Here is a 57,215-nt window from a genome sequence, read left to right as displayed (position 1 = left end):
TCGGGAACGATCTCGACGAATGCGCGCAGCAGCCCGTCGAGGTCGATGAGATCGTCGTCCTGTGCCCGCTGCCCCGCGCGTTCGTGCATGCCCATATTCTGCCACGCGAGGACGGGATGCGCACGGAGGGGATACGCTTGAGCCATGAGCGAAGTCCCCGCGCAGGAGGCGGCGGCCCACCCGCGCCGCGACGACGTCGAGTGCTGGCTCACCGACATGGACGGCGTGCTCGTGCGCGAGAACCGGGCCATTCCCGGGGCGGCCGAGCTGATCCGCCACTGGCGCGAGACGGATCGCCCGTTCCTCGTGCTGACGAACAACTCCATCTTCACCGCGCGCGATCTCAGCGCCCGGCTCGCGGCGAGCGGCATCGAGGTGCCGGAGGATCGGATCTGGACGAGCGCGCTCGCCACGGCGGCGTTCCTGAAGCAGCAGAAGCCCGGCGGATCGGCCTTCGTGCTCGGAGAGGCCGGGATCCTCACCGCCCTGCACGACGCGGGCTTCGTGATGACCGAGAGCGACCCCGACTTCGTGGTGGTCGGCGAGACGCGCAACTACTCCTTCGAGGCGATCACGAAGGCGATCCGGCACATCGCCGCCGGATCGCGCTTCATCTCGACCAATCCCGACGCCACCGGTCCGAGCCCGGAGGGGCCGCTGCCCGCCACCGGCGCCATCAACGCGCTGATCACGAAGGCGACGGGCAAGGACCCCTACATCGTGGGGAAGCCGAATCCGATGATGTTCCGCTCGGCGCTCAACCGCATCGGCGCCCACTCGCACAACACGGCGATGATCGGCGATCGCATGGACACGGACGTCGTGGCGGGGATGGAAGCCGGCCTGCACACGATCCTGGTGCTGACCGGCATCTCCGACCCGGCCGAGATCGAGCGCTTCCCGTTCCGCCCGGACGAGGTGCTGGGCTCGGTCGCCGAACTGCTGCCGTAGGGAATGCTACTGGGGGGCGAGACCGAGATCTGCAAGGCCGATCGCGTACCGGTACTCGTAGCCCGCGGCCTCGATCCGCGCCTTCGCGGGGGCCTGGCGATCCACCACCACGGCGACGCCGGCGACCTCGGCCCCCACCTTCTCGAGCGCCTCGATCGCCTGCAGCGGGGATCCGCCGGTGGTGGAGGTGTCCTCGACCACGACGACGCGCTTGCCCGCGAGATCCGGGCCCTCGACCTGGCGCCCGCGACCGTGGTCCTTCGGCTCCTTGCGCACCACGAAGGCGTCGTACACCCGCCCCTGAGCGACGCCCTGGTGCAGGATCGCGGACGCGATCGGATCGGCGCCCATCGTGAGCCCGCCCACGGCGACGACGCCGTCGATGTCGGCGATCAGGTCGAGCATCACCCGGCCGATCAGCGGCGCGGCGCGATGGTCGAGGCTGAGCTTGCGCAGGTCGATGTAGTAGCTCGCCTTCTTGCCGCTCGTCAGCGTGAAGTCGCCGTGGAACACGGCCTCGTCCCGGATGAGTTCGATGAGCTGTTCGCGCGCGCTGGTCATGCGATCGAGTCTACTTCGCCCGGCGCCCGCGGAGCTGCCGGAGGAGCATCTGGGTCAGGATGAACGCGAGATAGAGCGAGAAGAGGATGTTGCCGATGAACGGGTCGACCGCACCGGCGAGGAGCGAGCCGAGCGGCACCGTCGCACTCGCCGAGACGCCGACGATCAGCGCCGCCCGCAGATCGACGTTGCGGCGCCGGAAGTTGCCGAGGGTGCCGGAGATCGAGCCGGGGATCATCATGACCAGCGAGCTGCCCTTGGCGGCCAGATCGTTCGAGCCGAAGAAGAACATCAGCACCGGCACGACGACGATGCCGCCGCCGACGCCCACGAGTCCCGAGATGATGCCGGTGACGAATCCCGTCAGCACCAGGAGGATCCCGGTGACCCAGGTCACCGCGATCTGATCCTCGCGCTGCGGCACGATGATCCAGAGGCTGACGATGATCGCGGCGAGGAAGATCATGAACGACCACTGGATCGCCCGGATCGGCAGACGGGCGAGCAGATAGGTGCCGAGCTGCGCGCCGCCGACGATGCCGAGGGCGAGGCAGAGGGCGGCGATCCAGTCGACGTTGCCCTGCAGGGCGTAGCTGATCGCGCCGACGACGGCGGTCGGGAGGATCGCCGCCACCGAGGTGCCCGCGGCGAGCTTCTGGTTCATGCCGAGCCACAGCGCGAGCGCCGGCACGATGATGGTGCCGCCACCGATGCCGAACATGCCCGAGAGGGCGCCGGCCGCGATCCCGATCGCGACGAGGGGGATGACGCCGGGGCGTTGGGGCTGGTTCATGCGTGGGTCTCTGCCTCTGTCTGTGTGGTCTTGCGCCGGGACGGTCCGCCCGGACCTCGGGTCAGCGCGCACCGGTCACGACCATAGCCGATCCGTCGGAGCGCGGATCGCTCGCCGCGGAGTAGCCACGGGGATCCACGCGGATGAGGTTGGAGTGGCCGAGATCCTCCGTGCGGGGCGGCACGGTGTCGACGGGGAACCCCGCGGCCTCGATCGCCGCGCGCACGCCGCGGGGCACGTCCGCTTCGAGGGTCACCCGCGCGATCCCGTCCTCGGGCTCCCGCACCATCCAGCGCGGGGCGTGTGTCGCCTCCTCCGGTGCGGCTCCCTCGAGGGAGCGCAGCAGGAGCTGGGCGTGGATCTGCGGCTGCGCGGAGCCGCCCATCGTCGCCGGCACCCAGGCGATCTCGTCGCCGCGCAGCACCAGCACCGGCATCAGCGTGTGCCTGGGCCGCTTGCGGGGCGCGAAGACGTTGGGCGACGCGGGGTCGAGGGAGAAGGAGGTGCCCCGGTTCTGGAAGAGGATCCCCGTCCGGGGGTCGAGGACGGCCGCCCCGAAGCCGTAGTAGACGGAGTTGACGAGCGAGACCGCCCAGCCGTCCGCGCTGACGGCGCTGAGCCCGACGGTGTCTCCGCTCGGCTTCGAGGGGCGCGACGCCGTCTCCTCCGGTTCGGGCATGGCGATCAGGGCCGCGCCGTCCGCGCCGCCGAAGCGCGGATCGGCGAGCGCCGCAGCCCGCACCGCGTTGCCCGCGCGCAGCGCCTCGGCCAGCGCTCCGGCGCCGTCGCCGAGCGGGTCCGCGATGCCGGCCTCGATCGCGGCCAGCGCGCGCAGCAGAATGAAACCGGAGGTGTTCGGCGGACCGGTGAGCACGCGCAGGCCGCGGAAGGCCCCCTCCAGCGGCTCCTCCCACGTGGCCCGGTAGGCGCGGGCGTCGTCCTCGGCGATCCTCGATCCGAGGCGCTGCAGGCCGTCCACCCACCGCCGGGCGAGCTCGCCCTCGTAGAACTCGGCCGCGCCGCCTGCGGCGAGTCGCTCCAGCGACTCCGCGAGCGCGGCCTGCACGAGCGGCTCGCCCCGCCGCAGCGGCTCGCCCCCGGGGAAGAACACCTCCGCGCAGCCGGGATCGCGCTGCAGCGTCTCGGCCTCGTCGATCAGGGCCGCGGCGACGGAGCGCGCGGTCGGGTGCCCGCCCGAGGCGTGGCGGATCGCCGCCTCGAAGTGCTCGGCCCACGACCGGGTCGCACCGTACTCGTGCAGGGCGCTCCAGCCGCGGACGCCGCCCGGCACCGTGACCGTGTCGATCCCCCGGAGCGGGAGCCGGTCGCCGTACCGGCTCCGCAGCGTCTCCAGGCTCTGCCCGGACGGGGCCTCGCCGGTCGCGTTGAGGAACCGGACCTCCCCGGACGGGCTGCGCACCAGGGCGACGAGATCTCCGCCGAGCGCGACGTTGTTGGGATAGACCACGCACAGCGTCGCGGCGGCGGCGAGCGCGGCGTCGATCGCGTTTCCCCCGGCCGCGAGCGCGGCGGCCCCGGCCTCGGTGGCGAGATGATGCGAGGTGGAGACGGCGCCGCGCGGGCGCGTGCTCGGCGTCATCGACCGGCCTCCGCCCCGGGACGCGGGGCGGAGCTCGCCGCGCGCGCGATCTCGTGGCTGATGCCGAGCACGTGCTCGCGGGCCTCCTGCTCGGCGAGGGCACCGTCTCCGGCCGCGATCGCCTCGTAGATGCGGCGGTGCGCCGCGCTCGACGCCGCCCGACGCGCCTTGGTCTGATATCGGCTGGCCCGGCTCGGCGCGATCTGCTGGGCGATCTGCTCGTTGATCAGCGTGAGCAGCGGGTTGTGCGTGTACTGGGCGATGGCCTGGTGGAACGCTCGGTCCAGCTCGGCGTAGCGCTCCTTCGAGACGTCGATCTCCATCGCCTCGACCAGTTCGCGGAGCTGCGCGAGGTCCCGGGGCGTGGCCCGGCTCGCGGTGATCCGCGCGATCGGCGGCTCGAGGATGACGCGCAGCTCCATGATGTCGTGCAGCTCCGGCCGCAGCGAGGCGACGATCCCGAGTGCGCCGTCGCCGATCCTGGCGTTCTCGCCCGGCGCCAGCACGATGGTGCCGCGTCCGGGCCGGCGGTCGATGAGCCCGCGGTTCTCCAGCTCGCGCAGCGCCTCGCGGATCGAGACGCGCGAGACCCCCAGGTGCGTCGCCAGTTCGCGCTCGGCGGGCAGCCGCTCGCCCGGGGCCAGCTCGCCCTCGAGGATCAGCCGCTCGAGGTCCACCGAGAGACGGTCGGGCACCGACAGCGTGTCTCCCCTGCTGATCGAACTCCAGTCCATCACTCTGCGCCTCTTCTCGCCGCTCGTATCGTGTGCCCCGCCGGATGCCTCACGTGCCGGCACCGGTCCCGTTCTTGCCGAAGTACGTCTCGTGGAGTCGCTCGTCGGCGAGCATCTCGCCCGCGTCTCCGCCGCCGGAGAGCGCACCGGTCTCCATCAGATAGCCTCGATCCGCGATGGAGAGCGACATGCGCGCGTTCTGCTCGACGAGCAGCACGCTGGTGCCGGACTCGTGGATCTCCCGGATGATCTGGAACATCTGCGCCACGATCTTGGGGGCGAGTCCCATCGAGGGCTCGTCGAGCATGAGCAGCCGGGGGCGGCGGATCAGCGCTCGCGACAGGGCCAGCATCTGCTGCTCGCCGCCCGAGAGGGTCGCCCCGACCTGGTGCTTGCGCTCCTCCAGGCGCGGGAACATCCCGAACACCCGCGCGATCTCGTCGGAGCGCCGGCTCCCCGCACCCCAGCGCGCGACCTGGAGGTTCTCCATGACGGTCATGCGCCCGAAGATATGCCGGCCTTCGGGGACGAGGCAGAGCCCCAGGCGGGTGCGGCGCTCGGCGCGCACCGAGGAGATGTCCCTCTCGCCGAGACGGATGCGTCCACGGTGCCGGTTCAGCCCGGAGACGGCGCGCAGCAGGCTGCTCTTCCCCGCGCCGTTCGCACCCACGACGACCACCAGTTCCCCCTCTTCGACGTGCAGCGAGGCGTCACGCACCGCGCGTACAGCACCATAGCGAACATTCAGTTCATCGACTTCGAGCATCCTCATTCCGCATCACTCCCGAGGTAGGCTTCGAGCACGGCCGGATTCCTGCGGATCTCATCGGGCGGGCCGTCCGCGATGATCACCCCGTGATCGAGCACCACGATGCGGTCGGAAGCCGTCATCAGCAGATCCATGTCGTGCTCGATGAGGATCACGTCGACGCCGGCCGCTCTGATGCTCGCGATGAGCCTGGCGAGATCCCGCGTCTCGCTCTCGTTCAAACCGGCGGCGGGCTCGTCGAGGAGCAGCATGCGCGGCCGCGTCATGAGCGCGCGCGCGATCTCGACGCGGCGCTGCTGGTAGGCGTCGAGCGACGAGGCGCGGCGATCCCGGCAGTCCCACGTGTCCGTGAACGCCAGGACGGCCTCGGCCTCCTCCACCGTGCGGCGCTCCCCGCGGCGGACGAACGGGAACGGCGAGAGGAACTTCGGGACGAAGCCGGCCAGACGCGTGTGTCCGCCGACGAGCAGGTTCTCGAGCACCGTCATGTCCCAGAAGAGCCGCACCGTCTGGAAGGTCCGGGCGACGCCGCGCGTGGCGACGGCGCTCGACTCCAACTGCTCGATCCGCTCGCCGTAGAACTCGATCGAACCGGCGGTCGCCCGGGTCACCCCGGAGACGGCGTTCAACAGGGTCGACTTGCCGGCGCCGTTCGGCCCCATCAGCCCCAGCACCTCTCCCCGCCGCAGTTCGAAGCTCACGGACTCGAGGGCGGTGAGCCCGCCGAAGACCTGCTTCAGCTCGCGGACCGCGAGCACCGGCTCGTCGGTCCGTCGCGGGTCGTCGGACGCGTCGAACGAGTGCAGCGCGGCGGGGGGTGCCGCCCGGCCGCCCCTCGCGCGGGTCAGCTCGAGACGCTTCGAGACGATGCCGCCGGGCCGGAGGATCATGAGCACGATCACGATCAGGGCGAGGATGCCCGTGCGGAACTCGGGATGCTCCTGCACGACGGAGAAGTCGCGCGCGACCGCCTGGAAGAAGATCCACAGCACGGCGCCGAGCACCGGCCCCCAGAGCGTGCCCGCACCGCCGAGGATCACGAGGCTGAGGACGATGAAGTTGTCCTCGAGCGTGAAGCTGTCCGGGTTCACGAACTGATTCATGTGGGCGAAGAAGACGCCGATGACGCCGGCGGTCGACGCCCCCACGACGTAGGCGAGCAGCTTGTAGCGACGCGTGCGGATGCCCATCGAGGCGGCGACGAGCTCGTCCTCGCGGATCGCCACCCAGGCCCGGCCGACCGGCGAGGCGATCAGGGAGGCCAGCAGGAGGAGGAGGATCGCGACGACGACGAAGATCACGTAGTACGTGAGCGCGGGCGGGACCACCCCGGAACCGGTGAGGCCGAGGGGCGGGATGTTGCGGATGCCGACGGCGCCGCCGGTGAACTCGGTCCAGTTGATCGAGACGATGCGCACGATCTCGCCGAAGCCGAGCGTCATGATGGCGAGGTAGTCGCCCCGGGCGCGGAGCGTCGGGTAGCCGATGATCGAGCCGGCGATGCCCGCCAGGACGATCGCCACGAGCACGCTGATCGGGAGGATCCACCACAGCGCGAGCGGGTTGGCCTCCAGCAGGGGGCCGAAGGTGTTGACCGTGAAGATGGCCGTGGTGTAGGCGCCGACGATGAAGAAGGCGATGTATCCGAGGTCGAGGAGCCCGGTGAGGCCGACGAGGATGTTGAGCCCCGAGGCGAGGGCGACGTAGACGAGCGCCAGCGCCGCGACCCGGATCCATTTGTCGCCGGGCAGCGCGAGCGGCGCGATGAGGCCGACGATCAGGAAGAGGCCGGGCCAGATCCAGCGGTGGAGCCCGAGCTCGGGCTTGATCGTGACGATGGGGGTGGTGCGTGTGTTCGACATGATTTCAGACCTTCTGCACCTCTCGGCGGCCGAGAATGCCCTGCGGCCGCAGCCACAGGATGAGCACGAGCACGGCGAACGCGATCACGTCGCGGTAGGCGGAGCCCTGCGGGACGTAGGAGGCGGCCAGCTCCTCGCTGACCCCGAGCACGAGTCCGCCGAGGAAGGCGCCGGGGATGCTGCCGATGCCGCCGAGCACGGCGGCCACGAGCGCTTTCAGCCCGGGCAGGAAGCCCATCGTGGCGGCGGCGAAGCCGTAGCGCTGGGAGTACAGGATGCCCGCGATCGCCGCCATGGCGGAACCGAGCACGAAGGTGGTGGAGATGATGCGGTCCACCCCGATGCCCATCAGCCGGGCGGCGTCCTTGTCCTCCGCCGTCGCGCGAATGGCCCGCCCGATGGGGGTGAAGCGGATCGCCGACCAGAAGGCGGCCGTGACGAGCACGGCGACGCCGAAGACGATGAGGTCCATGCGCTGGACGCGGGCGCCGAGGAACTCGACCGCGTCGCCGAGCTCGGGCCGGGGCACCGGCACCTGGGCCGCTCCGAAGACGAAGACGGCCACCGCCCGCAGCAGCATCGACACGGCGATGGCCGTGATCAGCATCGACAGGATCGGCGCCGAGCGCAGCGGCCGATAGGCGATGCGCTCGATCAGCCAGCCGATCGCGGAGCCCGCGAGCACCCCGATCGTGATCGCGAGCCAGGTCGGCAGGGCCGGTGCGTCGACCGATGCCCCCGCGATCGCGATATTGGTCTGTCCCGCGACGAGGGCGCCGAAGGCCCCGAACATGAAGATCTCGCCGAAGGCGAAGTTGACCATGCCGAGCACCCCGTAGACGATGCTGAAGGCCACCGCGAGGAGGCCGTAGATCCCCCCGACCGCGAGTCCGTTGATGATTTCCTGCATCTGCTGCTTCTCTTCTCCGTACGCTCGATGAGCCTCGGACGGGGCCGGCGGGCGCCGGTTGCCGGGACGCCCGCCGATCCCCGTCTACTCGGTGATGACGACGAACCGACCGTTCTCGACCCGCTGGAAGGTGAGCTCGCCCACGCGGTTGCCGTCCGCGTCGAAGCCGATCGTGCCGGAGGCGCCCGCGAAGTCGGCCGTCTCGCCGATGGCCTGGGCGACCGCTGCGCGGTCCGTGCCGCCGGCCTGATCGATCGCGTCCGCGACGATGTGGGTCGCGTCGTAGGCGAGGGCTGCCCAGGAGGACGGGTCCTTGCCGTACTTCGCGTTGAAGGCCTCGACGAAGGCGGCGGCTTCGGGCCGCGAGTCCGTCGCCGAGAAGGCCGAGTAGACCTCGACGCCCTCCGCATCGTCGCCCGCGAGATCCAGGAACGTCGGGCTCGCCGAGCCGTCGGAGGCGAAGACCGGGAGATCCGAGCCCGAGTCGCGGATCTGCGTGACGATCTTCGCCGCTTCGGTGTAGAAACCGCCGATGAAGACCGCGTCGGGCGCGTCGCCGAGCGCGGTGCCCACCACGCTGCCGAAGTTCACCGTGCCCAGCTGGTAGGCCTGCGAGCTGGTGACCGATCCGCCCGAGGCCTCGAAGGCCTGGGTGAAGGCGTCGGCGACCCCCTTGCCGTAGTCGTCCTGCTGGTAGAGCACCGCGACGCGCTCCACCTCGCGGTGCTCGGCGATGAAGTTCGCCGCCTCCGCGCCCTGATAGGCGTCGGTGAACACCGTGCGGAAGAACACCTCGCTCGCGCCGCTCAGCTCGGGAGAGGTGACCGCCGACGCCACCACGGGCAGACCGCACTGGGTGTAGACCGGCAGTCCCGACAGCGCGACGCTCGAGAAGCTGAAGCCGAGCACCGCGGGGATGGCGTCGTCGTCGCAGAACTGCTGCGCGATCACCGGGCCGTTCGCCGGCTTGCCCTCGTCGTCCACCTCGGTCGTCGTGAGGTCGCGGCCGAGCACGCCGCCGTCGGCATTGATCTCCTCGACGGCGAGGTCGATGCCCTCGCGCATCTCGAGACCGTAGCTCGCGAAGTCTCCCGAGAGCGTGGCGGTGTAGGCGAGCGGGATCGCGTCCTCCGAGGCGCCTCCCGAGCCGTCTCCGCCGCCGTCCGACGCGCAGGACGCGAGGAGCAGCGCCGCGGCGCCGACCGCCGCGATACCCGCGATTCCTTGTTTCTTCATCGGTCTTCTCCGTCCGAGAGCCGGGCTCAATCGACGGTCTCGATCGTCAGCCAGTTCTCGAAGCAGTGGTTCGCCGCCAGGGAGGTGACGCCGATCGTTGCGCGGCCGCCGAGCCCGTTCTCCTCGCCGAAGACGTCGCGGAACAGGTCGGTGGCCCCGCTCGAGACCAGGTTGACATCGACGAAGTCCGGCCCGGCGACCACGAAGTTCAGGGAGTTCACCAGGCACTTGACGCGATCGAGGGATCCGAGCGCCAGGCGGATGGTGCCCAGGCAGTTGAGGGCCGTACGGCGCGCGGCCTCGTACCCCTCTTCGACCGTGACCTCGACGCCGAGGCGCCCGGCGTGAATCGGCTGGCCGTTCTTTCCGAGCGCGTCCTCCACGTGACCCGAGAGGAACAGGAGGTTGCCCGTCCGGTGGAACGCCTTCATCGTGCCGTAGAACGTGCCGTGATAGCCGCCGTCGCTGTAGTCGGGAATTTCGAGACCGAGCTCCGCCGCGCGGGCTTCATGGGAAACAGACACCGTTATCTCCTTCAGGATCAGTAGGGGTTGTGAGCAGTCGGACAGGCGACTCATCGCCCTCATTGGTCAGACCAAATGACCGACTGGCCAACACCGTAGCAAGCGCGGACGCGCAACGGAAGGGGTGGTGGCAATATATTCTCAACGCGGAATGTCGCCGGTGCCATCAATAAATCCCTGCTCAAAACAAAAATCAGACGGGCCGCGAGGGCGCCTCGTCGCCGGTGTGAGGTGCGCAAGATTTTGCCGAGTCGAAACACGGCCGTGACAATCCGGGAGAGAAACCGGGCCGCACGAGCCCCGATCACCCGCTCCGGACGGAGCGATCGGAACGGATCGGGGCTGTTCCGACGCCGTCGCCGTGCATAGGCTTGAGGGGCACGTCATCCAGAGCGAAGAACGAGGAGCCACGATGTCCGAACGATTCAACGAACGCATCGCGATCGTCACCGGAGGCGTCTCCGGCATCGGCGCCGCGATCACCGAACGCCTCCTCCGCGAGGGGGCGAAGGTGGTGGCCGTCGACATCAACGAGACCGCCGTCGCCGGAGTCTCCGACGCCTTCGGCGCGGGTGCCGTCGGCGTCGTCGCGGATGTCACCGACGAGGCGCAGTTCTCGGCGGTGATCGACCGGGCCGTCGACGAGTTCGGCACCCTCGACGCCCTGTTCAACGTCGCCGGCGGCTCGAAGGCCGGATCGCTGCTCGACATCTCCTACGAGGACTGGGACTTCACCGTCAAGCTGAATCTGTACAGCGCGTTCCTCGGCACCCGCCTGGCCGCCCGGCGCTTCATCGCCGAGCAGAAGCCCGGCGCCATCGTCAACGTCGCCTCGCTGAACTCGCTGGTCCCGATGCACTTCGGCGTCGGGTACACCGCCTCGAAGGCCGGAGCGGCCATGCTGGGCCGGCAGGCGGCCCTCGAGCTGACCGAGCACGGCATCCGCGTCAACACGGTCTCACCGGGCCTGGTGGCGACGCCGCTCACCGCCGGACTCCGCGAGATCCCGGGGGTCGACGAGGCCTACCTCGAGCGCATCCCCGCGGGACGCCCCGCGGAGCCGAGCGAGATCGCGGCCGCCGCCCTCTTCCTGGCGAGCGACGACGCCTCCTACATCTCCGGCGACAACCTGGTCGTCGACGGAGCCTGGGCGACCACCGGCTACCCCGACCTGCGCCGGTTCCTGGGCTGAACGGGCGGAGACCGCGGATCCGCCCGGCATAGGCTGGACGGTATGGACTTCGACGATCCGGGCCCGCGCCCGGCAGGGCCCCAGCTCGACGAACTCGCCGACCTCTTCGCCGACGGCCCGGCGGCCCTGCTGACCGGCGCGGGGATCAGCACCGACTCGGGCATCCCCGACTACCGCGGCGCCGGCAGGCCGCCGCGGCGGCCGATGAGCATCGACCAGTTCACGCGCGACGAGCCGTACCGCCGGCGGTTCTGGGCGGGCGCACGGGTGGGCGCCCTGCGCACCGCCGACGTCGAGCCGAACGAGGGGCACCGGGCCGCCGCCGGCCTCGAGGCCGCCGGTCGCCTCACCGGGGTCGTCACCCAGAACGTCGACGGCCTCCACGGCCGGGCGGGATCGATCGAGCTCGCGGAGCTGCACGGCAACGGCTCGGTGATCCGCTGCGTCGAGACCGACCACCGCTTCAGCCGGAGCGAGGTGCTCGACTGGTTCGATGTCGCGAACCCGGGATTCGCCGAGCGCCACGCCGACGCCGAGATCACCCCGGACGGCGATGCGGCGGTCACGGGGACCGAGGGGGTCCGAGTCCCCGTCTGCCCGGCCTGCGGCGGGATGCTGCGCCCCGACGTCGTCTACTTCGGCGAGCACGTGCCGAGCGGCGTGTTCGCGCACGCGGAGCGGATCGTCGGAGCCGCCGCCGCGCTGCTGGTCGCGGGCTCCTCGCTCGCGGTGAACACCGGCATCCGCCTCGTGCACCGCGCCGAGCAGCGCGGGATCCCGATCGCCGTGATCAACCGCGGAGCGACCGCGATCGACGGACGGCCCTCGGTGCGGGTCCGCGTCGAGGGCGGCACCAGCGAGTGGCTGGGCGCACTCGGCGCCCGGCTCGGCGCCTGAGCCGGCGGGCGCCGCGCCGCCCGCTTTCCCGCCCCTACTCGGCCTCGTCCACGGCGAGTTCGGGCGGCTGCCGTCGGAAACCGCGCGTCGTGATCGCGAGCACCAGCAGCCCCAGCAGCAGCCAGACCGAGCCGAGCGTGATCGCGTTCAGATCGAGCTGCACCAGCAGGACCGCGATCACGATCATGCCGATCACCGGGAACACGAGGTAGGGCACGGGGTGCAGCGATTCGCCGCGCCTCCGGGCCTTCGCCCAGTGGACCACGACCGACAGGTTGACCATGATGAAGGCGATGAAGGCGCCGAAGTTGATGAACGAGGTCGAGGTCGCCACGTCCATGAAGGTCGCGATGAGTCCGACGAGGGCGATCGCCAGGATGCTCAGCACCGGGGTGCGGAAGCGGGGGTTCACCGCCCCGAAGAACCGTCGCGGCAGCACCCCGTCGCGCCCCATCGCGTACAGCAGTCGGCTGCCCGCCGCCTGCGCCGCGAGGCCGGAGGTGAACTGCGCGATCACGAGCGCCGCGAGGAACACCGCGCCGAAGAGGTTGCCGCCGATCGCGACCGCGATCTCGAACGCCGCCGCATCGGAGTTCTCGAAGACGCCGCCGGGGTGCACGAGCTGGGTGGCGTAGGAGACCACCACGAAGATGCCGCCGCCGATGAGCGCGACGAGCATGATCGCCTTGGGCACCGTCTTGCGCGGCTCCACGGTCTCCTCCGTGAGCGTCGTGACGGCGTCGAAGCCGAGGAACGAGTAGGCCGCGATCGCGGCGCCGCCGGCGATGCCCGCGAATCCGGCGTCGATGCCGACGAAGGGGGAGGCGCTGATCAGCCCGCCGGCGCCGTCGGCGCGCACGACCTGTGCGATCGAGAGGGCGACGAAGAAGGCGATCACGAGGATCTGGAACGTCATCAGCACCAGGTTCGTGCGGTCCGCCACCTTGATGCCGATGATGTTGAGCGCGCTGGTGATGAGGATGAATCCGAGGATCCAGACGGGCATCGGGATGCCGGGGAACTGAGCCTGGAGATAGGATCCGCCGATCAGCCAGATCACCATGGGTAGGAAGAGGTAGTCGAGCAGGATCGCCCAGCCGACCATGAACCCGACGCGTCCGTCGATCGTGCGGCGCACATAGGTGTAGGCGGATCCGGCGACGGGGTAGGCCCGGGCCATGCGGCCGTAGCTGTTGGCGGTGAACAGCATCGCGATCAGCGCGATGAGGTAGGCGCTGGCGCTGGCGCCGCCGGTCTCCGAGGCGATGACCCCGAAGATGCCGAGCACGATGAGCGGCGTCAGGTAGGCGAGCCCGAAGAGCACCAGCGACGGGAGCCGCAGCGTGCGAACGAGTTGGTTGGCGGATCCGGTGGATGTGGACACAGCTGACTCCTCTGTCTGTGGGCGTGTCGGTCTCTGATGGTCGGACGGGGGTCTGGGCCCGGAGCCGGTGCGGCGGCTCGTCAGGTCGGGCGGTCGCCGGGTCTCCAGGCGTCGGGAGCGATGCGGCCCCCGTAGAGCGGCAGGGGGATCTCTGGGTCTCCGGCGCGGAACTGCTCCCACATGCGATTGCTGCCCATGGTTCCCCGCTCCCGCACCCGCGCGATCGCGGCGGGATCGAAGTCGGCGACCAGGGTCTGCTCCCCGACGCCCGCCTCGCACACCACGAACCCCTCGGCGTCGACGATGATGCTCCGCCCGCGCCCGGACGGGCCGACGCAGTTGACGCTCGCGACCATGCACTGGTTGACGATCGCGTTCGCGCGCGCGAGCACCAGTTCCTGCTCGCGGTCGGGCGTCGTGGTCCGGACGATGTTCAGGATCAGCCCCGCGCCCAGCCACGCGAGCTGCCGCGAGTGCTCGGGGAACCAGGCGTCGTAGCAGATCGAGAGCCCCACGGTCCCCGCGCCGTCGAGCTCGTGCACCGCGAACTCCGTGCCGGGGTCGTGCGGCTCGAACGGCCGCCAGGGGAACATTTTGCGGTAGGACGACCGCAGCCGTCCGGCCGGGTCGAAGAGCAGCTGGGTGTTGTAGAACCCGCCGTCCGGGCCGCGCTCGCCGATGCTGCCGGGGCAGAACCAGACCCCGTTCTCGGCGGCGATACGACCGAGGTCCGAGACCTCGTCGGAGTCGAGCGTCACCGCGGCGTCCTCGAGCGCCGCGTTGCGTTCGGCCTCGGGGAGGTGCTCCGTGTCGCACAGGTGGAGCTCGGGGTAGGCCAGGAGGTCGATGCCCGGGTGCTCGCGGATCGTGCGTCGCACGTCGGCGCGCAGCTCCTCGATCCCCCGACCGAGCGGGAGGGGTGCGCGCTGCGCCAGCCCCACCGTGACCGTGCGCTCCGCCATCGCCGACTCCCTCATCAGTCCCTCAACCTGATCACTTTGATCATGATCATTATGAACACTATAAGGGGTCGAGTCGCTAGACTCAAGCCATGACCGACCGATCCGAGGAAGACGCGCGGATCGAACTGGCCCTGCTCGCCGCTCCGGGCGCTTCGGCGGTGACGCGCCTCTCCGCCGTCGAGACCGTGCGCGCGCGCATCCTCCTCTCCATCGAGCACGGCCTGCTCGGCCCCGGAACCCGCCTGCCCCGGACGGATCTCATCGCCTCGGGACTGGAGGTGAGCGCCATCACCGCGCGCCGCGCGCTCGAGAGCCTCGTCGGCGACGGGGTGCTGATCCGCCGCCCGGGCCGCGGGGGCGGCACCTTCGTGACCGAGTCGCCCCCCGACCTCCAGGACTCGTCGGTGTCGGCCTATCGGGCGGATGAGCAGGCCGTCCGCCGGCTGATCGATCAGCGCAGCCTCACCGAGAGCGCGATCGCCCACCAGGCCGCGCTGAACGCGACCGCGGAGCAGTGCGACGAGCTCGATCGCCTGATCCTCGCATCGCAGCGGGCGGAGAACTGGCTGGAGCACCATGTCCCCGACAGCCGCTTCCACCACCTCTGCGCCGAGATCAGCGGGCTCCCGGAAGTTCCCGTGTACCTCGCGACCTACGAGACGCTCCTGACCTACTTCGTGCCCTATCCCATGGAGCAGCTCGAGGAGGGGCGCGACGAGCACCGCGCGCTCGTCGCCGCCTTCCGCGCGCACGATCCGATCGCGGCCGTCGCGATCACGCGGGCGCATGTCGACGCGCTGCGCCACGAGATGTTCGTGGCGCTGCCCCGCTGAGCCCGCGGGCGCCGCGCCGCGCGCTCCCCATCGGCGAACCTACCCGCACAGTGCACTTTGGGCTGAGATTGCGTTTCAGGCTGAGATATTCGCTCGAAAACCTCCGCCTGAAACGCAATCTCAGTCGGAGCTGCTGAGCACCTCGGAAGGGACGCGCGGGCACTCAGTCGAGCTCGTAGACCCGCCCGTTCGCGATGCCCTCGACGGCGCGCACGAACGCCTGGCCGACCCGCTCGTCCGAGACCGGCTCGAATCCTGGGAACGCGTCGAAGTACGCCGGCGCGGAGGCGAGCACGGTCGGGCTCACCGCGTTCAGGCGGATCCCGCGCGGCAGCTCGCCCGCCGCGGAGCGCACGAAGGCCTCGACCGCGCCGTTCGCCAGCGCGGCGGCCGATCCCGTCGGGACGGGCTCCCGGGCGAGGATCCCGGTCGTGAGCGTGACGGAGCCGCCGTCGCGCACGTGGTCCAGGCCGATTCGCAGCAGGTTCAGCTGGCTCAGCACCTTGCCGCGGAAGGCGGCCTCGAGATCCTCGGCCGAGAGTTCCGGGGCCCGTTTGAAGGGGGCGGACCCGTAGGCCGAGATCACGGCGTCGACCTCGCCGAGCCCGGCGAAGAGCCGCTCGACCGACGCGGGGTCGAGCAGGTCGACGGCCGGCCGGGTGCTGCGGCTGACGCCGATCACCTCGTGCCTCGGCTGCAGGGCCCGGGCCGCCGCCGACCCGACATGCCCCGACGCACCCACGATCAGGATTCTCATACTGCGCTCCTCGCTTCCCTCCGATGGTCTCCGATGCGCCGAGCGCGGGGCCGCGCGACCCGCTGCCGGGTCCGCTGCCCCGCGCTCGGAGCCGTTCCGGCCGCTACTTCGCGACGAAGTAGAGGCGCTTGTTGGCGAACTCCCCGATGCCGATCGGCCCCATCTCGCGGCCGAAGCCCGAACGCTTCACACCGCCGAAGGGGATCTCGGCCGCCTCCGCCGCGATGATGTTGACGTGCGCCATGCCGACCTCGAGGCGCGAGGCGACGCGGGCCGCGCGGGCCTCATCTGCGGAGAACACGGAGCCGCCGAGCCCGAGGGAGCAGTCGTTCGCGAGCTCCAGCGCCTCCTCATCGCTGTGCACCTTGTACACGGTGGCGACGGGCCCGAAGATCTCCTCGCGATACGACTCGGAGTCGCGGGGCACGTCGACCAGCACCGCCGGCGAGTAGTGGGCGCCCGGCCCCTCGGACAGTACGCCGCCCGCGAGCAGGCGGGCGCCCTCGGAGACGGCCTTCTGCACCTGGGCGTTCACGGTCTCGGCCGCAGCGCGGGTCGAGAGCGGTACGAACTCGCCCTCGCCCAGGCCCAGCTGGTCGCCCGGCCGCAGCCCGTCGGCGAGGCGCACCAGCTCGGCCACGAACTCGTCGTAGATGTCGGCCATCACGATGAGGCGCTTGTTCGAGTTGCACACCTGCCCGCCGTTGTAGGTGCGGAACTCCCACGCCGTGCGGGCGACCTCGGCCGGATCGTCGGCGTCGAGCACCACCATGGGGTCGATGCCGCCGAGCTCGAGTACGCACTTCTTGAGATGCTGCCCCGCCTGCGCGCCGATGATCGCGCCCGCCCGCTCGGAACCGGTCAGCGAGACACCCTGCACGCGGGGGTCGGCGATGATGGTCGCGATCTGCTCGTGCGACGTGAACACGGCCTGGTAGCCGCCGACCGGCACGCCCGCCTGCTCGAAGATCTCCTGGATCACGAGGTTCGAGCGCGCGCAGATGTCGGCGTGCTTGAGCAGGATCGTGTTGCCGAGGACGAGGTTCGGCGCGGCGAAGCGCGCCACCTGGTAGTAGGGGAAGTTCCAGGGCATCACGCCGAGCAGCGCGCCGATCGGCAGGTGCTCGACGATCGCCTTGCCCGGGATCGTGCTCGGGATCTCGTAGTCGGTGATGAGCGCGGGGCCGTGCACCGCGTAGTACTCGATGATGTCCGTCGCGAAATCGACCTCGTCGAGGCTCTCCGCGATCGACTTGCCCATCTCGAGCGCGATGATCCGCGCGAGCTCGTCGCGGCGCTCCGCGAAGATCTCGGCGACGCGCTTCACGACCGCCGCGCGATCCTGCACGCTCCGCTCGCGCCACTCGCGATAGGCGGCATCGGCCGCCGCGAGATGCTGCTCGACGCGCGCGTCGCTCGCTGATTCGAAGGTCTCGACAATCTCACCCGTCGCGGGGTTCTGAACTCGATACTTCGCCATGGTTTATCTGTTCCTGTTCTGTACCGGCGTACGTAACTCAGCGCACGTAGTCGGCGCCGGTGACATCAATGGTGGCACCTGTGGCGTGTCTCGCGCGACCGGTTGCGAGAAACGCGATGACTTCCGCCACGTCAGCCGCGGGCGTGACCTCCCCGAGCGGGAGGCCGTCGAGCACCGCGGGCTCGACGGCGCCCGCGGCGAGATCCGTGGCCACCCAGCCCGGCGCGACCGCGTAGGCGAGCACGCCGTCGCGTCCGTAGCCCCGGGCGATGCCCTTCGTGAGGGCGAGCAGCCCTCCCTTGGCTGCGCCGTAGGCGAGGTGCCCGGCGTCGTCGCCGCGGTGCGCGGAGCGGCTCGCGAGGTTGACGATGATGCCGCCGCCCTGCTCCCGATAGTCGAGGATCGCGCGCCGGCAGAGCTCCGCCGGCGCCGTCAGATTGAGCCCGAGGTTGGCCTCCCAGCCGGCCTGCCAGGCCTCCTCCCGATCGACCTCCGAGGGGATCCAGGCGCCCGCGTTGTTGACGAGCACCTCGATGCCGCCGAAAGCCGCGACGGCCCCGTCCCATACCGCCGCCGCGCCGGCGATCCCGTCGAGCTCCCCGGTCACGAGCGCTCCCCGGTCGCCGAATTCCGCGAGCAGGCTGTCGGTGTGCGGGGAGGCCGCGCGGGCATGGACCACCACGCGCGCGCCACGGGCGTGCACGAGCGCCGCGGTCGCGCGCCCGATGCCCCGCGAGCTGCCGGTGACGAGGATTCGCCTCCCCGCGAGATCGTCCATCACGCCACCGCCTGCGCGCCGGTGATCTCGACGCAGGATCCGCAGACGAACGCCGCCTCGTCGGAGGCGAGGAAGGCGATCAGCGCGGCCACCTCGTCGGGGCGGCCGATGCGGCCGAAGGGCACGAGCGCGTCGAGGTCGGCGATCGTCCGCCCCTTCTCGGCGACGCCCTTCTCGAGCATCGGGGTGTGGATCTCCCCCGGGCAGACGGCGTTCACGCGCACCTTCGCTGGCGCGTAGTCCCGCGCGAGGCTCTTGGTGAACGACACCACGGCGGCCTTCGTCACGTTGTAGGCGAGATGCCCCGGCGCGGGGGTGAGGCCCCACTGCGAGGCGGTGTTCACGACGGCGCCGCCGCCCGCAGCGATCATGGCTGGGAGGACGGCGCGGCACATGTGGAAGAGCGCGTCGACGTTCACCGCGAAGCTCGTCTCCCAGTCGGCCTCGCTCGTGTCGAGCAGTGCGCCGCGGCGCATTGCCCCGGCGTTGTTGACCAGCACGTCGACGGCGCCGCGCGGCGTTCGCGCCTCGACGGAGGCGACCGCCTCGCGGCACGCCCGGGCCGAGGTCAGGTCGAAGACGAGCTCCTCCGCCAGCCCGCCCGCGTCTCGGATCTCGGCGGCGACCCTGGCGGCGTGCTCCCCGACCGCATCCGCGACGAAGACGTGCGCGCCCTCGGTCGCGAGCCGGCGGCTCGTCGCCGAGCCGATCCCGCCTCCTCCGCCGGTGACCAGGGCGGTCCTGCCTGCGAATCTGCTCATCTGCGCTCCGTCCTGGTTGGTGGTGATCTCCATGGGCGGCTCACGCGGCCCAGATGTCGCCGAGCGTGTAGCCCTCGCGGTACGGGTCGCTCGGATCGAGCCGCCACGTCGCGCGGCCGGAGATCCAGCCGCGGCCGGTGATCGTCGGCAGCACGGCTCGGTGCTCGCCGACCTCGGTCTCCCCGACGAGCCGTCCCACGAACTCGCTGTCGATGATGCTGCGGTGCGAGAAGTCCTCGCCGACGGCGAGCTGCCCGCGCGCGTGCAGGGCGGCCATGCGTGCGCTGGTGCCCGTGCCGCACGGCGAACGGTCGAGCACACCCGTCCAGCTCTCCTCGCGGTCGGGCAGGATCGGAGCGCTGGTGAGGACGTTCGCGTTCCTCGCCTGCTTGCCGGGCGAGCGGTCGCCGTTGTGCAGCATCACCATCGCGATCCGGTCGATCGCGGGGTTCACCGGGTGCCGCACCGGGACCTGCTCGAGCGCCGCGAGCTTCACGAGCGCTGCGGCGCGCGTGATGCGCCTCGCCTGCTCCGGCCCGAGCTCGATGCCGAGCTGAGCGATGTCCAGCTGCACGAAGAACTGCCCGCCGAAGGCGACGTCGACGAGGATCTCGCCGAACTCCCGCACCTCCAACGGGAGGTCGATGGCGACCGCGTAGGAGGGGACGTTGGCGACCGTCACCGCTCGCACGGCGACCCGTCCGGCCGTCTCCTCGACCCGGGCCGTCGCACGGACGGTGCCGACGGCGGTGTCGATCACGACCTCGGTGTCGGGGCCGCGCACCGGCACGATGCCGGTCTCGACTGCCGCGGTGACCGCGCAGATCGTGTTGCTGCCGGACATCGGCGTGAACCCGCCCTGCTCCAGCACGATGATCCCGAAGTCCGCGTCCGCGCTCACGGGCGGCAGCAGGAACACGCCGCAGCTCGCCGGGTACCCCCGGGGCTCCCGCAGCAGCAGGCGGCGCAGGCCGTTCAGCTCCCGCGTGCAGTGGTCGAAGCGCTCGGCCATGGTCGCACCGCGCACGAAGCGCTCGGCGTTCGGGATCACGCGCCCCGGCTCGCCCTCCGCGTGCGTCTCGATGGTCTCGACGACGAACGGGGCGGCCCGGTCCCCGGAAGTGAGAGCGATCATGCCGACACCGTACCGCGGCTCACGCTGCGAGCACGCCGAGGCGCTGCAGCGCCTCGGCGATCCGCGCCCGGTCGTGCTCGGCGAGCGGCAGGATCGGCGCGCGCACCGGCCCCACGGGGGTGCCCAGCAGTTCGAGCGCCGTCTTGAGCCCCGCGGGATAGTTGACCGATTCGAGCACGTCGCTGAGGTTCCAGAGCGGCCCCCACAGCTCGCGCCCGCGCTCCAGGTCCTTCTCGACGGTGAGCACGCGGAACAGCTCGGCGGCCTGCGCCGGGACGACGGAGGCGACGCCCCAGACCGATCCCCTCGCCCCGAGCGCGATGCCCAGGAAGGTGAGCGTGTCCCAGCCGTTGAACGCGGTGATGCGCTCGGTCCGGTTGGTGAGCACATCGGTGAGCGAGACCGCGTCGCCGGAGGTGTCCTTGAAGTAGTCGACGCCGTCGATGTCGCCCAGCTCGGCGAGCTGTTCCGCGTCGAGCGCGATGCCGGTCGCCCCCGGTACGTTGTAGTACATGATCTGGAGCCCGATGGCCCCGGCGACGGTCGTCAGGAACGCCTTGAGCGCTTCGAAGGAGAGCGGATCGTAGAACGGCGGCACGACCATCACCGCGTCGGCGCCGACCTCCTCGGCGTAGCGGGCCAGCTCGACCGCGCCCGCCGTCGAGGTGTGCCCGATCCCGGCGACCACGCTGATGCGGCCCGCCGCGGCCTCGACGTTGAGCCGAATCACCTCGCGATACTCCTCCGGGGTGAGGCTGGTGAACTCCCCCGAGGTGCCCGTCGGCACCACGCCCTGCACGCCGCCGGCGACCAGGCGTTCGATCTGCGCGGCGATCCCCGCGGGGTCGATGGAGGCTCCGTCCTCGGTGAAGGGCGTGGGGATCGCGGCGAGCACGCCGGTGAGGTTCGCGTTCTTGCGGGTCATGATGGTCTGTTCCTTCTCGATGGGGTATTGATCGTCGTCGTCTCGTCTGCGTCGTCCCGTCAGCGGCCGCCGCGGAAGCGGGCGGGCGAGAACGGCGCGAGGAGCGGGGAGTCCCGCCCGGTTCGGATGAGCTCGGTGAGCACGCGGGCCGTGGCGGGTGCGAGGGTGACGCCGAGCATGCCGTGCCCGGTCGACACGAAGCCGTTGGCGAGCCGCGGAAGCCTGCCGATCACGGCCAGGCCGTCGGGCGACATGGGGCGCATGCCGGCGCGCGGCCGGATCTCGCTCGCGGCGGGCGGTTCCCAGTCGCGGAAGTAGGCGCCCGGAGCGCGCAGGATCGCGTCGACGCGCACCTGGTTGACCTTCTCGTCGAGACCCCCGAACTCCATCGTGCCGGCGAGGCGGAAGCGGTCGGAGAACGGCGTGGTCGCGACCTTCGCGTCGTGCAGATTGGTCGCCCCTCTGAGGCCGAAGGGGGCTACCTCGACGCAGTAGCCCTTGCCCGGGCGGATGGGGATCCTGGCGCCGAAGAGTTTCGACAGCGGGCCGGTCCAGGCGCCGGCGGAGAGCAGGAAGCGATCGCCGGCGAAGCTCCGGCCGCGCGAGCCGACGCGCAGGATCCGACCGTCCGAGATCCGGACCTCGTCGATCGGCGCGTGCTCGACGATCTCCACGCCCATCTCGATGAGTCTCGCGTGCAGGGCAGCGGCGAAGCCCCCGGGATCGAGGTGCAGCTCCTTCGGGAAGAACAGACCGCCCTGCACGCTGTCGTTCAGTTTGGGCTCGTGCACGCGCACGTCGTCGCCGATGAGCTTCTCCGGTGCGAGCCCGTAGCGCTCGGTCAGGTCGACGTAGCCCAGGTGATGGTGCATCAACTCCCGGTCCTTGAAGGCCATGAGCAGTCCGCGGTGGTGCAGCTCGTAGTCGATGCCGTCGGCCCGGTACTCGTCGAAGAGGTGCACCGAGTCCTCGGCGAGCGCGAGGTGGGCGGCGAACCCGGCCCGCTGCGCCTTCGCGTTCGAGGCTCGGAACATGCCGAGCATGAACGAGACGAAGTCGGGTCGCAACGAGGGCTTGATGTAGAGCGGACTGTCGGGCCGCGTCATCCACTTCAGTGCGGACAGCACGACGCCCGGCCCCGGAACCGGGGCGGACTCGGCCGGCACCACCCAGCCGGCGTTGACGTCGCTCGCCCCCAGACCGGTCTTCCGCTGGTCGACGACGACGACCTCCTCGCCCTCTCGGGCGAGATGGTAGGCGGCGGTGAGTCCGATCACTCCACCGCCGATCACGACAGTGCGCAACTGAGTTCCTTTCGAGGAGGGGCCGGTGGCGGCGGGGTGGGCGAGCCCGCCGCCACCGGGGCGTTCAGCGCCTGACGGCGTCTTAGAATCTGACAGCATCCACGAACTTCTTCAGCTCGGCGTTGTCGCTGCGGTTGAACGCCTCGTCCGGGGTGGCGTTGACCGCGATCTCGCCCTCGTGGAAGAAGACGACCCGGTCGGCCGCTTTGGAGGCGAAGGCCATGTCGTGGGTCACCAGCGCGACGGCGATCCCCTCCTCCTCCTTGAGGCGGCGCAGCACCCCGAGCACCTCCGCCGCGACGGGCGGATCGAGCGCCGAGGTGATCTCGTCGCACAGCAGCAGCTTCGGCTCCATCATCAGTGCGCGAGCGATCGCGGCGCGCTGCCGTTCGCCGCCCGAGAGTTGCGCCGGGCGCGAATGGAGATGCTCCGACATGCCGACCTCCGCGAGCGACCGCTTCGCCCGCTCCATCGCCTCGGCCTCGCTCATGCCGAGCTTCTTGCGCGGGGCCAGGGTGAGGTTCTTCGCGACGTCCATGTGCGGCCACAGCGTGTACGACTGGAAGATCATGCCGATGTAGGAGTCGACCTCCTTCCACACCGGCGTCCGCTGCCGGTCCTCGAACACGACCTCGCCGTCGAACATGATCCGGCCGTCGTCGGGCTCGGTGAGCCCGGCGAGCGCTCGCAGCAGCGTGCTCTTGCCCGACCCGGACTTCCCGATGATCACCGTGATGTCGCCGACGAGCATGTCGAAGTCGACGTTCCGCATCACCCGCCGGTCGCCGAAGCTCTTCTGCAGGCCGCGGGCCGAGACGAGCGCCTCGCCGATGGCCGCGGTGATCGTGCGCTGGGCGCCCGTCGCGGTCGCTACGGGTCCGGTGCGCGCGTGCGACCCTCCCTCCGGAGCGTTCTCGGTCATCATGCCACCTGCACTTTCGTTCCGGGAACCATCTGGGCCGCCACCGATCTGCGCTTCCTCCCGCCCCGGCTATCGCCGGACATCATGTTCCGCTCGATCTTCGAAAGGATCAGCGATACCGGGAACGCGATCAGGAAGTACATGAGCGCGGCGGTCGACAGGATCTCGAGCGCCCGATAGGACTCGGAGGCGATCTTGTTCGCCGTGAACATCAGGTCGGCGACGGCGATGGTCGAGACGAGCGCCGTGTCCTTGAAGAGGGAGATGTTGAGCGACAGGATCACCGGCAGCTGCTGCCGCAGCGCCTGGGGGATGACGATGAAGCGGGTCCTCTGCCAGCTCGTGAGGCGCAGCATCTTCCCCGCCTCGATCTGCTCCACCGGCACCGCCTGGAAGCCGGAGCGGTAGGCCTCGGCCATGAACGCCGTGAGGTTCAGCGTGAGCGCGATGACCGCGGAGACGAGGCCGGGGATCGTGATCCCGGTCAGCGTCGGCATCGCGTAGTAGACCCAGAACAGCTGCACCAGCAACGGCGTGCAGCGGAACAGCTCGATGTATCCCTGTGCCAGCCAGCGGACCACCTCGATCTGCGACATCCGCAGCAGCGCGACGGGCACCGCGAGGAGCATGCTGAGCACGATCACGATCACGGCGATCTGCAGCGTGGTCCCCAGCCCCTCGAGGAGCCTGGGGAAGTTGCTCGTTACGACGTTCCAGTCGAAGTCGTAGGCTCGAATATTCATCGGGTATCAGAGGGTCGGCGCGTCACTCGGCACGCAGATCGCCGAGCGTCTCGACCTCGACGATGCCTGCGTCCGCGAAGGCTCGCGAGAGCGATCCGTCGTTCTGAGCGCTGCGGATGGCGATGTTGAGGATCTGCAGCGAGCGGGCGTCGATGTCCGCGCTCACGCCGTAGTTCGAATCCTGGACGAAGATGGCCGGATCCGGAACCACGATCTTCAGCGACGAGTCCTTCTGCGCGGCGTCCGCGAGCGTCGGGAGATCGGCGAAGGCGGCGACCGCCCGATCCGACTTCACCGAGGTGACGGCGTTGGGGATGCTCTCGGTGGTCAGCAGCTCCGAACCGAGCGCTTCGACGGCGGGCTCGTAGGAGGTACCGCTGGCGAGTGCGATCGGATCGCCCGTCGCCACGATGTCGTCCGCGCTCGTCAGCCCCGAGTCCTCGCGGACGAGGAAGACGCCCTGATAGGTGTAGACCGCGTCGGTGAACTGGATGGCGAGCGATCGCTCCGAGGTGGAGTCGAGGTAGGCGGCCACGTCGAAACGGTCCGCCTGCAGGCCGGAGACCATCTTGCTCCACTCGGCCGCGACCGGCGTGAACTTCACGCCGAGCTGGTCGGCGAGCGTCTGCAGCGGCAGCACGTTCGGGCCGCCCATCGTTCCGTCCGGCTGCTCGGCGGTCATCGGCGGAGCCGAGGCGATGCCCACGCGCAGTTCGCCCTGGCTCTTTATCTTGTCGATCCACGCGCCGTTGGCCGAGGCCTCTCCGCCGCCTCCGCTGCCATCGCCCCGCAGGCCGGAGCCGAAGAAGCCGGCCGCGACCGCGAGCACGATCACGCCGAGCACGGCGAGGATGATTTTGCTTGTTCTGGACATCGTCGTCCCTTCCAGGGAGTGGGTGTGGAACTGGGCGGGGGCCCGTGCGCTGCGGGTGCAGCCCCGCTCCGCGAGGAACGGGTGAAGACCGTTCAGATCAGTTGCCTGAGTGTCTTACAATCTGACGTTAATACGACATTGCGCACATTGCAAGGCCTCAGATAACAAAATCATCACGGTTGCACCCGGACCGCCCGGCGCGAGACGCGAAAGCGCCCCGGACGGACGAGCACGTCCGGGGCGCTTTCGCAGGATCCGCCGTCTGATCGGGGCCGATCATCGGCCGCGATCCTCCTCCTCCCGCATCATCCGCACGATCTCGTCGGCGCTCTCCAGCGTGTGCGCCGAGATCGCCGTGCGGATCACCGCCCGATCCCGGGTGCGCAGCGCTTCCATGAGCGTCAGGTGCACGCGGTGCTCGCGCTCCGGATCGGCGCGGCGCCGCTGATCCTCGGCCAGCGCTATCGTGAGCTGGGCGGCGGTCACGGGCCAGAGCTTCTCGAGGAGGTAGTTCCCGGACGCGTCCCAGAGGCAGCGGTGGAATTCGAGGTGGGCATCGTGCTGCACCACCGGATCCGGGTGGAACACGGCGTTCTCGTAGCGCATCCAGCCGCGCTCGATCACCGCGAACTTCTCACCCGTCTCATCGGCGAGCACGTCGTCGACGGCCAGCATGTCGAGCGCGATCCTGCCGAGCGCGATGTCGTGGAAGGCGTCGGGGGCCAGTTTCGCGACGCGCAGACCCCGATAGGACTCCTTGACGATCAGGCCCTCCTCCGCGAGGGCGTTCAGCGCCTCTCTGACCGTCGGGCGGCTGACGCCGAGCTGCTCGGACAACTGGGCCTCGGTCACTCGATCCCCCGGCGTGAGTGCGCCGAGGATGATGGCACGCCTGATTTCGATCCGCACGGCCTCGCGCCGGGAGACGGCGACGACGCGCGCCGGTCCCCGCTCGATGACGGCGACGGGCTCCGCCGCATCCTCACGCTGAGATCCCGGCATCCTCGACTCCCCTTCTCCGCGCCGCCGCCCCGGCGAGGCCCGCTGGAGCCGCATTGCGCAGATGTCGCCGGCGCTCGGCTCCGACTCCTCATCAAATCATACAATCTGACAATCATGGTGCTGACTGCGACGCCCGAGCCCCGTCGTGTGCACCGGTGGGCGGGTCGGGTTCGGGGACGAGTGATCCGCTGCGTTATCTTACAATCAGACGATTTTCCGATGCCACCGTCCGAGGAGAGCGCACATGTCCGAGAACGAGCCGCAAAGCGCAGGGCACGACGCCCGCGACGACGCCGGGCGGATCTCCTTCGACGCCCTGGTGGAGGCGATCGGGTCGACCCTCATCGCCGCGGGTGCGAGCCCGCCCGTCGCCGCGATCCTCGCCCGCAACTGCGCCTCCTGCGAGCGCGACGGCGCGCTGAGCCACGGCGTGTTCCGGGTGCCGGGATATGTGCGGTCCCTCAGCAGCGGATGGGCGAACGGCGCCGCAGAGCCGGTCGTGCAGCGCGCGGGTGCCTCATTCATCCGGGTGGACGCCGCCGACGGCTTCTCGCAGCCCGCCCTCATCGCCGCGGAGCAGGAGATCGCGGAAGCCATCGGCGAGACCGGCGTCGCAGTCGTGGCGATCCGAGACTCCCACCACTTCAGCGCGCTCTGGCCCGACCTCGAGCCGTTCGCGGCCGACGGTCTGCTCGGCCTCACGATGGTGACCGGCGGCGCCTCGGTGATCCCTCGCGGGGCGCGCCGAGAGGTGCTCGGCACCAACCCCTTCGCCTTCGCCTCACCGGTGGCCGGTGGCCGCCCCCTCGTCATGGACTTCGCCACCTCCACCATGTCGCACGGCGACCTGCAGCTGACCGCCGAGGCCGGTCGCAAGGTGCACCTCGGCACGGGCACCGGGCGCGGCGGGCGCGACACCGACGACCCGCGGGAGATCCTCGACGAGGGCGGCCTGCTCCCCTTCGGGGGACACAAGGGCCTGGCGCTGTCGCTCATGGTCGAGATCCTCGCCTCCGGACTCACCGGCAGCGCGTTCTCCTATCAGGACGATCTGGTGTTCGCCGAGTCCCCGGAGGACGGCGGCACGGCGCGCACCGGTCAGCTCCTCATCCTCATCGACCCGGATCGCGGCGCAGGCGGTTTCGCCGGTCGGGTAGCCGAGTTCATCGCCGCCCTGCGCGAGGCGGGCCTGGAGCGCCTGCCCGCGGATCACCGCTACCGGGCGCGCGCCGAGGCCGGTCGAACGGGGATCCCGGTCACTCCGGCGATCCGGGAGCTTCTCGCCGCGGCGGTCAGCCCTCGCGGCTGATCCGGGTCATCTCGTCGCGAGGGACCACCTTGACGCGCGTCCGACCCGCGGCCTCGCCGAGGGAGAGTTCGTGCTCGTCGAGCCGATGCCAGCCCTCCACGGTCGTGTAGGGCACCCGGCGCTCCTCGAGCAGTTCGGGGATCCGCGACGCCTCCGGCTCGATCGGCCGCCACCAGGTCTCGCGATCCTCCAGCAGGCACTCCAGCGTCTCCATCGCGTCGCTCTTGGTGTGCCCGATGAGCCCCACCGGGCCGCGCTTGATCCATCCGGTGGCGTACACCCCGGGCAGGCGGCTGCCCGAGGCGTCGGTCACCCGGCCCTGCTCGTTCGGGATCACGCCGCGCGCGTCGTCGAAGGGGATCTCGTCCAGCGGCGAGCCGTAATAGCCCACCGCACGGTAGAGGGACTGCAGCGGGATCACCTCGAACTCGCCGGTGTCGATCACGCCGCCCGCTCCGTCGGGTGCGGTGCGCTCGATCTTCAACCCGGCGACCCGGCCGTCCTCCGTCACGACCTCGACCGGCTTCGACCAGAAGTGCAGGTGCAGGCGACGCGACGCGGGCGCGACCTCGCCGGCCTCCCTGGCCCGCTGCTCCTCCAGCCACTTGTTCATCACGCGCTGGATCACGACGACCTGCTTGTTCTTCAGCAGGGTCTCCTCGACGTAGGGGTCCTCGAAGGAGAAATCGCGCCCGTCGAGCACCATGTCGACGTCGCGCACCTCGCCGAGCTCGCGCAGCTCGAGCGGCGTGAACTTCACGTAGGCCGGCCCGCGACGCCCGAAGAGGTGCAGATCCTGAATCGGGTTCGCCTTCAGCCCCGCGTAGACGTTGTCGGCGATCTCCGTGGGCAGGAGGTCGTCGGCGTGCTTGATCAGCATGCGCGAGATGTCGAGGGCGACGTTGCCGTTGCCGACGACGCCGACCTGCTCGGCCTCGAGCGGCCAGGTGCGCGGCACGTCGGGGTGCCCGTCGAACCAGCTCACGAAATCGGCGGCGCCGTAGGAGCCCTCGGCGTCGATGCCCGGGATCCCGAGGCTCGCATCGCGGATCGCGCCCGTGGCGAAGATCACCGCGTGATAATGCCGTTTCAGGTCGTCCAGCGTGAGATCCTGACCGTAGCGCACGTTCCCGAAGTAGCGCACGGTGCCGCTGTCGAGCACCTCGCGCAGCGCGGTGATGATGCCCTTGATGCGGGGGTGGTCGGGAGAGACCCCGTACCGCACGAGCCCGTAGGGGGCGGGCAGTTGCTCGAACAGATCGATCTCCACGTCGAAATCGCGTTCCGCCTTGTTCAGCAGGTCCGCCGCGTAGATTCCCGCGGGGCCGGCGCCGACGATCGCCAGTCGCAACTCGGTCATACCCTACCCTTCTCGATTCACTATGGACTCCGCCATGAGCTCGAGTCCGCGCTTCACCGTGGACTTCGGCAGCGGATCGAGCGCCGCCACCGCGTCCCGCGCCCAGTCGCGCGCCGCGAGCTCGGTCTGCGCCGTCACCGGATGGGCGCGCAGCGCCTCCACCTCGGGATCCAGCAGCGCGGGATCCTCGCCCGCCGCGATGCGCGCGACGCCGGCGCCGATGCGCTCGCTCAGCTCGGCGGCCTCCGCGTCGCCGCCTGCCGCCAGCTCGCGCAGCCGCAGCAGCGGCATGGTGATCACGCCGGCCCGGAGATCCGTGCCGGCCCGCTTTCCGGTCCGCTCGGCCTTCGGCGAGAGGTCGATCACATCGTCGACCAGTTGGAAGGCCACGCCGATGCGCTCGCCGTACTCCGTCACCGGATCCGCGAACGCTCCCGGGGCGCCGGAGAACATGACGCCCATGCGCGCCGCGGTCGCGATGAGCGCCCCGGTCTTGTCGGCGAGCACCTGCAGGTAGTGCTCCATCGGATCGTCGCCGTCCTGCGGACCGATCGTCTCGTGCAGCTGACCGAGGCACAGCCGCTCGAAGGTGCGGGCCTGGAGCAGGATCGCCTCCTCCCCCATGCCGGAGACGAGCGTCGAGGCCCGGGCGAACAGCAGATCGCCGGCGAGGATCGCGACCGAGTTGGACCAGACCATCTGCGCGGCGGGCACCCCGCGGCGCAGCTTCGCGTCGTCCATCACGTCGTCGTGGTAGAGCGAGGCGAGATGGGTCAGCTCGACGGCCTGCGCGGCGCGGCGCACCAGCTCGCCCGGCCCGTCCCCCAGCTCGCTGGTGAGCAGGGTCAGCATGGGCCGGATGCGCTTGCCGCCCGCCTCGGCCAGATAGCGCGCCGGCGCGTCCGCCACGGACGAGGCGAAGCGCAGATGATCCAGCAGACCGGCCTCCACGAGGCCGAGCTGCTCCCGCATCCGCCGCACGTGGCGCCGCTCGCCCGCGCCGCGGAACAGGCGCATGGGCAGCGCCTGTGTCGCGGTGTCCTCGGCGATGGGAAGGTTCATGCCGCATCCGCCTCCGCGGTCGGCAGCTCGCCCCGGGTCGGCGGCCGGCGGTCCCCGATCGCGTCGACCGGCACGAAGCCGCGGTGCAGGGCGACGATCCCGAAGCTGAGATTCCGGTAGGCGACGCGCTCGAAGCCCGCCTCCCGCACCCACCGCACCAGCTCGCGCTGCGCGGGCCACTGCTCGATCGACTCGTTCAGATAGCGGTACGCCTCCGCCGCGTCGCGATTGATGAGCCCCGCGATCATCGGCAGCACGTGGCGGCCGTAGGCGCTGTAGGGCACCCGCACCAGCGGCGAGGGGGGCGTGGAGAACTCGGCGATCACGATCCGCCCGCCCGGACGCACGACGCGGCGCATCTCCGCGAGCGCGCGCCGCGGCTCGCTCACATTGCGCAGGCCGTAGGAGATCGTGGCCGCGTCGAAGCCGCCGTCCGGGAAGGGCAGCTCGGTCGCGTCGCCGTGCACGAACTCGATCCGGGGGTCCCCGGCGTGCCGCCGCCGGCCCTCCTCCAGCATCCCCTCGGAGAAGTCGACCGCGGTGACGTGCGCGCCGCGCCGCGCGATGCTCGCACTGGAGGTCCCGGTGCCGGCCGCGAGATCGAGCACGCGCATCCCCGCGGTCGCGCCGAGCGCCTCGGTCGTCGCCCGCCGCCACAGACGGTCGAAGCCGAGGGTCAGGACGTCGTTGATGAGGTCGTAGCGGGGGGACACCTCATCGAACATCGTCGAGACATCGGTCGCCTGCTTGGTGGCGGTGTCGGGGCGGGTCACCCGATCCATGCTACTAGGGCCAGCCGGAAGCCGTCGCCGTGAGCGCGAATACGCCGAGAATCGTCGCCGGTGGCTCGCGTGCGCTCACGGCGCATGACCCGCCGGGTGCGGGGCAGGCGGTAGGGTTGAGAGGATGACCAGCGGATCGGCGGCCCCCGAGCACACCGCGCTGCGCGCCGTCACCAGGCCGCTCGACGCCCCCCTCGGGATGCCGGAGCTGCTGGCGCGGGCGGATCCGACGGATCCGCTGGTGTGGATCCGCGGCGACCGGGGCGCCGTCGGCGTCGGCGAGACGCTCCGCCTCCGCTTCTCGGGTCCGGGGCGCTTCTCGCGGGCGGCGCAGGCGTGGCGCGAGCTGTCCTCCGCCGCCGAGATCGACGACCCCGTGCGCCTGCCGGGCTCCGGACTCGTCGCCTTCGGAGCGTTCGCCTTCGACGACGAGAGCGAGGCGGCGAGCGTGCTCGTGGTGCCCCGCCTGCTCATCGCGCGGCACCGGGGCACGGCGTGGATCACGGAGATCTCACGGGACGGCAATCCGGTTCCGCCGTCGACGGCGCCGTCGGCGCGGCGCGCGGGCGCGGCTCCCGCGGCGCGGCTGCCGGTGGCGGCCCCCGACGAGGCCTACCTCGCAAGCGTCGGGAAGGCCCGAGGGCGCATCGAGCTCGGCGAGGCCGAGAAGATCGTCGTGGCGCGCCGGGTCGCCGGCACGGTCGCGGCCGACGGGGATCTGCGCGTCCCGCTCGGCCGGCTCGCGGAACGGTACGACGGCTGCTGGACGTATGCGGTAGATGGAATACTGGGGGCGAGCCCCGAAACCCTGGTGCGGCGGGCCGACGGGGCGATCTCGGCTCGTGTGCTCGCGGGAACCCGCGCGCGCAGGCTGGACGATCCTGCCGCCGACGCGCGCGTGCGGGATGAGCTGCTGACGAGTTCGAAGGAGCAGCACGAGCACGCCTTCGCGGTGCAGAGCGTCGTGACCGCGCTCTCGCCCCATGTCGACGGGCTGCGCACGAGCGAGGAGCCCTTCGCGCTCGGCCTCCCGAACGTCTGGCATCTCGCGACCGATCTGGGCGCGCTGCCCGGCCGGGAGTCCTCCCTCGAACTCGCGGCGGCGCTCCACCCGACGGCCGCCGTCGCCGGCACCCCGACCTCCGTCGCGGTCTCCGCGATCGCGGAGCTGGAATCGTTCGACCGCGGCAGATACGCGGGCCCCGTGGGCTGGATCGATGCGGACGGGGACGGGGAGTGGGTCATCGCGCTGCGCTGCGCCGAACTCGGACCGCCGGCGGGCGGGATCCGCACCATCACCGCATATGCCGGAGGCGGCATAGTCGAGGGGAGCGACCCGGCGCGGGAGTTCGCGGAGACGGTGTCGAAGTTCGCCCCCATCGTCGAGGCCTTCGCCGCGGCGGACTGAGCCGCGTTCAGCGCGCGAGCGGAATCTCGACGAGCATCGGACCGGTCACCGGCGCGGTCAGCAGCCGGTCGAGCCGGCCGCGATTCTCGACGCGCTCGTAGGCCCACCCGTAGGCCTCCGCGAGCGCGTGCAGCTCGACGTTCTGCGGCGTGTACATCACGCGATCGAAATCGTCGTCCCGCGCGGTCTCCGCGGCCTCGAGGGTGTCGAAGATCGTGCCGCCGCCGTCATTGCCCACGAAGAGCTGGATGCGCGGACGGGGCGCGGAACCGGCGTCCGGCCCGGACGCCGGCAGCAGCAGCGAGCCCGCGTCGTGCAGCAGCGCCAGGTCGCCGATCAGCACCCGGGTCGTGCCGGCCGCCTGGGCCGGGCTCTCATGCGCCTGGCTGGCGACCGCGATGCCGAGCGCCGTGGCCACGGTGCCGTCGATGCCCGAGAGCCCGCGATTCGCATGCACCCTGATGTTCCTCGGAGCCGCCGTGCGATTGAGCACCCGGATGAGCCGCGACGCCGCGACCACCAGCCGGTCGTGCGGCCAGGTGGCCAGCCACACCGCCTCGGTGAGATGCTCCCGCGTGACGGCCTCCCGGAGCGCCGCGACCTCGGCCCTGGCGTAGGCGTTGCGCTCGCGGTAGCCTGCGGCGCGGGCCGCGCCCAGATCCGGGGCGTGCATCGTCGTCGTCTCCTCGCGCAGCGCGCGGTCGCGCACGACCCACTCCCCGAGCCACGGCTTCATCGCTCCCGCGTCGTGGCCGGCCGCCACCTCCGCGCGGAGCGCGAAGGCCCCGACGCGCAGCCCGGGGTTGAAGCGCTCGATCCCCCGCGGCGGCCCGTCCGGGCCCGCCGGATCGACGACCACGGTCTCCACGCCGGCCCGCTGCACCAGCGCGGGGACGGCGCGGGTGAGGGTCGGATTGCCGAAGACGATCACCCGCTCGATCGCGTCCCCGGTCTCCGGCACGGCCAGCAGCTGCTCCCAGTGCTGGATCGCCTCCCGACCGTACCGCGCCCCGCTCGACGGCTCGGCGAGCAGCGGCAGCCCGGCGGCGTGCGCGAACTCCGCGGCCGCGGGACCCGCATCCGCTCCGGCGATCACCACAGCCCGCGGGCCGGCGCCGTCGTCGCCGTGCACGTAGACGTCGAGTTCCTCGCATCGCCGGTGGCGGCACTCCCCCGACCGCACGAATCCCGGCCCGCACCGCGCGCAGCTCACGTAGTCCCGACGGTCCCGGAGCGGCGGCGCGGGCGACGGCGGAACGGCGACGGGCGAGCCCGCCAGCGTCCTCACGAGCCCCCCGTCGCCGCCCGAGAGCGGATCCCGGAACCCGATGTTCAGATGCGCCGGGCCGGGACCGTTCAGATGCTCGGTGGCGCCCAGGTACGCCTCGGCGGCGATCTCCCGGACCGTCTGCAGATAGGCCTCGGCCGGCTCTCCCTCCTCGACGGCCGGAACGTCGACCATGTACCGGCTGAACTCGGCGAGGAAGAAGCTGTTCCACAGCGTCTGGTTGGCGCGCACGCCGTGCAGTTCCGGCGGCCGATCGGCGGATAGCAGGATCACCGGGACCCGCGCGTGCGACGCCTCGAGCACCGCCGGCATGAGATTGCCGACCGCCGTGCCGCTGGTCACCACGACGACGGCCGGAACACCGGTCTCGCGCCCGATGCCGAGCGCGAAGTACGCCGCCGACCGCTCGTCGACGCACACGTGCAGGCGGACGGCGCCCCGCCGCTCCGCCTCGGCCGCGGCGAGCGCGAGCGCCTGGGAGCGCGACCCGGGGCACACCACGACATCGCGCACGCCGCGGAGGACGAGTTCCCCGATCGCCCCCGCCGCGACCCGTGAGGAGAGCGCCGCCGCTCCGCCACCGGCGCTCGACGCCGGCGATGCAGCTCCGCCGGTCATTTCCGCGCGGTCATTTCGCCGCGCTCACTTCGGTTCCGGCCGCTGATCGTCGGCCTCGGTGCCGTTGTCGATGCCGCTCTCCGCCGCGTCGGCATCCGGTTCGTCGCCCGAACCCCTCGCGGGTCGCTCAGCCCCCTTCGGCCGGTCCTCTCCGGGAAACGTCTCGGAGTCGAGTTCGCGCAGGCGATCCTCGAGCTCGCGCACGTGCTCGTCGAGCTCGGCGTCGGACATGCGGGTCCCGCTGAACCCGGGATCGTCGTCCGGGGCGCTCCGCGGCGTCGGCAGCGGGCCGCGCCCCTTGCCGATGGCGAGCCACAGGATGCCCCCGATCACGGGCAGCAGCACCACGATCACGACCCACACGGGCTTCGGCACCCCGCGCGCCCGGTTGGCATCGGTCATGGCCGCATCGACGAGCGCATACAGCGTGAAGGCCACCGCGATGACCGCGCCGATGATCACGAACCGAACCATCCCCCCATGGTACCGGGGCGCTCTGACAGTCTCCTCCGCGCGGCGCCGCGCCCTCCTCGGGGCCACGTGGAGCCGATGCACAAGCGTCCCTGGGTAGACTCCCAGCGTGAACACCCGAAAGGCCTGGATCCTCTACGCCGTGCTGCGGCTCGCCTTCTTCGCGGTGCCGTTCGCGCTGCTCATGCTCCTCGGCTGGTACTGGTGGGCGGCGGCGCTCGTCGCGACGCTGGTCGCCGCCTCGCTCTCGGTGATCCTCCTCTCGCGACTGCGCGAGACCGCGGCGAAGGGCGTCTACGACTGGCGGCATCAGGATCGCACGGCCGACGACATCGTCGAGGACGAGGCGATCGAGACCGCGGAGTCCCTCGACCCCCTCACCGGCACCGACGACGGTTCCGTCTCGGGCACCGACACCGGCTCTGACACCGGCGCCGAGCGGGGCTGAGGCCGCCCTCGCCCCTTCGCCCCGTCGGACCCGAGGCGCCTCTCTCGGCCCGCACAGGGCGTTCCGCGCCCACCCGCAGCGGGTGCGGAGCAGGGAGGCGGCGGGCGGGACCGGGACGCGGAACAGCGCACGGGACGGCGGGGTGTCGAGCGCACGTTCGTGTTACGGGCGGATTGCGGGCTGCGAACGGCGTTTCCCCCGCGGGACGAGCTGGGGTACGCTGAGCGTCAATCCGCGGCGGCGAGGGCGCCGTCGCGAGCGCGAATCCGAACATCTCTGTCCAATGGGGGAACATGATGCCACGCACACTCGACACTCCGGGTCTCCGGCGCAGGGCCGCCGCTCTCGTCATCGGCGCCGCCCTGGCGCTCTCGGGAGCGGGGCTGGCCGCACCCGCGGTCGCCGCAGAGCCGGAGCACGGCGCGCTCACGGCGGGCGACACCGTCTATCCGAACGTCGGCAACGGAGGCTACGACGCGCTCCACTACGACGTCTCCATCACCTACGACCCCGCGACGAACCGCATGGACTCGCAGACGACGCTGCGCGCACGCACGGAGCGCACGCTCGCGTCCTTCGCGCTCGACCTCAAGGATCTGACGGTCGACGCGGTCACCGTCGACGGGGAGCCCGCCGCGTTCACCCGCATCCACGACGACCAGGCGATCTCCTACAAACTGGTGATCACGCCGGCGGAGCCGGTGACCGGCGAGTTCGAGGCGGTGATCGACTACTCCGGCGAGCCCAACCACTTCGTCGATCCCGACGGCTCCTGGGAGGGCTGGGTCCGCACCGACGACGGCGCCACGGCCGTCAACGAGCCCGTCGGCGCGATGACCTGGTACCCGAACAACAACACGCCCACGGACAAGGCCACCCACCGCTTCACGATCGACATCCCCAGCCAGAACCAGGCCGGGAAGGCGCTGGCCGCCGCCAGCAACGGCGTGCTCACCTCGAAGGCGAGCTACAGCTCCGGCGGCGTCGAGCGCACCAGATGGGTGTGGAACCAGCCGGTGCAGCAGGCGACCTATCTCTCCCTCGTGTCGATCGGCTCCTACCGCGTCTACGAGAACGACATCGAACTGCTGAACGGACGCACCGTCCGGGAGTGGTCCTTCATCGACACCGAGATCACCGGCACCCAGCTGACGACCACGCTGAACAACCGGGCGCGCATGCAGGAGATCATGCAGTGGATGGAGAGCCGCTACGGCCCCTACCCCGGCGTGAGCGCCGGCATCGTGGTCGACCGCACCAGCCTCGGCTATGCGCTCGAGACGCAGGACCGCTCCTACTTCGAACGGAGCGTGAGCTTCAACACCCTGGTCCACGAGATCGGGCACCAGTGGTTCGGCAACTCGGTGTCCCCCGGCGACTGGAGCGACATCTGGCTGAACGAGGGTCCCGCGACCTACCTGCCGATGGCCTTCGCCTACGACAAGGGCGAGAACGCGAGTCCACCGGTCGCCCGATTGCGCTCGAGCTGGAACAGCCGCGCCGCGAACCACGCCTCGTGGGCCATCCCGCCCAAGATCTCCGACCCGGCCCAACTGTTCAACAACTGGTCGGTCTATCAGCGCCCCGGCCAGATGCTCGGGGCGATGGAGGACATCCTCGGCACGGCGCGCTTCGACGCCTTCATGGTCGAATGGCACGCCAGGTTCGCGGGCTCCCACGCCTCGCAGGAGGACTTCTTCGCCCTCGCGACCGAGTTGAGCGGGCTGGACTTCGCCCCGTTCGGGCAGGCCTGGGTGAACGCACCGGCGAAGCCCGACTGGCCCGCGGCCCCCGATCGGCACGTCCTGCGACCCGTCTCCGAGCCGACGCTCGGCATCTCGGGTCCGGGCCGGGTCGGCGGCACCCTCACCGCCTCCTTGACGGGATGGCCGAGCGCGCTCGACGACGTGACGATCGCCTGGTACGTGGACGGCGAGGAGGTGCCGGGGGCGGACGGCGAGACCTTCGACCTGACCGTCGACCACCTCGACAAGGTGATCGGCGTGAGCGCGTCCGCCGAGAATCCCCGCGTCGCGCCGCTGACCGAGTTCACGCAGCGCCGCGCCCCGGTGACCGAGGGCTCGCTCTCGAAGCCCGCCCGACCGAGGATCTCGGGCACCCCGGTCGTCGGCGGCGCCCTCGAAGCCGTCCTGAGCGACTGGGATTCCGCGAACACCGCCTCGTACCAGTGGCTGCGGAACGGCGATGCGATCCCGGGTGCGGTCTCGCGGAGCTATCGGCCGGTCTCGGCCGACGCGGGCAGGCGCCTCTCGCTGCGGGTGACCGCGAGCCGGGACGGCTACCATCCGGCGAGCTCCACCAGCGACCCCACCGTCCGGGTCGCGCTTCGGAAGCTGCAGCGGACCCCCGCCCCGGTGATCCGGGGCAAGGCCGCGCCGGGGCGTACCCTCTCCGTGAAGACGGGCCGCTGGGACTCGGGCGTCAAGCTCGGTTACCGCTGGCAGGTGAACGGCAGGTATGTCGGTACGAAGTCCACCTACAAGGTCAAGAAGTCCGACGCGGGCAAACGGGTGCGCGTCACCGTCACCGGGACCAAGAAGGACTTCGCCTCCGTCTCGAAGCAGAGCACGCGCGTTCGGATCGCGAAGCGGTGAGCCGGGAACCCGCGCCGCGCGGCTGAGTGCTGCCGGGGGTGCCGGCAGCGCTCAGAAGGCGAAGGCCACTCCGAGCAGCACGCCGTACGCGAGCGCCGCCAGACTCGTCACGGCCAGCACCACGACGAGTTCCCGCGCGCTCCTGGCCAGCAGCGCGATGATGCACGCCGGGATCACCGCGAGGAGCACGAGCCAGACGAGAACCATGCCCGGATAGATCACGAGATAGAGGGCGGGCACCGCGAAGGGCAGCAGCACGCAGACGACGTAGAGGATCCTCGACGCGCGATCGCCGATTCTCACCGACAGCGTGCGCTTGCCCGCGATCCGGTCGGTCTCGATATCGCGGGTGTTGTTGACGACGAGCACCGCGACCGCGAAGAAACCGACCCCGGCGCCCGCGATCCACGGCTCCTGCATCTGCAGGTCGGTCTGCAGCCACACGGTGCCGACGGTGGCCACGAGACCGAAGAAGACGAACACCGCGATCTCGCCGAGGCCCGCGTAGCCGTAGGGTCGTCGACCGCCCGTGTAGAACCAGGCCGCCACTATCGCGAGCGCGCCGATGACGAGGAACCACCAGCGGCCGCTGAGGGCGACCGCGACCAGACCGGCGAGCGCCGCGAGGCCGAAGAAGACGAGCGCGACCGCCAGCACCCGTTTCGGCTCGACGAGCCCCGACGCGGTGAGCCGCAGCGGACCCGCCACCGCCCCCGCATCCCCGCCGACGCCGCGGTGGGCGTCCGTGCCGCGGATGCCGTCGCTGTAGTCGTTCGCGTAGTTCACGCCGATCTGCAGGAACACGGCGACGGCGAGCGCGAGCAGCGTGAGCGCCGGCGAGAAGCCCCGCGCCAGATCGGCGAGGCCGGCCCCCGCCGCGACCGGGGCGATCGCGAGCGGGAGTGTGCGCAGCCTCGCTCCCCCGATCCAGTCGCGCCAGGTGATGGCCGCGGGGCCGCCGTCGGCGGAGAGCCGCTCGGCCGCAGCCCGCACCGCGGGATTGCCGGATCTGCGCCGGTCGTGCGCCGCCGCGCTCATGACGGGTCCCCGTCCCTCGCAGCCGCGATCGAGCGCGGATCGGCGGCCGGGTCGCCGCCGGGCGCGGGCCGGTGCTCCGCGCGGAGTCTGCGCAGGTCGGGCTTGCCGCCCGCGAGCCTGGGCATCTCGTCGACCTCGATGACGCGCTCCGGCACGGCCGCGGCGCCGAGCGCGGCGCGCAGCTCGGCGCGGACCTCGTCGAACGACCTGCCGCCCGCGGCGTCGGCGAGCTCGCGCACGAGCACGGGCCGCTCGCCCCACTCGTCGTCCGGGAGTCCGAGCACGACCGCGCCCGTCCAGCCGGGCACCCCCTCGAGGCGCCGTTCGATCTCGTCGAGCGACACGTTCACTCCGCCGGAGACGATCACCCGGTCGAGCCGTCCGGTGACCTCGAGCACGCCCCCCAGGAGGCGCCCGGCATCGCCCGTGCGATACCAGCGCGTTCCGTCCTCCTCGATGAACCGGTCCCCGGTCAGCTCGGGATCGCGGATGTAGCCGAGCGCGAGGCAGGAGCCGGAGACCTGCACCTCGCCGTCGCGGATCCGCACGCGGGTGTCTCCGATCTCGACCCCGTCGTAGACGCAGCCGCCGGCGGTCTCGGTCATGCCGTAGCTGCGACGCAGAGGAACCCCCAGCTCGTGGGCGCGCTGGCGGAGGCCGAGCGGTGTGCTCTGCCCGCCGACCAGCACTCCGGCGAAACCGCGCAGCGTCTCGGCGGCGCCGGCGTCGGCCTCTGCCAGCTCGAGCAGGCGGGAGAGCTGCACGGGCACGAGCGACACGTAGCGCCGCTCGTGCGACATCCGATCGGCGGCGTCGAGCAGTCGCGCGGGATCGAAGGGGCCGTCGACGAACACCGGCTCCTGGCCGAGCACCACGCTGCGGACGAGGATCTGCAGGCCGGAGATGAGGTGCGCGGGCAGGTTCAGCAGCCACTGCCCGTCTCCCCCGAGCGCCTCGTGCGCGGCGCGGGCGCTGACGCGCAGCGCCTCCGCCGAGAGCGCCACGGTCTTGGGCACCCCGCTCGATCCGGAGGTGCGAACCAGGACGGCGGTTCCGTCGGGCAGCGGGCGCTGCTGCAGGTGCTGGACGTAGGAGGGAGCGGTTCCGGAGCCGACGGGCAGGATCGGCGCGCCGCCGTCGAGCGCATCCGCGAGCCCCGCGAGCAGCCAGGCCCGGTCGTCGGTGGGGATGGTGCGTAGGGATGTCGTATTCACATTCCCAGGGTATCCACCACCGCGCAGGACGCGACGCAAGCGCCCCGGCACCGCCATACCCGACGCATGAGCACTAGACTCGAGGCGTGAGCATCAACTCCCGTCTTTCGAAGAAGATCGCAGCGATCGCCGAGTCCGCGACGCTCAAGGTCGACGCCAAGGCGAAGGCCCTGCAGGCCGAGGGGCGACCGGTCATCAGCTATGCCGCCGGCGAGCCCGATTTCCCCACGCCGCCGCACATCGTCGACGCCGCGCGCGCCGCGCTGGACGAGCCGAAGAACTTCCGGTACACGGCCGCGGCCGGCCTGCCGGAGCTGCGCGAGGCGATCGCCGCGAAGACCGCCGGGGATTCCGGGTGGGCGGTGCCCGCCTCGCAGACCATCGTCACCAACGGCGGCAAGCAGGCCGTCTACCAGGCGTTCCAGGTGCTGCTCGACCCGGGCGACGAAGTGCTCGTCCCGGCCCCGTACTGGACCACCTACCCCGAGGCGATCCGCCTGGCCGACGGCGAGCCGGTGACGGTGTTCGCCGGCGCGGATCAGGGCTACCGCGTCACCGTGGAGCAGCTGGAGGCGGCGCGGACGGAGCGCACGAAGGTGCTGCTCTTCGTCTCGCCGTCCAACCCGACGGGCGCCGTGTACTCGCCGGAGGAGACCCGCGCCATCGGTGACTGGGCCGAGAGCCACGGGCTCTGGGTCGTCGCCGACGAGATCTATCAGAACCTGACCTACGACGGCGTCCGCGCCACGTCGATCGTCGAGGCGGCACCCGCCCTCGCGGAACGCACGATCCTCGTCAACGGCGTCGCCAAGAGCTATGCGATGACCGGCTGGCGCCTGGGATGGATGGTCGGCCCGGCGGACATCATCACAGGCGCCTCGAACCTGCAGTCGCACCTCACCTCGAATGTGAACAACATCGCTCAGCGCGCGGCCATCGCCGCCCTGACCGGGCCGCAGGAGCCGATCGAGGAGTTCCGTCTCGCCTTCGACCGTCGCCGCAGGCTGATCGTCGACGAGCTGAACCGCGTGCCGGGCTTCCACGTCCCGAACCCCGAGGGCGCCTTCTACGCCTACGCGGACGTGACCGGCGCCCTCGGTCGGGAGATCCGGGGGACGACCGCGCGCAGCTCTCTCGAGCTCGCCGACCTGATCCTCTCCGAGGCCGAGGTCGCCGCCGTCCCCGGCGAGGCGTTCGGACCGAGCGGCTACCTGCGCTTCAGCTACGCCCTGGGGGACGACGCGCTCCTCGAGGGCGTCCAGCGGCTGCAGCGGCTCTTCGCCTAGGCGGGAGAGGACTACGATGAGCGAGGGCTTCGCGCGGGAGCGGGTCATGCACGAATTGCGCGTGCGACGGCTGCGGGTGCTGCGGAACACGCGGATCGCACCGGGTTTCACGCGGGTGACCCTGGGCGGCGAGGACCTGGAGGACTTCGTCACGCTCGCCCCCGGCGACCACGTCAAGGTGATTTTCCCCGACCCGGTGACGCGGGAGCTCGCCCTGCCCGAGCCGGGTGCGCGCGGGCTGCGCGGCGACGACGCGATCGTGCGGGACTACACCCCCTACTCCTTCCGCCGCGACGCGGCGAGCGGACCTGAGCTCGACATCGACTTCGTGCTGCACGGCAGCGGGTCGTCCGAGGGAGACGGCGGACCGGCGTCGGCGTGGGCCGCTCGGGCGCAGCCCGGCGACGAGGTGGGCATCGGCGGCCCCCGGGGCTCCCTCCTGCCGCCGCGCGATCTCGACTCCGCGGTGATCGTCGCCGACGAGTCGGCCCTGCCCGCGGCCGCCCGCTGGCTGGACGAGCTGAGCGACGTCCCGGTGACCGGCCTCTTCGGCGTCGCCGATCCGGGCACCGCCGACTATCTCGTCGGCCGAGCCGGACCCGAGCACGATCTCCGCTGGTTCTCCGGCGACGATCGCGAGGCGCGAGTCGAGACCGCCCTGCGGGAACTCGACATCGACGAGGGGACCTTCCTGTTCCTGGCGGGCGAGGCGACCGCGCTGATCCCGCTGCGCCGCTACCTGCGCCGCGAGCTGGGGTTGTCCAAGGATCAGGCCCAGGTGGACGGCTACTGGAAGCGGGGGACGGTGGCGCTGGACCACCACGCCCCCCTCGATCCGGCCGATCCGGAGGACTGAGCCCGGCTACAGCGCCGGGTCGAGACCGGCCCCGTGCAGCAAGCCGGCCCGCACGGTCGGCGTCTCGGCGGGTGGGCCCGGAACCGCCTCACCGGGATCCGTTTCGTCGAGCGGCAGCGCGATCCCGCTCTCGGGCACCAGGTCGCGGTCGACGTGCAGGGCCATCGCGTGCGCGGCGCCCGCCACGTCCCCGGCCTCGATCGCCGCGAGGATCGCCCCGTGGTCGAGATGCCTCAGGTCGTGGGTGGCGCCGTACACCACGGTGCCCGCGGCCCGGGCGACCCGGATGGCGCCCATGACGCCGGCGTACATGCTCGACATGAGCTGATTGCCCGCGGCCTCGAAGACGAGGTGGTGGAACGAGCCGGGGATCTGCCCGCGCGCGGTGGTCGGCGGCGAATCGGGCTCCGCCCGGCGGTCGTAGGCGTAGGAGGCGCGCAGGGCGTCGAGCTGCTCCCCGGTCCGGTTGACCGCGGCCTGCTGGGCGGCCTCGATCTCGAGCGCGCGCCGGTAGACGAGGATCTGCTCGAGCGGGTAGGCGCTCACGTACTGGCCCATCATGGAGCTCACCGGCGTGAGGGAGCGCACGAAGGTGCCGACCCCCTTGATGGGCTCGAGCATTCCGAGCGAGGTCAGCGAGCTGACCGCCTCGCGCACGGTCGACTTGCCGACGCCGAACATCTGCATCAGCTCCGCCTCCTTGGGGATGCGCGAATTGACCGGCCAGGTCCCGTCGACGATGTTCTGGCGGAGGGCCTTCTGGGTGAGGAACGCCTTCCCGCTGCCCGTCGGCGTCTCAAACACGCTGCCCTCCCCTGTTCGTCTCGAGTCTAGTGTCCAACCGTCGGGGCGGGGCCGCCGGACCGAGCAGGACGCGCAGACCGTCGGCGAGACCGCCGCGCCAGCAGGCGTAGTCGTGCCCGCCGTTGTACTCGGTATAGCGGATGTCGCCGCCGGCAGCCGCGACGGCGTCGGCGAGTCTCCGGTTCGGCTCCCGCAGCACCCATTCGTGCGCACCGACCTCCAGGTACATGCGGAGTCCGCGGACGGTGCCGGGAATGGACGCGGGATCGGCCAGGCCCTGCTGCCAGAGGGAGGCCGACTGGCTGATCACGCCGCCCACCACGGAGGGGTACTCGAACGCCGCGCGCAGCGCGGTGTACCCGCCGAGACTCTGCCCCGCGACGATCGTCTCCGCCGGATCCGCGCTGACCGGGAACCGCCCGCGCGCCCAGGGCAGCAATCGTTCGACGATCCAGCGCGCACCGTCTCCTCGCGCATCGAGCTCCTCCCATCTCCGCTCGCTTCCCCCTGAGTCGGGGAGCAGCACCAGGCAGGGCCGGATCTGACCGTCCGCGATCAGATTGTCGAGGGTCGCGGAGATCCGATGGTGCCGCACCCAGGCGTCGCCGTCGAGGATGACGACCACGGGAAGGGCTGCGGAGACGGCACCGGGAGACGCGGCGGCCACCGCGGACGGCGCGGGCACGTAGACCCAGACGGGCCGCCCGTCCGGCCCCCGGCGCTCGTCGAGCGCGCCGCGCGACCCGAGGTCGGGTCGGTGCTCCGCCCACGGCTGCCGCGGCGCATCGGGCAGTTCCACGAGCGACAGCGGGGTTCCCGGACGGTTCGGGATCGAGCGGGGATTGCGCGGATCCGCGCGCGAGTGGTCGAGCGCACGCCTGATCGACGCATGATCCCCGTCGCCCCAGGGCCAGGCATCGCCGCGATCGCGGGTGAGGAAGCCGTAGCTGGCCCGCCAGTCGGCCCGCATCCGGTAGGACAGGTGCCAGATGTCGGTCCCCCGCAGCCGGCGCATGAGGCTGGAGGCGATGTCGCGCTCATCGGTGAGCTTGTTGGCGAAGAGCAGGACCTCGGCCGCAGCCGCGTCCTGCCACAGGAAGGTGACGATCCGCTCGTCGGACCGGTCCGAGCGTTCGATGATCGGGGCGTCGCGGAACTCCGACCAGAAGTCCTGCGCGCGTGCGCGTCGCCGCTCGGCCCGGGTCCGCCGCAGATCCTCCTCCCAGCGACGTATCTCCGCGCTGGCGGCGAGGGGCGCCCGATCGGGCCGGGGTGTCTTGGGCGGGGTCCGCCGCGGCGTCGCGCTCACCCCCGCTCGGCATCCGCGTCGACGGGCGCGGCGGCGGGTCCCTCGCCGGCCTCGTCCAGGTCCTCGTCGAGGTCGACGGGCACCACGAGCGGGCGTCCGGAGATCGGGTCGGCGATGATGCTGCACGGCAGCCCGTAGACCTCGTGGATCAGCTCGGGCGTGACGACATCGCCCACGGCGCCCTGCGCGACGATCCGCCCCTCGCGCATGACCACGAGATTGGTGGCGTAGCGGAACGCCAGGTTGAGTTCGTGCAGCACCACGACCACGGTGAACCCGCGGCGCTGCAGACCTCTGGCGAGCTTCAGCACCTCGACCTGGTGCGAGATGTCGAGGTAGGCGGTGGGCTCGTCGAGGAGCAGGATCGGCGTCTCCTGCGCGAGCGCCATCGCGATCCAGACGCGCTGCCGCTGTCCGCCGGAGAGCTCCTCGACGCGCCGCTCGGCGAGATCCTCGACCCGCGCCGCGCGGAGGGCCGCGGAGACGGCGCGCTCGTCGTCCGGGGACCACTGCCGCAGCAGGCTCTGGTGGGGATAGCGGCCGCGCGCGACCAGATCGGTCACCACGATGCCGTCGGGCGCCGAGGGATCCTGCGGCAGCAGGCCGAGCTGACGGGCCACCGCCTTCGAGGGCAGTGCGTGGATCGGCGCGCCGTCGAGCAGCACCCGTCCCGACTGCACCGGCAGCATGCGGGCGAGGGTCTTCAGCAGCGTCGACTTGCCGCAGGCGTTCGGCCCGACGATCACGGTGAGCTCGCCGTCGGGTATCTCGATGTCGACCCCGTGCAGGATCTCGTTCTTCGGGCCGTACCCGACCCGGAGCCCCTCGGCTCGCAGACGTGCGGCACTCACAGTCGTCTCCTCTCGATCGCGAGCAGCCAGATGAGGTAGAGTCCGCCGAGCGCGCCCGTGATCACTCCCACGGCGAGCTCGGTCGGCGCGAAGATGCGGCGCGCGATGAGGTCGCTGACCAGCACGAGCACCCCGCCCATGAGCGCGGCTCCGGCGATCGGCACCCCCGAGGTGCCGGTGAGGCGACGCACCAGGTGCGGCGCCGCGAGCGCGATGAACCCGATGGGGCCCGTCGACGCCGTCGCCACGCCCATGAGGATCACGCCGAGGATCACCGCCCAGATCCGGGTCGCCTGCGCCCGCACGCCGATGCCGACCGCGGCGGCGTCGCCGAGCGGCAGCTGCCCGAGCGGGCGGGCCAGCACCGCGAGGGCGGGGGCGAGGAGGAGCAGGACCGCGGCGACCGTGAGCGCCTCCGGCCAGAGCGTCGAGTTGAGCGATCCGGCCAGCCACTGCGCGGCCGTCTGGGCGAGCTCGAGCGGCGCCTTCACCACGAGGAGCGCGTTCACGGCGGAGAACATCGCGCCGACGCCGATCCCGACCAGCACCAGCCGGAATCCCGGGGCCCCGCGCCGCCAGGAGAGCCCGATCACCAGCACCGCGGTGACGAGGCCGCCGAGGACCGCCCCGAGCGCGGTGGCCAGGGTGTCGCCGCCGAACACGATGATCTGCAGCAGCGCTCCGGTGGCCGCGCCGGTCGTGAAGCCGATGATGTCTGGGCTGCCGAGCGGGTTGCCGGAGACCGTCTGGAAGAGCGCCCCCGACATGCCGAGCGCGGCCCCGACCAGCAGCGCGGTGACCGCGCGCGGCAGCCGCACCTCGAGCACGAAGTAGTCGATGAGCGGATCCGCGTTGCCGTTCGCGAACGCGGCGAGCACCTCCGCGAGCGTCATCGGATAGTCGCCGATCAGGATGCCGGCCAGCGCGGCGGCCGCGGCGGCCGCGCCGAGCACGGCGTAGACGACGGCGCCGCGCCGCTCGAATCGCAGCCGCAGGGGGCCCAGCCGCACCCGACCGTGACGGGCGCCGCCCCTCTCCGCTCCCGCGAGCGGCGGCTGCGTGCCGGGCGACGGGCCCGCCGCGGACGGTGCGACCGCGCTCACAGCGCCGCGAGCCTTCTGCTGCGGACGATGGCGATGAAGACCGGAGCGCCGAGCAGCGCCGCGATCACGCCGGCCGGCACCTCCTCGGGCGCGACGACGACGCGCGCGAGCACGTCGGCGATCAGCAGCCACGCGGGGCCGAGGATGGCGCTCGTGATCGTGACCCAGCGCTGATCGCTGCCGACGAGCAGTCGGGAGGCGAAGGGCACCGCGAGACCGACGAATCCGATGGGGCCGACCGCCGCGGTCGCGGCCCCGCACAGCAGCGTGATCGCGACCATCGCGCCGACCCGCGTGCGGGTGACCCTCACCCCGAGCGAACGGCCCGTGTCCACTCCGAGCGCGAGCGCGTTGAGCGCGGGGGCGAGCAGCAGCGCCAGCAGCACGCCCACGATCACGAAGGGCAGGATGACGAGGAGGATCGGGATCAAGCGCCCCTCGAGGGAGCCGGAGACCCAGTAGCGGAACTCGTTGTAGGCGACCTGGTCGCCGAGGATCACCGTGTTGGTGAGCGCTTGCAGCGCCGCGCTGATGGCGACTCCGGCGAGCGCCAGACGCACCGGGGTCGCGGCGTTCCGCCCCGAGGATCCGAGCGCGTAGACGCCCGCCGAGGCGAGCGCCGCGCCGGCGAACGCGAACCAGAGGTAGAAGCCGATCCCGCTCACCCCCGTGAGCGCGACCGCGAGGACGACCGCGAGCGAGGCGCCGGCGTTGATGCCCAGCACGCCGGGATCCGCGAGGGGATTGCGGGTGAGCGACTGCATGAGGCCGCCGGCGATGCCGAGCGCTGCGCCGACGACGATCGCCAGCAGCGTGCGCGGCAGGCGCAGCTCGTGCAGGACGAGGCTCTCGGCCGTGTCGTCGGGGTGCAGCAGCAGCGACCAGGTCTCGCCGAGGGGGATGTGCTTGGAGCCGAAGGAGAGCGAGAGCAGGATCGCGACCCCGAGCAGCAGGAGCGAGAGGACGATGGCGGAGGCTCGCACGGCGCCGGGTCTCGCGAAGCCGGTGCCGGGGTCTCGCCGCGCGGCGCCGGAGGTCTCGGGGACGGCGGACGTGCCTGCGGCGGACACCGGGGCGGTCGAGCCGGTCATCCCTCCGGCGCTTCGCTGTTCGACGCCGCCTCGTCGCTCCGCGCGCCGGAGGTCTCCGGCCCGGACGACGCGAGCAGTCTGCGGCGACGCACGATCGCCCAGGTGAGGAGAGCGCCCCCGAGCAGCGCCGCGATGCCCACCGCGACGATCCCGACGACCGGGATCCCGCTGCCCGGGACGGCCTCCGCCGCCGAGGCGTCGACCTCGTCGGCCGCCGTGGCCTCCTCGCCCTCGGCGACGTTGGCGGTGAGCTCCTCCAGCTCGCGCCGGGTCTCCTCGTCGATCTCGATGTCTCCGATCTCCGTGGCGTCGATCGCGACGGTGCCGCCCTCGACATCCTCCTCTCCGGGCTCGCCGTCGACCTCGGTGCCGCCGCCCGACGGGGCGCTGTCCGAGCTCGGTCCGGAGTCCGTGCTCGAGCCCGACCCGCCGGCGACCACGGTGAAATCGTTGCCTCCCCGCCGGGTGTAGCCCTCGTAGCCCAGCTTCTCGCCGGTCTTCTTGTCGAACACGTCGCCCGTCGCGAGCATGCGCAGCCAGTGCGCGCCCGTGCCGAGCTTCGGGACCACGATCGACCCGGAGGCGCTGCCGTTCGCGTCGAGCTTCTGGGTGGCGTAGACGCAGGCGCCGTGAGAGGTGTCCGAGCAGGCCGCGCCGTCGTCGATCTTGATGTAGAGCGTCTCGTTCGCCGGATAGCCGGCGACCTCGAAGTTGAGGCGGTCGCCCACCCGCACCTCGGCGGGCCACACCCGCGAGCTCGTGCCGGAGGTGTCCGAGCCGGGGCCGTCGGCCGGCACGGCGGACGCGACCGCCCCCGGCAGCAGCAGGGCGGCGACGACCGCGACGACGACGACGCCGGTGCGGAGGCCTGACGAAGTGGTGACGGTGCGCATGGATCTCCTCATGAGGGCTGCGGCGGTTCGGGTCGTGCGGGTCTGCCGGGGAGCGGACCGCGCAGGGTGATGAATCCTGCGGCGGAGCCGGCGAGCAGCAGCACGGCGGCGGCGACCAGGATCAGGTTGAGCGTCGGATCGGCCCCGCCGATCGCGGCCGCACGGGGCTGCTCGCCCGCGATCTCGCCGACGGCCTCCTCCGCTGCAGCGGTGTCGGAGTCGTCGGCTCCGGCGGCGCCCGTGACGCTCACCCAGCCGAGCAGCGCGCCGTCCTCGTCGACGATGGCGATCCGGTAGCGTCCCGCGGGCAGATCCCCCAGCTCGACGGTGAAGCGTCCGTCGCTGCCGACCCGCACCCAATCGATCGGGATCGGATCCCCGCTCTCGGGGTACAGGTAGAGGAACACCCAGCCGGCGCCCTGCGGCAGCGTCACCCGCATCTCGCCCTGCCGCGTCACTGCGGTCGCCTCCCCGGCGTTCCGTGCGGTCAGCGCATCGTAGGCGCGCACCGGCGGCGCCGGGATGTGGGCCGGCTGGACGGAGGACGTCGCAGCGGAGCGCGCGGTCCCGCCCGTGAGGACGCGGCCGGTCGAACCGCTCCCGCGGTCGCCGCCGTCGCTCGGATCCGAGCCCGCGGGCGACCGCACCGTCACGCGCGCCCAGCCGAGCAGCGCGCCGCTGCGATCCTGCACCGAGAGCTTGTTGGTGCCGACGGGCAGCACGACGCCCTTCAGCGGCAGCTCGACCGTGCCGGATCCCCTCACGCGATACCATTCCGTGCGCCACGGGAAGCGCGGCGTCTGGCCGTCGTAGACGTTGACGTAGACCCAGTCGCCGGCCCGCGCGCGCGGCACGGTCACCGTCCAGCTGCGCGCGCCCTGGGCCACGCGCACCCCGCCCCGCCGCGAGTCGCGCAGATCCTGGGTCTCGTGCAGCGCCTCCGCGGGAGCCGAGGGCTTGCCGGGTCTCACATTCTTCAGCGAGGCGCCCTCCTTCACCACGGTGAACTCCGCCGTCTCGATGGATCGCGAGGGATCGAGCCGCGCGTTCCGGTAGTAGGGGTCCGCGGCGACCGTGCGGGTGAGCAGTTGGAAGGAGTAGGACCCCTCGGCGAAGGCCGGAGTGGAGTTGGTGCGGCCGGGAACCGGCACCTCGACGTCGAACGATCCGTCCTCCTCGGCCTCGATCACGTACCAGATCGTCTTGTTCGTCTTGCAGACGGTCGCCTGGCAGGCGGACACTCTGCCGGTGGCCGCGTTCACGATCCTGGCGGAGGCGCCGCCCTTGTGCGCATAGGCGCCGGCGTTGATCTTGATCGCGATCAGGGAGCCGCCGCCGACCGTGTTGCACCAGTTCTTGCCGGTGAGCCGGATCGTGCCGCCGATGTTCGCGGCCGGGCTCTCCATGCCGGGGGCGAGCCGGTGGCTGGCTCTGGTCGGCGCGGCGGTGCACGTCGCCCCCTGGCTCGGCGGAGCGGTCCACGGCACGTCGCCCACGACGATCGGGCTCGACTGCCAGCTGCGCGCGAAGTCGCCCGCGGTGATGCTCGGCGCCGTCCGCAGCTCGACGGCGACATAGCTGCCCGCCCCGACCGTGCCGGGCATCGGGATCCAGGATGTGAGATCGCCGTCGGCGGTCGCGGTCGCCGTCGTCCACCGGGTGCGGTCGCCGCCGCCGGTCCGCTGATAGTAGTCGCCGTGCTCATCGAGCAGCCGCACCTCGACGGTCGACGGCCGCCCGGTCGTGGTCAGCCAGCCGGTTCCCGTGAGCTTCGCCGGGCCGCCGGAGCCGACGTAGGACTGCAGCCAGGCGACGGCGCGGTCGCCGCTCTGGCGGGAGGTGTAGCCGTGGTGGCGGTAGTTCGGCGCGCTCAGCCGCGGTGCATCGCCGGCCCGGGCGACCACGGTGAAATCGACCGAGTTGAAGCGTCTCTGGTCTCCGGCCAGCAGGGTGTTGGTGAGCATGCGCACCGAGTGCTGGGTGCCGACCGCCCAGCGATCGTCGATGCTGCGACCGTCGTCGGCCCGGGCGTTGAGCGAGCTGGGGAACGGGATCCGCACCTGCCAACTGCCGTCGGCGTGCGCCTGCACGGCCGCGAAGCTGCGATCCTCGAGCACCGCACCGGTGATCGGATGCGCGACGCTGCGACCGACCCGGCGCAGCGTATCGGGGTCGCCGGAGTACTGCGCGTCGACGAAGAAGTTGACCACGGATCCGGTGCTGCCGTTCCGCGCGAAGTAGCCGCCCGCCCCGGTGATCACGATGTCCTCGCCGTGCACCACCGTCTCCGGCGCGCAGTAGCGGTAGGGCGTGTTCGCCGCGCCGCCGGTGTTCTCGGTGCGCGCGTCGTAGGTGATCGTGCCGTCGGGGCAGACGCCCAGCTCGTCGACCGGTTCCGCGCCCTCGTCCTCCGTGACCTCGAGCGCGGCGCGGTGCGGAGTCTGCGGGTCGTCGGAGCGGAACGCGCGGATCTCGTATACGCCAGCGGCGAGGCGCGGGTTGCTGCCCGGCACGCCCGTGCCGGCGCCGTCGCGCAGGGTGCCGTTCGGCAGCTGCAGCTCGCCCGCCGCCGTGCCGTCCGCGGCGACGGTCAGCGTGACCCAGTCACGGGCGTCCTCGCCCGCGGCCGTCTCGACCCGCCGCAGCGTGGTGCCGCTCTGCCAGATTCGGATCGCGAGGGTGAGCACCGCTCCCTCCTCGTCGCGCGGGAAGAAGCCCTCGCCCGACACGTCGACGGCGCCCCCCTGCACCGCGGTCGCGGGATCGACCGCCAGCGTCGGCGCCACCACCTCGAAGACCACGCTCCGCTCGGAGGCTCCGTCGCTGAAGACGACCGTCCATTCCCCGAGGGCCGCCTCGTCGACGAAGAAGTCGGCGTCGCCCGCGGTGGCGCCATCCGCGTCGAGCTGCCAGGCGTGATCGAGCGAGTCCGCCTGCCCCGCTCCCTCGAGCAGCGTGTCGGGCACGTTCGAGACGGTCGCCCGGGCCGTCAGGTGCCCGCCTGGCGCGAAGCCGCTCGCGGTGAAGGCCACGCGCTGATAGACCCGCAGGCGGCTCACCGGGGCGCCCTGCGCATCGCGGTCGAGGATCGCGACGGTCGGCTCGGACGACGTCGCGGATCTGGCCGATGCGCCGATGCCGGGAGACGGCGCCTCGTCTCCGGACCCCCCCTCCGACTCGATGCGCGTCTCCTCGACTCCATCGACGGCCGGGACTCCCGCCGGCGCGGACGCCTCTCGCGCCTGGCCCGAGGTCTCCTCATCGAGGTCGCGCGACGACCTCTCCTCGCCCGCGTCGGCGTTCGCCGGCGAGACGGCTCCGGTCTCGCCGGCGCCCGCAGGTTCGCCGCCCTCGATCGCGCCGGAGGAGCTCACCGGTTCCGAGATCGCCGCCGCGCCCGTCGGCAGACCGGAGACGAGGCTCAACGAGACCAGGAGCGCGAGTGCCGCGCGGGTGCCGCGCGGCACTCGCGCGGCACCCGGTGCCGGTCGCATGGGCCGATGCCGTGTCACTGCGCCTCGTTCTCCCCTCTCGTCCCTCACCGTCTCCGATCTCCCGACCGCCGTTCGAAGTCAGCGGGTGACCCGGAGCGTGCGGGTCGCGCTGGCCTTCGCGTTGAGATTGGCGTTGCCGACGAGACGCACCCGGATCTTGTGGGCGCCCGTCTTCTTGAGCTTCGGGAGCGAGAGCGTCACCTTCCCCCGCGCGGAGCTCGTCAGCTTCTTCGTGGCGATGCGCTTCTTGCCGTCGTACACCCGGACCGTGCCGGTGGCGCGCACCTTCAGCGCGCCGATGCTCGGCACGGTCACCGTGACCTTGGCCCGCTGGCTGCGCTTGACCGTGCTCTTGGCGAGCCTGAGCGACACCTTCGGGGTGGCCTTCTTGATCGTCACGGCGCGGGAGGCGGTCGACGCCGCCAGCTCGTCGGTCCCGGCGTAGGAGACCGCGATGGTGCGCGTGCCCGCCCGCGGGGCCGCCGTCAGCTTGATCCTGGCCTGCCCGCCCGAGAGATTCCCCTGATAGCTGCGTCCGTCGACCCTCAGCGTCACCCGGCCCGTCGGCGTGTCCGCGGCGGAGGAGACGCGCACCGTCGCGGTCGGGGCGGCGCCGTAGCTCGGGCTCGACGGGCTGAGCGTGACGGCGGTGCTGGTCGCGGCCTTGCCCAGGCCGATCGCGATGGGATCGGTCTCCACGCTGCGGCTCTGGTCGCCGGCCTTCAGATTGCCGCTGAGCAGGCGCAGGGTGTAGCTGCCCGGAGCGATCGCGGGAACGCTGCCGTCGGATCCGGTCGCGGTGCCGTCGGGAATCGGGATGTCGGCGCTGAAGCTGCCGTCGTTCTCGGCGTCGATGATCGTCCAGATCGTGTTGTTGCTGTGGACCAGCCCTTCGGGCGTGCGTTTGAGGTCGCCGTCGTTGATCTTCACGGCGATCCTCGACCCCACCCCGTCGGGGTGCACCCAGCCCGTCCCCGTGAGACGGACCGAGCCGCCGAGCTGCGCGGTGCGCGACACCTGGTACGAGATGTCTTCGGGTGCGGGTTCGACGGTGAGCGTGCGCGTGAGGGTGTTGACCCCGTCGGAGAACTCCACGTCGAGCGGCCCGATGGGAGTGCTCTCCGGAATGGAGACCCGCGTGTAGAACGGGCTCGAGCCGTTGCGCGTGCGGGTGTCGCCGTAGGAGTCGAGCTGCCACTTCTTCTCGCTCGCGCTGATCTGGCCGATGCCGCCGAGTTCGGTGAGAGTGCCGTCGATCCACGCCGTGGCGGTGAGCTTGCCGCCCGCGGCGAAGTTCACCGCGCGGAAGGTCCAGGCGTTGCCCTGCCGCACCCCGGTGTCCTCCTCACCCGCTCCGTGGTCGCCGGTGTTGAAGACGCGACGGGTCGCGGCCGCCACGGTGAGCGCCTCGCTGGTCGCGAGCACCGCGGCATCCGGGGTCGAGATCACCCGCAGCGCGTAGCCGCCGCCCGGAGCCGCGTTGCGGGGCACCTCCACGCGGCGATAGGTCTGCTGATCCTCGTCGTAGGTGTTGCCGTCGGCGCCGATCGAGAACCCCGCGGATGCCACCACCTGATCCGAGGGGTTCACGAGCTGCACCGTCACGGATGCGGACGGAGTGAAGCCGGAGAGATCGAACCAGAAGAAGTCCGCCTGCTCGACGGAGGTCTTCGTGACGGCGATGGCCGCCGCGGCGCCGGTCTCCTGCGTCAGCACGGCGCCGGCCTGCGGCAGCGCCTGAGCCGCCGCGGGGAGCGAGAATCCGGTCAGCCCCAGGGCGATGGCCGCCGCGGTGGCGAGCACCCGCCTCCCGGCTGCGGTGAACGAAGTGGACACGGGCCTCCCTCTCGTCGAATGGCGTCGGGCAGTGCTCGCGGTCGCCCGGGATTCGGCGGATCATCCGATCCCGCTCGGACGAGCGCTCATTCCGAGCCGGCTCTGACCTGCGGAGCGCTGTTATCTGATCTATACAAGGCTAGGCTAACCATGATCTGAGGTCAAGGCAGCCGCTCGTCGAAACCGCTCAGTCGGAGAGCAGCTCCTGCTCGATGAACTCGATGATCCGGGTCATGAGCACCGGGCCGCCGGTGGAGGTCCAGAGCGATCCGTCGACCAGGATCACCTCGCCGTTCCGGTAGGCCTCCAGCTCGCGGAACCCCGGCACCTGCTCGGCCTCCCGCAGCGCCTGCCGAGCACCGGAGAGGTCCGCGCTGCCGCCGGCGTCGGGGTTCCCCACGCTCGAACCGCCGAGCGTGCCGAAGAACATCACGTCGGCGTCGGCGTCGGCGAGGTTCTCGAGCGAGATGGGCTCCGAATGGCCGCGCCCCTCGCGATCCTGCGCGGGCGGGCGCTGGAGCCCGAGCGCCTCGAGGGCCATGCCCGGGGGCAGATCCTTCAGGATCAGCGAGGCGTTCGACCCCTGCCATCTCACGATCGAGTAGGTCTTGTCCGCATACCCGGCGGAGGCCAGGCGCCCGCGCACGTCTGCGGCGTAGGCGTCGAACTCCTCGAGCACCTCGGCGCCCGCGTCCGCCTCGCCCAGCGCGTTCGCGACGTTCTCGAACGTGGTCCGCCAGTCCGCCCCGGCGTATCCGACGAAGTAGACGGGGGCGATCCGCTCGAGGATCGCGACGGACTCGGGGTTGTTGCCCCCGGAGGCGTAGGTGAGGATCAGGTCCGGCTGCAGTTCGGCGATCGCCTCGAAATTGAACTGGGCGACGCTGCCGACGCTCGGGATGCCCTCCGCGAGGTCGAGCAGGTAGTTGGGCATCGTGCTCTGCCCGCGTCCGTTCACGGAACCGACCGGGGTGACGCCCAGGCGGAGCGCGCCGTCGAGCGTGGGCTCCGAGAGGGTGACGACCCGCTGCGGGTCGGAGGGAACCGCGACCGGTTCGTGGTTCACGTCCGCGATGACGCGGATGGGCGTGCCGTCGTCGATGCCGGGCACCCCCGAGGCGATGCCCTCCTCGCCGACGGCCACGCCGTAGGCCGAGCCCGCGTCGTCTCCGGGCTCCGCGCCCTCGTCGTTCGAGCAGCCGCTGGCGGAGAGCGCCAGCGCGGCGGTCAGCAGAACGGTGGTCAACGCGCGGGCGCGAACGGCGGTCCTCATAGGTGCGGGGCTCCAGGGGGTATCGGCGCAGGGGTATCGGCGGCTGCCGAGGGATGATACGCGGAACGGGCGGGAACCGTCGGCCCCCGCCCGTCCGCTCAGCGTATCGCTACCTCACGACCCGGAGGGTCGTCGAGGAGGACGTCGCCTTCGACTGCTTGCTGTTCGAGAGGATCGTCGCCTTGATCTTGTGCGTTCCTCGCTTCAGCTTGGGCAGCTTCACGGAGACCTTGCCGTTCGCCGACGCCTTCAGCGTCTTCGTGGCGATCCGCTTCTTGCCGTCGTAGATCACGACCTTCCCGCTCGGCTTCGCCTTCAGCGAACCGGGCAGCGAGACCGTCACTCGGGCCGTCGCGCGCTGCGTGCGCTTGACCTTCGACTTGGCCAGCTTCACCGACACCTTCGGCTTCGCCTTGGTCACGGTCACCGTGGTCCTGGCCGACGACTTCTCGAAGCCGGTCGCGCCGGCGTACGAGACGGTCACCGCGCGCTTGCCCGGGTTCACCGCCGCGTTCAGCCGGATCCTGGCCTGACCGTTCGCCAGCTTCGCGCTGTAGGTCTTGCCGTTGATCCGGAGCGAGACGTTGCCGACGGGCACGCCCGCGTCCGCGCTCACCCGCACCGTCGCCGTGGCGGCGCCGTTGTAGGCGAACCGCTTCGGGCTGAACGAGACCGTCGTCTTGGTCGCGGAAGCCAGCGCCTCGACCGAGATCACGTCGACCTTGCCCGCGGAGCCCCAGGTCGAGACCCAGACCTCGCCCGTCTGCTCGTTCAGACCGAAGTTCACCGAACGACCGCTGGTCGGGATGTCCGTGTAGGTGCTCCCGTCCTCCGCGGCGAACTCGAGCTGCGCGTAGTCGTCGTTGATGTCGTAGACCGTCACACCCGCGTCGAGGTTCGCCGAGTAGAGCAGACCCCGCTCCGCATCCACCTCGACCGCGTTCGTGCCCGTGTTCCCGCTCGAGGAACCGGTGGTCACGTCGATGACCTTCTCGGCCTTGCCGTAGTTCGCAGCATCAGCCGGATCGGCGTTCACCACGGTGATCGTCGAATCGTCGTACGCCGACACGTAGACCTTCTTCGTCCCCGCATTGAACGTCGGACGCGCGTTGTCGCCCACCACCGCGTCGAGAGCGGAGATCGCGTCGTCGTTCAGCGCGAAGTCTGCCGGAGCGGTGTCCTTGATCTTCGAACCGTCGATCACGTACAGCTTCTCGGGCTGGTCGGGGGTCGTCTCGGTCTTCCCGGCGTAGCCGCCCACGTAGACGAGGTTGTTCGCCTCGTCCACCGCGATGCCCACGGAGCCGGCCTGATCGGGCACGGTGACCTGGGCGATCACCGCTTCCGCACCGCGCTTGGTCAGGTCGAGCACCGTGACGTAGCCGTCGCGCGGCCCGGCGTTGCGGGAGTTGCCGAGGTTCGTCACATAGGCGCGATCACGCGTGGTGTCGATCGCGATGCGGCGCGGACCGGCCAGAACCGGCGAGCCGTCGGCGTACTTGAAGACGCGATCCGCGTCGGTGGGAGCGCCCTGCGACTCGTTGTAGATCACGACGCCGCCGCCGTAGCCCGCGCCGTCGGGATCGCGCTGACGCGCGGTCGTGGTCACGATCGTGGTCTCGCCGTTCACATCGGGATCGACCGCGATGCCGTACGGCGAGAACGTGGAGCGCATCGAGGTCTGCGAGCCCGGCGACGACGCGTCCCACTCGAAGCCATCGCCCTCCAGCCCGGTGCCGTCGTTGCGGCTCAGCCCCAGGAAGCTCTGGTCCTCCTTGTGCGCCTTGCCGGCCGCGTCGAAGATGGCCACCTTGCCGGTGGGCGCGGTCGTCACCTGACCCTGCACGATCCCGTCGTTGCGGCGCAGCTGGGTGAAGTCCTGATCCGCCACGTGCTCGCCGCTCTCGGCGTTGAAGATCACGACCTTGCCGGTGCCGACCGCGTCGGCGGTGGTCCACTGAGCGTCCGCCACGTACACCTTGCCGCCGGCCGCGGCCAGCTGGTAGCCGTTCTTCACGGCCGAGTCCTTGGCGGTCACCTCGGCGGTCCAGACCTTCTCGACCGGCCCCTCGACCAGTTCGACCGGCCAGAACCCTCCGCGCGCGACGGACTCGTGCGGCGTTCCGAGGCCCAGGCTTCCCGACAGGAGAGAGATCTGGTGCGTGGTCCCGGCCACCCAGGCCGCGGGCGGGTTGGCTCCCACGAGGTTCGAGTTCGCCGTGGTGGGGAACGGCGCGATCTCGATGTCGAAGCTGCCGTCGGCGTTCGCGTCGAAGATCTGCCAGACGGTCTCGTCCGGCGCCTCCTCCGGCTCGGACACGATGTCCTTGCGCACGGTGCCGTTGCGGTCGAGCTTGATCGCGACTCGCGAGCCGGCCTGGCCGGTCGTGCCCGCCCAGCCCTCGCCCTTGACGCGCAGCGGCTCTCCCACGACCCACTGCTTCGGGTAGGTGACGGTCGCGTTCTGATCCTGCTGGGTGGAGACGGTGTTGGTCGGCACGTCGAGATTCAGGTCGATCACGTCGACCTTGCCCGCGGAGCCCCAGGTCGAGACCCAGACCTCGCCCGTCTGCTCGTTCAGACCGAAGTTCACCGAACGACCGCTGGTCGGGATGTCCGTGTAGGTGCTCCCGTCCTCCGCGGCGAACTCGAGCTGCGCGTAGTCGTCGTTGATGTCGTAGACCGTCACACCCGCGTCGAGGTTCGCCGAGTAGAGCAGACCCCGCTCCGCATCCACCTCGACCGCGTTCGTGCCCGTGTTCCCGCTCGAGGAACCGGTGGTCACGTCGATGACCTTCTCGGCCTTGCCGTAGTTCGCAGCATCAGCCGGATCGGCGTTCACCACGGTGATCGTCGAATCGTCGTACGCCGACACGTAGACCTTCTTCGTCCCCGCATTGAACGTCGGACGCGCGTT

At 71.3% G+C, this 57,215-nt stretch carries 50 protein-coding genes (1 of these 50 running past the window's edge); 10 read left to right on the top strand and 40 right to left on the bottom strand.

The features are described from left to right. Positions 1 to 89, bottom strand: partial view of a phosphoglucomutase (alpha-D-glucose-1,6-bisphosphate-dependent) gene (gene pgm, locus J4H92_RS06540; RefSeq protein WP_208097378.1) — the start only. Its footprint begins 1,561 nt before the window's first position; only the first 89 of its 1,650 coding nucleotides appear in the window; the start codon lies at positions 87 to 89; its stop codon lies beyond the left edge, outside the window. A gap of 55 nt (positions 90 to 144) precedes the next feature. Between pgm and J4H92_RS06535 the strand changes: the two genes are divergently transcribed. Further along, on the top strand, positions 145 to 951 hold the full coding sequence (locus J4H92_RS06535) for an HAD-IIA family hydrolase (RefSeq protein ID WP_208097376.1): 807 nt from the start codon (positions 145 to 147) through the stop codon (positions 949 to 951). Between the two features lie 6 nt (positions 952 to 957). Here J4H92_RS06535 and pyrE read toward each other — a convergent pair whose 3' ends face one another. The 9 genes from pyrE to J4H92_RS06490 all read right to left on the bottom strand — a co-directional run bounded on the left by pyrE (position 958) and on the right by J4H92_RS06490 (position 9,940). Beyond that, positions 958 to 1,512: an orotate phosphoribosyltransferase gene (gene pyrE, locus J4H92_RS06530; RefSeq protein WP_208097374.1), complete on the bottom strand. Its 555-nt coding sequence runs from the start codon at positions 1,510 to 1,512 to the stop codon at positions 958 to 960. Between the two features lie 10 nt (positions 1,513 to 1,522). Then, complete coding sequence (locus J4H92_RS06525) at positions 1,523 to 2,305, bottom strand: sulfite exporter TauE/SafE family protein (RefSeq protein WP_208097373.1); 783 nt, start codon at positions 2,303 to 2,305, stop codon at positions 1,523 to 1,525. 61 nt (positions 2,306 to 2,366) lie between these two features. Continuing rightward, positions 2,367 to 3,905, bottom strand: a complete 1,539-nt coding sequence (locus tag J4H92_RS06520) for a gamma-glutamyltransferase family protein (protein ID WP_208097371.1) — start codon at positions 3,903 to 3,905, stop codon at positions 2,367 to 2,369. Continuing rightward, positions 3,902 to 4,639: a FadR/GntR family transcriptional regulator gene (locus J4H92_RS06515; RefSeq protein WP_208097369.1), complete on the bottom strand. Its 738-nt coding sequence runs from the start codon at positions 4,637 to 4,639 to the stop codon at positions 3,902 to 3,904. Before J4H92_RS06515 ends, J4H92_RS06520 begins: the two co-directional genes overlap by 4 nt. Before the next feature lie 49 nt (positions 4,640 to 4,688). Continuing rightward, positions 4,689 to 5,405, bottom strand: coding sequence for an ABC transporter ATP-binding protein (locus tag J4H92_RS06510; protein WP_243752087.1), 717 nt, complete (start codon positions 5,403 to 5,405; stop codon positions 4,689 to 4,691). A 2-nt stretch (positions 5,406 to 5,407) separates the two neighbouring features. After that, entirely contained in the window at positions 5,408 to 7,270 is a 1,863-nt protein-coding gene (locus J4H92_RS06505) for a branched-chain amino acid ABC transporter ATP-binding protein/permease (protein ID WP_208097365.1), read from the bottom strand. A gap of 4 nt (positions 7,271 to 7,274) precedes the next feature. Continuing rightward, entirely contained in the window at positions 7,275 to 8,180 is a 906-nt protein-coding gene (locus J4H92_RS06500) for a branched-chain amino acid ABC transporter permease (protein ID WP_208097363.1), read from the bottom strand. Between the two features lie 84 nt (positions 8,181 to 8,264). After that, complete coding sequence (locus J4H92_RS06495; protein ID WP_208097361.1) at positions 8,265 to 9,416, bottom strand: branched-chain amino acid ABC transporter substrate-binding protein; 1,152 nt, start codon at positions 9,414 to 9,416, stop codon at positions 8,265 to 8,267. Positions 9,417 to 9,442: 26 nt separating this feature from the next. After that, positions 9,443 to 9,940, bottom strand: a complete 498-nt coding sequence (locus J4H92_RS06490; RefSeq protein ID WP_208097359.1) for an Atu1372/SO_1960 family protein — start codon at positions 9,938 to 9,940, stop codon at positions 9,443 to 9,445. A 412-nt stretch (positions 9,941 to 10,352) separates the two neighbouring features. Here J4H92_RS06490 and J4H92_RS06485 point away from each other — a divergent pair, with 412 nt between their 5' ends. Further along, a complete protein-coding gene (locus J4H92_RS06485; RefSeq protein ID WP_208097357.1) occupies positions 10,353 to 11,132 on the top strand; it encodes an SDR family NAD(P)-dependent oxidoreductase in 780 nt (259 codons plus the stop codon). A 42-nt stretch (positions 11,133 to 11,174) separates the two neighbouring features. Then, positions 11,175 to 12,029 carry a Sir2 family NAD-dependent protein deacetylase gene (locus J4H92_RS06480; protein ID WP_208097355.1) on the top strand — a complete coding sequence of 285 codons (855 nt, stop codon included), beginning with the start codon at positions 11,175 to 11,177 and terminating at the stop codon, positions 12,027 to 12,029. Between the two features lie 34 nt (positions 12,030 to 12,063). Here J4H92_RS06480 and J4H92_RS06475 read toward each other — a convergent pair whose 3' ends face one another. Then, positions 12,064 to 13,413, bottom strand: a complete 1,350-nt coding sequence (locus J4H92_RS06475) for an amino acid permease (protein WP_208097353.1) — start codon at positions 13,411 to 13,413, stop codon at positions 12,064 to 12,066. Positions 13,414 to 13,493: 80 nt separating this feature from the next. Continuing rightward, the gene (locus J4H92_RS06470; protein WP_208097352.1) at positions 13,494 to 14,375 is read right to left on the bottom strand and encodes a carbon-nitrogen hydrolase family protein; all 882 of its coding nucleotides are present in this window, start codon (positions 14,373 to 14,375) and stop codon (positions 13,494 to 13,496) included. 89 nt (positions 14,376 to 14,464) lie between these two features. Here J4H92_RS06470 and J4H92_RS06465 point away from each other — a divergent pair, with 89 nt between their 5' ends. Then, on the top strand, positions 14,465 to 15,208 hold the full coding sequence (locus J4H92_RS06465) for a FadR/GntR family transcriptional regulator (RefSeq protein ID WP_208097350.1): 744 nt from the start codon (positions 14,465 to 14,467) through the stop codon (positions 15,206 to 15,208). A 163-nt stretch (positions 15,209 to 15,371) separates the two neighbouring features. Here the strand turns inward: J4H92_RS06465 and J4H92_RS06460 are convergent, their stop codons facing one another. The 11 genes from J4H92_RS06460 to J4H92_RS06410 form a co-directional block, all read right to left on the bottom strand. After that, the gene (locus tag J4H92_RS06460) at positions 15,372 to 15,965 is read right to left on the bottom strand and encodes a short chain dehydrogenase (protein WP_208097348.1); all 594 of its coding nucleotides are present in this window, start codon (positions 15,963 to 15,965) and stop codon (positions 15,372 to 15,374) included. A 103-nt stretch (positions 15,966 to 16,068) separates the two neighbouring features. After that, positions 16,069 to 17,445, bottom strand: a complete 1,377-nt coding sequence (locus J4H92_RS06455) for an NAD-dependent succinate-semialdehyde dehydrogenase (protein WP_208097346.1) — start codon at positions 17,443 to 17,445, stop codon at positions 16,069 to 16,071. A gap of 37 nt (positions 17,446 to 17,482) precedes the next feature. Further along, positions 17,483 to 18,223 carry an SDR family NAD(P)-dependent oxidoreductase gene (locus J4H92_RS06450; RefSeq protein WP_208097344.1) on the bottom strand — a complete coding sequence of 247 codons (741 nt, stop codon included), beginning with the start codon at positions 18,221 to 18,223 and terminating at the stop codon, positions 17,483 to 17,485. Continuing rightward, positions 18,223 to 18,984 carry an SDR family NAD(P)-dependent oxidoreductase gene (locus tag J4H92_RS06445; protein WP_208097342.1) on the bottom strand — a complete coding sequence of 254 codons (762 nt, stop codon included), beginning with the start codon at positions 18,982 to 18,984 and terminating at the stop codon, positions 18,223 to 18,225. Before J4H92_RS06445 ends, J4H92_RS06450 begins: the two co-directional genes overlap by 1 nt. A 40-nt stretch (positions 18,985 to 19,024) precedes the next feature. After that, positions 19,025 to 20,119, bottom strand: coding sequence for a proline racemase family protein (locus tag J4H92_RS06440; RefSeq protein WP_208097340.1), 1,095 nt, complete (start codon positions 20,117 to 20,119; stop codon positions 19,025 to 19,027). Positions 20,120 to 20,138: 19 nt separating this feature from the next. Continuing rightward, complete coding sequence (locus tag J4H92_RS06435; RefSeq protein WP_208097337.1) at positions 20,139 to 21,044, bottom strand: dihydrodipicolinate synthase family protein; 906 nt, start codon at positions 21,042 to 21,044, stop codon at positions 20,139 to 20,141. 59 nt (positions 21,045 to 21,103) lie between these two features. Beyond that, positions 21,104 to 22,348 (bottom strand): NAD(P)/FAD-dependent oxidoreductase, encoded by a 1,245-nt coding sequence (locus tag J4H92_RS06430; protein ID WP_208097335.1) that lies wholly within the window; start codon positions 22,346 to 22,348, stop codon positions 21,104 to 21,106. 82 nt (positions 22,349 to 22,430) lie between these two features. Then, positions 22,431 to 23,270 (bottom strand): amino acid ABC transporter ATP-binding protein, encoded by an 840-nt coding sequence (locus tag J4H92_RS06425; RefSeq protein WP_208097333.1) that lies wholly within the window; start codon positions 23,268 to 23,270, stop codon positions 22,431 to 22,433. Continuing rightward, positions 23,270 to 24,013, bottom strand: coding sequence for an amino acid ABC transporter permease (locus tag J4H92_RS06420; protein ID WP_208097331.1), 744 nt, complete (start codon positions 24,011 to 24,013; stop codon positions 23,270 to 23,272). Before J4H92_RS06420 ends, J4H92_RS06425 begins: the two co-directional genes overlap by 1 nt. 22 nt (positions 24,014 to 24,035) lie before the next feature. Continuing rightward, positions 24,036 to 24,887, bottom strand: coding sequence for a substrate-binding periplasmic protein (locus J4H92_RS06415; protein ID WP_208097329.1), 852 nt, complete (start codon positions 24,885 to 24,887; stop codon positions 24,036 to 24,038). Positions 24,888 to 25,163: 276 nt separating this feature from the next. Beyond that, a complete protein-coding gene (locus tag J4H92_RS06410; RefSeq protein WP_208097327.1) occupies positions 25,164 to 25,889 on the bottom strand; it encodes a GntR family transcriptional regulator in 726 nt (241 codons plus the stop codon). A 244-nt stretch (positions 25,890 to 26,133) separates the two neighbouring features. Between J4H92_RS06410 and J4H92_RS06405 the strand changes: the two genes are divergently transcribed. Further along, positions 26,134 to 27,198 carry an Ldh family oxidoreductase gene (locus J4H92_RS06405; RefSeq protein WP_208097325.1) on the top strand — a complete coding sequence of 355 codons (1,065 nt, stop codon included), beginning with the start codon at positions 26,134 to 26,136 and terminating at the stop codon, positions 27,196 to 27,198. Here the strand turns inward: J4H92_RS06405 and J4H92_RS06400 are convergent. Genes J4H92_RS06400 through ubiE form a run of 3 tightly spaced genes read right to left on the bottom strand, consistent with a single transcriptional unit; the run spans position 27,182 to position 30,393 of the window. After that, positions 27,182 to 28,558 (bottom strand): FAD-dependent oxidoreductase, encoded by a 1,377-nt coding sequence (locus J4H92_RS06400; protein ID WP_208097323.1) that lies wholly within the window; start codon positions 28,556 to 28,558, stop codon positions 27,182 to 27,184. The two genes, J4H92_RS06405 and J4H92_RS06400, sit on opposite strands and share 17 nt — an antisense overlap. A gap of 3 nt (positions 28,559 to 28,561) precedes the next feature. Next, positions 28,562 to 29,620: a polyprenyl synthetase family protein gene (locus tag J4H92_RS06395; RefSeq protein WP_208097321.1), complete on the bottom strand. Its 1,059-nt coding sequence runs from the start codon at positions 29,618 to 29,620 to the stop codon at positions 28,562 to 28,564. After that, positions 29,617 to 30,393, bottom strand: coding sequence for a bifunctional demethylmenaquinone methyltransferase/2-methoxy-6-polyprenyl-1,4-benzoquinol methylase UbiE (gene ubiE, locus J4H92_RS06390; RefSeq protein ID WP_341783020.1), 777 nt, complete (start codon positions 30,391 to 30,393; stop codon positions 29,617 to 29,619). Before ubiE ends, J4H92_RS06395 begins: the two co-directional genes overlap by 4 nt. Before the next feature lie 133 nt (positions 30,394 to 30,526). Between ubiE and J4H92_RS06385 the strand changes: the two genes are divergently transcribed. Next, positions 30,527 to 31,810 (top strand): isochorismate synthase, encoded by a 1,284-nt coding sequence (locus J4H92_RS06385; RefSeq protein WP_208097317.1) that lies wholly within the window; start codon positions 30,527 to 30,529, stop codon positions 31,808 to 31,810. A 7-nt stretch (positions 31,811 to 31,817) separates the two neighbouring features. Here the strand turns inward: J4H92_RS06385 and menD are convergent, their stop codons facing one another. Together menD and J4H92_RS06375 are read right to left on the bottom strand one after the other, a co-directional pair. After that, positions 31,818 to 33,716, bottom strand: coding sequence for a 2-succinyl-5-enolpyruvyl-6-hydroxy-3-cyclohexene-1-carboxylic-acid synthase (gene menD / locus J4H92_RS06380; RefSeq protein ID WP_208097315.1), 1,899 nt, complete (start codon positions 33,714 to 33,716; stop codon positions 31,818 to 31,820). A gap of 24 nt (positions 33,717 to 33,740) precedes the next feature. Further along, complete coding sequence (locus tag J4H92_RS06375) at positions 33,741 to 34,190, bottom strand: PLDc N-terminal domain-containing protein (RefSeq protein WP_208097313.1); 450 nt, start codon at positions 34,188 to 34,190, stop codon at positions 33,741 to 33,743. A 106-nt stretch (positions 34,191 to 34,296) separates the two neighbouring features. Here J4H92_RS06375 and J4H92_RS06370 point away from each other — a divergent pair, with 106 nt between their 5' ends. Together J4H92_RS06370 and J4H92_RS06365 are read left to right on the top strand one after the other, a co-directional pair. After that, entirely contained in the window at positions 34,297 to 34,635 is a 339-nt protein-coding gene (locus tag J4H92_RS06370; RefSeq protein ID WP_208097311.1) for a DUF4229 domain-containing protein, read from the top strand. A gap of 293 nt (positions 34,636 to 34,928) precedes the next feature. Beyond that, entirely contained in the window at positions 34,929 to 37,250 is a 2,322-nt protein-coding gene (locus J4H92_RS06365; RefSeq protein WP_208097309.1) for a M1 family metallopeptidase, read from the top strand. 51 nt (positions 37,251 to 37,301) lie between these two features. On the opposite strand, the gene J4H92_RS06360 is transcribed toward J4H92_RS06365, so the two are convergent. Together J4H92_RS06360 and J4H92_RS06355 are read right to left on the bottom strand one after the other, a co-directional pair. Further along, positions 37,302 to 38,288, bottom strand: a complete 987-nt coding sequence (locus J4H92_RS06360) for a 1,4-dihydroxy-2-naphthoate polyprenyltransferase (protein ID WP_208097306.1) — start codon at positions 38,286 to 38,288, stop codon at positions 37,302 to 37,304. Next, positions 38,285 to 39,502: an AMP-binding protein gene (locus J4H92_RS06355; RefSeq protein ID WP_341783019.1), complete on the bottom strand. Its 1,218-nt coding sequence runs from the start codon at positions 39,500 to 39,502 to the stop codon at positions 38,285 to 38,287. Before J4H92_RS06355 ends, J4H92_RS06360 begins: the two co-directional genes overlap by 4 nt. An 86-nt stretch (positions 39,503 to 39,588) precedes the next feature. Here J4H92_RS06355 and J4H92_RS06350 point away from each other — a divergent pair, with 86 nt between their 5' ends. Both J4H92_RS06350 and J4H92_RS06345 read left to right on the top strand, forming a co-directional pair. After that, positions 39,589 to 40,788, top strand: coding sequence for an aminotransferase class I/II-fold pyridoxal phosphate-dependent enzyme (locus J4H92_RS06350; protein WP_208097302.1), 1,200 nt, complete (start codon positions 39,589 to 39,591; stop codon positions 40,786 to 40,788). A gap of 16 nt (positions 40,789 to 40,804) precedes the next feature. Further along, positions 40,805 to 41,644, top strand: coding sequence for a siderophore-interacting protein (locus J4H92_RS06345; RefSeq protein WP_208097300.1), 840 nt, complete (start codon positions 40,805 to 40,807; stop codon positions 41,642 to 41,644). Positions 41,645 to 41,650: 6 nt separating this feature from the next. Here the strand turns inward: J4H92_RS06345 and J4H92_RS06340 are convergent, their stop codons facing one another. The 10 genes from J4H92_RS06340 to J4H92_RS06295 form a co-directional block, all read right to left on the bottom strand. Continuing rightward, on the bottom strand, positions 41,651 to 42,448 hold the full coding sequence (locus J4H92_RS06340) for an FCD domain-containing protein (protein ID WP_208097298.1): 798 nt from the start codon (positions 42,446 to 42,448) through the stop codon (positions 41,651 to 41,653). Continuing rightward, a complete protein-coding gene (gene fes / locus J4H92_RS06335) occupies positions 42,441 to 43,757 on the bottom strand; it encodes an enterochelin esterase (RefSeq protein WP_208097297.1) in 1,317 nt (438 codons plus the stop codon). The genes J4H92_RS06340 and fes overlap by 8 nt, the downstream gene beginning before the upstream one ends. Then, on the bottom strand, positions 43,754 to 44,608 hold the full coding sequence (locus tag J4H92_RS06330; protein ID WP_341783018.1) for an ABC transporter ATP-binding protein: 855 nt from the start codon (positions 44,606 to 44,608) through the stop codon (positions 43,754 to 43,756). Before J4H92_RS06330 ends, fes begins: the two co-directional genes overlap by 4 nt. Beyond that, the gene (locus J4H92_RS06325) at positions 44,605 to 45,711 is read right to left on the bottom strand and encodes an iron chelate uptake ABC transporter family permease subunit (RefSeq protein ID WP_208097295.1); all 1,107 of its coding nucleotides are present in this window, start codon (positions 45,709 to 45,711) and stop codon (positions 44,605 to 44,607) included. The genes J4H92_RS06330 and J4H92_RS06325 overlap by 4 nt, the downstream gene beginning before the upstream one ends. After that, positions 45,708 to 46,802, bottom strand: coding sequence for a FecCD family ABC transporter permease (locus tag J4H92_RS06320; protein ID WP_208097293.1), 1,095 nt, complete (start codon positions 46,800 to 46,802; stop codon positions 45,708 to 45,710). The genes J4H92_RS06325 and J4H92_RS06320 overlap by 4 nt, the downstream gene beginning before the upstream one ends. Further along, positions 46,799 to 47,695: a hypothetical protein gene (locus tag J4H92_RS06315; RefSeq protein ID WP_208097291.1), complete on the bottom strand. Its 897-nt coding sequence runs from the start codon at positions 47,693 to 47,695 to the stop codon at positions 46,799 to 46,801. The genes J4H92_RS06320 and J4H92_RS06315 overlap by 4 nt, the downstream gene beginning before the upstream one ends. An 8-nt stretch (positions 47,696 to 47,703) precedes the next feature. Further along, positions 47,704 to 51,189 (bottom strand): hypothetical protein, encoded by a 3,486-nt coding sequence (locus J4H92_RS06310; RefSeq protein WP_208097289.1) that lies wholly within the window; start codon positions 51,187 to 51,189, stop codon positions 47,704 to 47,706. A gap of 78 nt (positions 51,190 to 51,267) precedes the next feature. Then, entirely contained in the window at positions 51,268 to 53,025 is a 1,758-nt protein-coding gene (locus J4H92_RS15705) for an Ig-like domain repeat protein (RefSeq protein WP_208097287.1), read from the bottom strand. A gap of 187 nt (positions 53,026 to 53,212) precedes the next feature. Further along, complete coding sequence (locus tag J4H92_RS06300; RefSeq protein WP_208097285.1) at positions 53,213 to 54,298, bottom strand: iron-siderophore ABC transporter substrate-binding protein; 1,086 nt, start codon at positions 54,296 to 54,298, stop codon at positions 53,213 to 53,215. A 109-nt stretch (positions 54,299 to 54,407) separates the two neighbouring features. Continuing rightward, positions 54,408 to 57,215: Ig-like domain repeat protein (locus tag J4H92_RS06295; protein WP_208097283.1), on the bottom strand; the 2,808-nt coding region annotated here is incomplete at its 5' end.

This window comes from Leucobacter weissii, assembly GCF_017565745.1.
Classification (GTDB): domain Bacteria; phylum Actinomycetota; class Actinomycetes; order Actinomycetales; family Microbacteriaceae; genus Leucobacter; species Leucobacter weissii.
Note: the sequence above shows the minus strand (reverse complement) of the source record. Positions and strands in the feature narration are given on the sequence as shown.

Coding starts and splice junctions, on each gene's coding strand:
- J4H92_RS06535 (WP_208097376.1), top strand. CDS start 145: ATGAGCGAAGTCCCCGCGCAGGAGGCGGCGGCCCACCCGCGCCGCGAC.
- J4H92_RS06510 (WP_243752087.1), bottom strand. CDS start 5,405: ATGCTCGAAGTCGATGAACTGAATGTTCGCTATGGTGCTGTACGCGCG.
- J4H92_RS06415 (WP_208097329.1), bottom strand. CDS start 24,887: ATGTCCAGAACAAGCAAAATCATCCTCGCCGTGCTCGGCGTGATCGTG.
- J4H92_RS06310 (WP_208097289.1), bottom strand. CDS start 51,189: ATGCGACCGGCACCGGGTGCCGCGCGAGTGCCGCGCGGCACCCGCGCG.
- menD (WP_208097315.1), bottom strand. CDS start 33,716: ATGACCGGCGGAGCTGCATCGCCGGCGTCGAGCGCCGGTGGCGGAGCG.
- J4H92_RS06525 (WP_208097373.1), bottom strand. CDS start 2,305: ATGAACCAGCCCCAACGCCCCGGCGTCATCCCCCTCGTCGCGATCGGG.
- J4H92_RS06400 (WP_208097323.1), bottom strand. CDS start 28,558: ATGACCGAGTTGCGACTGGCGATCGTCGGCGCCGGCCCCGCGGGAATC.
- J4H92_RS06425 (WP_208097333.1), bottom strand. CDS start 23,270: ATGACCGAGAACGCTCCGGAGGGAGGGTCGCACGCGCGCACCGGACCC.
- J4H92_RS06440 (WP_208097340.1), bottom strand. CDS start 20,119: ATGATCGCTCTCACTTCCGGGGACCGGGCCGCCCCGTTCGTCGTCGAG.
- J4H92_RS06385 (WP_208097317.1), top strand. CDS start 30,527: ATGACCAGCGGATCGGCGGCCCCCGAGCACACCGCGCTGCGCGCCGTC.
- J4H92_RS06410 (WP_208097327.1), bottom strand. CDS start 25,889: ATGCCGGGATCTCAGCGTGAGGATGCGGCGGAGCCCGTCGCCGTCATC.
- J4H92_RS06520 (WP_208097371.1), bottom strand. CDS start 3,905: ATGACGCCGAGCACGCGCCCGCGCGGCGCCGTCTCCACCTCGCATCAT.
- J4H92_RS06320 (WP_208097293.1), bottom strand. CDS start 46,802: ATGACCGGCTCGACCGCCCCGGTGTCCGCCGCAGGCACGTCCGCCGTC.
- J4H92_RS06515 (WP_208097369.1), bottom strand. CDS start 4,639: ATGGACTGGAGTTCGATCAGCAGGGGAGACACGCTGTCGGTGCCCGAC.
- J4H92_RS06435 (WP_208097337.1), bottom strand. CDS start 21,044: ATGACCCGCAAGAACGCGAACCTCACCGGCGTGCTCGCCGCGATCCCC.
- J4H92_RS06315 (WP_208097291.1), bottom strand. CDS start 47,695: ATGCGCACCGTCACCACTTCGTCAGGCCTCCGCACCGGCGTCGTCGTC.
- J4H92_RS06505 (WP_208097365.1), bottom strand. CDS start 7,270: ATGTCGAACACACGCACCACCCCCATCGTCACGATCAAGCCCGAGCTC.
- pyrE (WP_208097374.1), bottom strand. CDS start 1,512: ATGACCAGCGCGCGCGAACAGCTCATCGAACTCATCCGGGACGAGGCC.
- J4H92_RS06375 (WP_208097313.1), bottom strand. CDS start 34,190: ATGGTTCGGTTCGTGATCATCGGCGCGGTCATCGCGGTGGCCTTCACG.
- J4H92_RS06495 (WP_208097361.1), bottom strand. CDS start 9,416: ATGAAGAAACAAGGAATCGCGGGTATCGCGGCGGTCGGCGCCGCGGCG.
- J4H92_RS06465 (WP_208097350.1), top strand. CDS start 14,465: ATGACCGACCGATCCGAGGAAGACGCGCGGATCGAACTGGCCCTGCTC.
- J4H92_RS06450 (WP_208097344.1), bottom strand. CDS start 18,223: ATGGACGATCTCGCGGGGAGGCGAATCCTCGTCACCGGCAGCTCGCGG.
- J4H92_RS06460 (WP_208097348.1), bottom strand. CDS start 15,965: ATGAGAATCCTGATCGTGGGTGCGTCGGGGCATGTCGGGTCGGCGGCG.
- J4H92_RS06445 (WP_208097342.1), bottom strand. CDS start 18,984: ATGAGCAGATTCGCAGGCAGGACCGCCCTGGTCACCGGCGGAGGAGGC.
- J4H92_RS06360 (WP_208097306.1), bottom strand. CDS start 38,288: ATGAGCGCGGCGGCGCACGACCGGCGCAGATCCGGCAATCCCGCGGTG.
- J4H92_RS06480 (WP_208097355.1), top strand. CDS start 11,175: ATGGACTTCGACGATCCGGGCCCGCGCCCGGCAGGGCCCCAGCTCGAC.
- J4H92_RS06455 (WP_208097346.1), bottom strand. CDS start 17,445: ATGGCGAAGTATCGAGTTCAGAACCCCGCGACGGGTGAGATTGTCGAG.
- J4H92_RS06395 (WP_208097321.1), bottom strand. CDS start 29,620: ATGAACCTTCCCATCGCCGAGGACACCGCGACACAGGCGCTGCCCATG.
- J4H92_RS06405 (WP_208097325.1), top strand. CDS start 26,134: ATGTCCGAGAACGAGCCGCAAAGCGCAGGGCACGACGCCCGCGACGAC.
- J4H92_RS06470 (WP_208097352.1), bottom strand. CDS start 14,375: ATGGCGGAGCGCACGGTCACGGTGGGGCTGGCGCAGCGCGCACCCCTC.
- J4H92_RS06485 (WP_208097357.1), top strand. CDS start 10,353: ATGTCCGAACGATTCAACGAACGCATCGCGATCGTCACCGGAGGCGTC.
- J4H92_RS06345 (WP_208097300.1), top strand. CDS start 40,805: ATGAGCGAGGGCTTCGCGCGGGAGCGGGTCATGCACGAATTGCGCGTG.
- J4H92_RS06500 (WP_208097363.1), bottom strand. CDS start 8,180: ATGCAGGAAATCATCAACGGACTCGCGGTCGGGGGGATCTACGGCCTC.
- J4H92_RS06420 (WP_208097331.1), bottom strand. CDS start 24,013: ATGAATATTCGAGCCTACGACTTCGACTGGAACGTCGTAACGAGCAAC.
- J4H92_RS06300 (WP_208097285.1), bottom strand. CDS start 54,298: ATGAGGACCGCCGTTCGCGCCCGCGCGTTGACCACCGTTCTGCTGACC.
- J4H92_RS06365 (WP_208097309.1), top strand. CDS start 34,929: ATGATGCCACGCACACTCGACACTCCGGGTCTCCGGCGCAGGGCCGCC.